At 37.9% G+C, this 57,671-nt stretch carries 54 protein-coding genes (2 of these 54 running past the window's edge); 33 read left to right on the top strand and 21 right to left on the bottom strand.

Annotated features, from left to right (window positions below; all coding sequences use genetic code 11):
- The 5 genes from CW736_RS04415 to CW736_RS04435 form a co-directional block, all read left to right on the top strand.
- A protein-coding gene (locus CW736_RS04415) for an RpiB/LacA/LacB family sugar-phosphate isomerase (protein WP_101012752.1) crosses the window boundary here: on the top strand, window positions 1-269 show its 3' portion. The gene continues 163 nt to the left of window position 1, outside the view; the window shows 269 of its 432 coding nt (coding positions 164-432); the start codon falls outside the window, past its left edge; it ends in the stop codon at window positions 267-269.
- 86 nt (window positions 270-355) lie between these two features.
- On the top strand, window positions 356-634 hold the full coding sequence (locus tag CW736_RS04420) for an acetyltransferase (RefSeq protein WP_101012753.1): 279 nt from the start codon (window positions 356-358) through the stop codon (window positions 632-634).
- Between the two features lie 108 nt (window positions 635-742).
- Window positions 743-1,003 carry a hypothetical protein gene (locus CW736_RS04425; RefSeq protein WP_101012754.1) on the top strand — a complete coding sequence of 87 codons (261 nt, stop codon included), beginning with the start codon at window positions 743-745 and terminating at the stop codon, window positions 1,001-1,003.
- Window positions 1,004-1,005: 2 nt separating this feature from the next.
- Window positions 1,006-1,446 (top strand): GNAT family N-acetyltransferase, encoded by a 441-nt coding sequence (locus tag CW736_RS04430; protein ID WP_101012755.1) that lies wholly within the window; start codon window positions 1,006-1,008, stop codon window positions 1,444-1,446.
- Window positions 1,447-1,572: 126 nt separating this feature from the next.
- A complete protein-coding gene (locus CW736_RS04435; protein WP_317044420.1) occupies window positions 1,573-1,767 on the top strand; it encodes a DUF2892 domain-containing protein in 195 nt (64 codons plus the stop codon).
- Between the two features lie 121 nt (window positions 1,768-1,888).
- Here CW736_RS04435 and CW736_RS04440 read toward each other — a convergent pair whose 3' ends face one another.
- The 9 genes from CW736_RS04440 to CW736_RS04485 all read right to left on the bottom strand — a co-directional run bounded on the left by CW736_RS04440 (window position 1,889) and on the right by CW736_RS04485 (window position 12,028).
- A complete protein-coding gene (locus tag CW736_RS04440) occupies window positions 1,889-2,845 on the bottom strand; it encodes an L-threonylcarbamoyladenylate synthase (protein WP_101012757.1) in 957 nt (318 codons plus the stop codon).
- A 150-nt stretch (window positions 2,846-2,995) separates the two neighbouring features.
- The gene (gene arsB / locus CW736_RS04445) at window positions 2,996-4,027 is read right to left on the bottom strand and encodes an ACR3 family arsenite efflux transporter (RefSeq protein WP_101015028.1); all 1,032 of its coding nucleotides are present in this window, start codon (window positions 4,025-4,027) and stop codon (window positions 2,996-2,998) included.
- Between the two features lie 36 nt (window positions 4,028-4,063).
- On the bottom strand, window positions 4,064-4,693 hold the full coding sequence (locus CW736_RS04450) for a protein-tyrosine-phosphatase (protein ID WP_101012758.1): 630 nt from the start codon (window positions 4,691-4,693) through the stop codon (window positions 4,064-4,066).
- A gap of 9 nt (window positions 4,694-4,702) precedes the next feature.
- Window positions 4,703-5,164, bottom strand: coding sequence for a DUF6428 family protein (locus CW736_RS04455; RefSeq protein WP_101012759.1), 462 nt, complete (start codon window positions 5,162-5,164; stop codon window positions 4,703-4,705).
- Window positions 5,165-5,212: 48 nt separating this feature from the next.
- Window positions 5,213-5,545, bottom strand: coding sequence for an ArsR/SmtB family transcription factor (locus CW736_RS04460; RefSeq protein WP_101015029.1), 333 nt, complete (start codon window positions 5,543-5,545; stop codon window positions 5,213-5,215).
- Window positions 5,546-6,206: 661 nt separating this feature from the next.
- On the bottom strand, window positions 6,207-7,268 hold the full coding sequence (locus CW736_RS04470) for an OmpA family protein (RefSeq protein WP_101012761.1): 1,062 nt from the start codon (window positions 7,266-7,268) through the stop codon (window positions 6,207-6,209).
- The gene (locus CW736_RS04475; protein ID WP_101012762.1) at window positions 7,269-8,912 is read right to left on the bottom strand and encodes a S41 family peptidase; all 1,644 of its coding nucleotides are present in this window, start codon (window positions 8,910-8,912) and stop codon (window positions 7,269-7,271) included.
- 392 nt (window positions 8,913-9,304) lie between these two features.
- Complete coding sequence (gene rnpA, locus CW736_RS04480; protein ID WP_101012763.1) at window positions 9,305-9,673, bottom strand: ribonuclease P protein component; 369 nt, start codon at window positions 9,671-9,673, stop codon at window positions 9,305-9,307.
- A gap of 492 nt (window positions 9,674-10,165) precedes the next feature.
- Complete coding sequence (locus tag CW736_RS04485; RefSeq protein WP_101012764.1) at window positions 10,166-12,028, bottom strand: M1 family metallopeptidase; 1,863 nt, start codon at window positions 12,026-12,028, stop codon at window positions 10,166-10,168.
- Between the two features lie 319 nt (window positions 12,029-12,347).
- Between CW736_RS04485 and CW736_RS04490 the strand changes: the two genes are divergently transcribed.
- From CW736_RS04490 to CW736_RS04500, 3 genes are all read left to right on the top strand, one after another.
- A complete protein-coding gene (locus CW736_RS04490; RefSeq protein ID WP_317044415.1) occupies window positions 12,348-14,444 on the top strand; it encodes a TonB-dependent receptor in 2,097 nt (698 codons plus the stop codon).
- 160 nt (window positions 14,445-14,604) lie between these two features.
- Window positions 14,605-15,222, top strand: coding sequence for a hypothetical protein (locus CW736_RS04495; RefSeq protein ID WP_101012766.1), 618 nt, complete (start codon window positions 14,605-14,607; stop codon window positions 15,220-15,222).
- 445 nt (window positions 15,223-15,667) lie between these two features.
- Window positions 15,668-21,190, top strand: a complete 5,523-nt coding sequence (locus tag CW736_RS04500) for an alpha-2-macroglobulin family protein (protein WP_232735420.1) — start codon at window positions 15,668-15,670, stop codon at window positions 21,188-21,190.
- Window positions 21,191-21,325: 135 nt separating this feature from the next.
- Here CW736_RS04500 and CW736_RS04505 read toward each other — a convergent pair whose 3' ends face one another.
- Genes CW736_RS04505 through CW736_RS04515 form a run of 3 tightly spaced genes read right to left on the bottom strand, consistent with a single transcriptional unit; the run spans window position 21,326 to window position 23,908 of the window.
- Window positions 21,326-22,357, bottom strand: coding sequence for a glycosyltransferase family 9 protein (locus CW736_RS04505; RefSeq protein WP_101012767.1), 1,032 nt, complete (start codon window positions 22,355-22,357; stop codon window positions 21,326-21,328).
- 3 nt (window positions 22,358-22,360) lie between these two features.
- Window positions 22,361-22,969 carry a DUF4254 domain-containing protein gene (locus tag CW736_RS04510; protein WP_101012768.1) on the bottom strand — a complete coding sequence of 203 codons (609 nt, stop codon included), beginning with the start codon at window positions 22,967-22,969 and terminating at the stop codon, window positions 22,361-22,363.
- Between the two features lie 42 nt (window positions 22,970-23,011).
- The gene (locus tag CW736_RS04515) at window positions 23,012-23,908 is read right to left on the bottom strand and encodes a hypothetical protein (RefSeq protein WP_101012769.1); all 897 of its coding nucleotides are present in this window, start codon (window positions 23,906-23,908) and stop codon (window positions 23,012-23,014) included.
- Between CW736_RS04515 and CW736_RS04520 the strand changes: the two genes are divergently transcribed.
- A complete protein-coding gene (locus tag CW736_RS04520) occupies window positions 23,901-24,176 on the top strand; it encodes a DUF6341 family protein (protein WP_317044416.1) in 276 nt (91 codons plus the stop codon). The two genes, CW736_RS04515 and CW736_RS04520, sit on opposite strands and share 8 nt — an antisense overlap.
- Before the next feature lie 11 nt (window positions 24,177-24,187).
- Here CW736_RS04520 and purD read toward each other — a convergent pair whose 3' ends face one another.
- Window positions 24,188-25,456: a phosphoribosylamine--glycine ligase gene (purD, locus tag CW736_RS04525; protein WP_101012771.1), complete on the bottom strand. Its 1,269-nt coding sequence runs from the start codon at window positions 25,454-25,456 to the stop codon at window positions 24,188-24,190.
- A gap of 385 nt (window positions 25,457-25,841) precedes the next feature.
- Here purD and CW736_RS04530 point away from each other — a divergent pair, with 385 nt between their 5' ends.
- On the top strand, window positions 25,842-27,128 hold the full coding sequence (locus CW736_RS04530) for a phenylacetate--CoA ligase family protein (protein WP_101012772.1): 1,287 nt from the start codon (window positions 25,842-25,844) through the stop codon (window positions 27,126-27,128).
- On the opposite strand, the gene CW736_RS04535 is transcribed toward CW736_RS04530, so the two are convergent.
- The 4 genes from CW736_RS04535 to CW736_RS04550 form a co-directional block, all read right to left on the bottom strand.
- Window positions 27,112-27,900: a glycosyltransferase family 2 protein gene (locus tag CW736_RS04535; protein WP_101012773.1), complete on the bottom strand. Its 789-nt coding sequence runs from the start codon at window positions 27,898-27,900 to the stop codon at window positions 27,112-27,114. The two genes, CW736_RS04530 and CW736_RS04535, sit on opposite strands and share 17 nt — an antisense overlap.
- Window positions 27,901-29,292, bottom strand: coding sequence for an exopolysaccharide biosynthesis polyprenyl glycosylphosphotransferase (locus CW736_RS04540; RefSeq protein ID WP_232735421.1), 1,392 nt, complete (start codon window positions 29,290-29,292; stop codon window positions 27,901-27,903). It lies immediately after the preceding gene.
- Window positions 29,255-30,244: a UDP-glucuronic acid decarboxylase family protein gene (locus tag CW736_RS04545; protein WP_101012774.1), complete on the bottom strand. Its 990-nt coding sequence runs from the start codon at window positions 30,242-30,244 to the stop codon at window positions 29,255-29,257. The genes CW736_RS04540 and CW736_RS04545 overlap by 38 nt, the downstream gene beginning before the upstream one ends.
- Before the next feature lie 89 nt (window positions 30,245-30,333).
- Window positions 30,334-30,984 carry a peptidoglycan DD-metalloendopeptidase family protein gene (locus CW736_RS04550; RefSeq protein ID WP_232735422.1) on the bottom strand — a complete coding sequence of 217 codons (651 nt, stop codon included), beginning with the start codon at window positions 30,982-30,984 and terminating at the stop codon, window positions 30,334-30,336.
- A gap of 114 nt (window positions 30,985-31,098) precedes the next feature.
- Here CW736_RS04550 and CW736_RS04555 point away from each other — a divergent pair, with 114 nt between their 5' ends.
- Genes CW736_RS04555 through CW736_RS04565 form a run of 3 tightly spaced genes read left to right on the top strand, consistent with a single transcriptional unit; the run spans window position 31,099 to window position 32,898 of the window.
- Complete coding sequence (locus CW736_RS04555; protein WP_101012776.1) at window positions 31,099-31,800, top strand: CoA transferase subunit A; 702 nt, start codon at window positions 31,099-31,101, stop codon at window positions 31,798-31,800.
- A 51-nt stretch (window positions 31,801-31,851) separates the two neighbouring features.
- Window positions 31,852-32,199, top strand: a complete 348-nt coding sequence (locus CW736_RS04560) for a four helix bundle protein (RefSeq protein ID WP_101012777.1) — start codon at window positions 31,852-31,854, stop codon at window positions 32,197-32,199.
- Window positions 32,200-32,244: 45 nt separating this feature from the next.
- Window positions 32,245-32,898 carry a CoA transferase subunit B gene (locus tag CW736_RS04565; protein ID WP_101012778.1) on the top strand — a complete coding sequence of 218 codons (654 nt, stop codon included), beginning with the start codon at window positions 32,245-32,247 and terminating at the stop codon, window positions 32,896-32,898.
- A gap of 391 nt (window positions 32,899-33,289) precedes the next feature.
- On the opposite strand, the gene CW736_RS04570 is transcribed toward CW736_RS04565, so the two are convergent.
- Together CW736_RS04570 and CW736_RS04575 are read right to left on the bottom strand one after the other, a co-directional pair.
- On the bottom strand, window positions 33,290-34,012 hold the full coding sequence (locus CW736_RS04570) for a hypothetical protein (protein WP_157810881.1): 723 nt from the start codon (window positions 34,010-34,012) through the stop codon (window positions 33,290-33,292).
- Between the two features lie 60 nt (window positions 34,013-34,072).
- Window positions 34,073-35,116, bottom strand: a complete 1,044-nt coding sequence (locus CW736_RS04575) for a ferredoxin--NADP reductase (protein WP_101012780.1) — start codon at window positions 35,114-35,116, stop codon at window positions 34,073-34,075.
- A 91-nt stretch (window positions 35,117-35,207) separates the two neighbouring features.
- Between CW736_RS04575 and CW736_RS04580 the strand changes: the two genes are divergently transcribed.
- From CW736_RS04580 to atpG, 12 genes are all read left to right on the top strand, one after another.
- Window positions 35,208-36,692: a DUF5687 family protein gene (locus CW736_RS04580; protein WP_101012781.1), complete on the top strand. Its 1,485-nt coding sequence runs from the start codon at window positions 35,208-35,210 to the stop codon at window positions 36,690-36,692.
- Window positions 36,693-36,805: 113 nt separating this feature from the next.
- Window positions 36,806-37,546 carry an ABC transporter ATP-binding protein gene (locus tag CW736_RS04585; protein WP_101012782.1) on the top strand — a complete coding sequence of 247 codons (741 nt, stop codon included), beginning with the start codon at window positions 36,806-36,808 and terminating at the stop codon, window positions 37,544-37,546.
- Window positions 37,547-37,808: 262 nt separating this feature from the next.
- Window positions 37,809-38,036: a hypothetical protein gene (locus CW736_RS04590; RefSeq protein WP_157810882.1), complete on the top strand. Its 228-nt coding sequence runs from the start codon at window positions 37,809-37,811 to the stop codon at window positions 38,034-38,036.
- 548 nt (window positions 38,037-38,584) lie between these two features.
- Entirely contained in the window at window positions 38,585-41,200 is a 2,616-nt protein-coding gene (locus CW736_RS04595; RefSeq protein ID WP_101012784.1) for a tetratricopeptide repeat protein, read from the top strand.
- A gap of 11 nt (window positions 41,201-41,211) precedes the next feature.
- Window positions 41,212-41,613 (top strand): polymer-forming cytoskeletal protein, encoded by a 402-nt coding sequence (locus tag CW736_RS04600; RefSeq protein WP_101012785.1) that lies wholly within the window; start codon window positions 41,212-41,214, stop codon window positions 41,611-41,613.
- 28 nt (window positions 41,614-41,641) lie between these two features.
- Window positions 41,642-42,028 carry a DUF6168 family protein gene (locus CW736_RS04605; RefSeq protein WP_101012786.1) on the top strand — a complete coding sequence of 129 codons (387 nt, stop codon included), beginning with the start codon at window positions 41,642-41,644 and terminating at the stop codon, window positions 42,026-42,028.
- 103 nt (window positions 42,029-42,131) lie between these two features.
- Window positions 42,132-43,340 (top strand): F0F1 ATP synthase subunit A, encoded by a 1,209-nt coding sequence (gene atpB, locus CW736_RS04610; protein ID WP_101012787.1) that lies wholly within the window; start codon window positions 42,132-42,134, stop codon window positions 43,338-43,340.
- Window positions 43,341-43,358: 18 nt separating this feature from the next.
- A complete protein-coding gene (atpE, locus tag CW736_RS04615; RefSeq protein ID WP_101012788.1) occupies window positions 43,359-43,550 on the top strand; it encodes an ATP synthase F0 subunit C in 192 nt (63 codons plus the stop codon).
- 99 nt (window positions 43,551-43,649) lie between these two features.
- A complete protein-coding gene (locus tag CW736_RS04620; protein WP_101012789.1) occupies window positions 43,650-44,147 on the top strand; it encodes a F0F1 ATP synthase subunit B in 498 nt (165 codons plus the stop codon).
- A gap of 5 nt (window positions 44,148-44,152) precedes the next feature.
- Window positions 44,153-44,689, top strand: coding sequence for an ATP synthase F1 subunit delta (gene atpH / locus CW736_RS04625; RefSeq protein ID WP_101012790.1), 537 nt, complete (start codon window positions 44,153-44,155; stop codon window positions 44,687-44,689).
- A gap of 168 nt (window positions 44,690-44,857) precedes the next feature.
- The gene (gene atpA / locus CW736_RS04630) at window positions 44,858-46,432 is read left to right on the top strand and encodes a F0F1 ATP synthase subunit alpha (RefSeq protein ID WP_101012791.1); all 1,575 of its coding nucleotides are present in this window, start codon (window positions 44,858-44,860) and stop codon (window positions 46,430-46,432) included.
- 69 nt (window positions 46,433-46,501) lie between these two features.
- The gene (atpG, locus tag CW736_RS04635) at window positions 46,502-47,377 is read left to right on the top strand and encodes an ATP synthase F1 subunit gamma (protein ID WP_101012792.1); all 876 of its coding nucleotides are present in this window, start codon (window positions 46,502-46,504) and stop codon (window positions 47,375-47,377) included.
- Window positions 47,378-47,666: 289 nt separating this feature from the next.
- Here atpG and CW736_RS04640 read toward each other — a convergent pair whose 3' ends face one another.
- Window positions 47,667-48,497: a hypothetical protein gene (locus CW736_RS04640; RefSeq protein ID WP_101012793.1), complete on the bottom strand. Its 831-nt coding sequence runs from the start codon at window positions 48,495-48,497 to the stop codon at window positions 47,667-47,669.
- Between the two features lie 87 nt (window positions 48,498-48,584).
- Between CW736_RS04640 and CW736_RS04645 the strand changes: the two genes are divergently transcribed.
- From CW736_RS04645 to CW736_RS04680, 8 genes are all read left to right on the top strand, one after another.
- Window positions 48,585-49,220 (top strand): thymidine kinase, encoded by a 636-nt coding sequence (locus CW736_RS04645; RefSeq protein WP_101012794.1) that lies wholly within the window; start codon window positions 48,585-48,587, stop codon window positions 49,218-49,220.
- The gene (gene alr / locus CW736_RS04650) at window positions 49,221-50,339 is read left to right on the top strand and encodes an alanine racemase (protein ID WP_101012795.1); all 1,119 of its coding nucleotides are present in this window, start codon (window positions 49,221-49,223) and stop codon (window positions 50,337-50,339) included.
- Between the two features lie 112 nt (window positions 50,340-50,451).
- Window positions 50,452-50,862: a large conductance mechanosensitive channel protein MscL gene (gene mscL, locus CW736_RS04655; RefSeq protein WP_101012796.1), complete on the top strand. Its 411-nt coding sequence runs from the start codon at window positions 50,452-50,454 to the stop codon at window positions 50,860-50,862.
- Window positions 50,863-51,079: 217 nt separating this feature from the next.
- Window positions 51,080-52,069 carry an aspartate-semialdehyde dehydrogenase gene (locus tag CW736_RS04660; protein WP_101012797.1) on the top strand — a complete coding sequence of 330 codons (990 nt, stop codon included), beginning with the start codon at window positions 51,080-51,082 and terminating at the stop codon, window positions 52,067-52,069.
- 66 nt (window positions 52,070-52,135) lie between these two features.
- Window positions 52,136-53,440, top strand: coding sequence for a T9SS type A sorting domain-containing protein (locus CW736_RS04665; RefSeq protein WP_101012798.1), 1,305 nt, complete (start codon window positions 52,136-52,138; stop codon window positions 53,438-53,440).
- Between the two features lie 11 nt (window positions 53,441-53,451).
- A complete protein-coding gene (locus CW736_RS04670) occupies window positions 53,452-55,614 on the top strand; it encodes a prolyl oligopeptidase family serine peptidase (RefSeq protein WP_101012799.1) in 2,163 nt (720 codons plus the stop codon).
- A gap of 69 nt (window positions 55,615-55,683) precedes the next feature.
- Window positions 55,684-56,613: an ABC transporter ATP-binding protein gene (locus CW736_RS04675; protein WP_101012800.1), complete on the top strand. Its 930-nt coding sequence runs from the start codon at window positions 55,684-55,686 to the stop codon at window positions 56,611-56,613.
- A gap of 207 nt (window positions 56,614-56,820) precedes the next feature.
- Window positions 56,821-57,294: an LEA type 2 family protein gene (locus CW736_RS04680; protein ID WP_101012801.1), complete on the top strand. Its 474-nt coding sequence runs from the start codon at window positions 56,821-56,823 to the stop codon at window positions 57,292-57,294.
- Window positions 57,295-57,391: 97 nt separating this feature from the next.
- Here CW736_RS04680 and truB read toward each other — a convergent pair whose 3' ends face one another.
- A protein-coding gene (truB, locus tag CW736_RS04685) for a tRNA pseudouridine(55) synthase TruB (RefSeq protein ID WP_101012802.1) crosses the window boundary here: on the bottom strand, window positions 57,392-57,671 show its end. It continues 428 nt past the right edge of the window; 280 of the gene's 708 nt are visible here — the last part of the coding sequence; its start codon lies off the right edge, out of view; it ends in the stop codon at window positions 57,392-57,394.

The raw sequence follows: 57,671 nt of genomic DNA on the forward strand, positions 1-57,671 counted from the left end.
CGTCAACTACCGAATTAGGAATAGTTATCTGTGGCAGTGCACAAGGTGTTTCTATGACTGTTAATAAGTATCAAAATGTACGTGGTGCAGTTTGTTGGATAAAGGAAATAGCAGGACTGGCACGGGAACATAATAATGCAAACGTTATATGTATTCCAGCTCGTTTTACTTCTATTCCACAAGCAGTAGCTATGGTAGAAAATTTTTTAGATACTGATTTTGCTGGGGGCCGTCATGCAAATCGTGTGAATAAAATAGCTTGTTCTTAATAAGGGAGCTGTAAGTGATTTGTCATATTTAATAATATCGTTTTTACATTGCTATCAAGTTAAATGTTAACTTCAGTATCATACATATGAATCTTAACAAACGTCAACAATATTTTGATTTAGGTAATCAATTACCTAATACGTATATACATCTCAATTTTGATAATCATTGTTACTGGCGCATCGCACTTGATAATACTCTGTTTGCAAAATGGAAGGATGTGGTACCAGCTCCAGCATATAGAAATATTACGGAAGAACAGTTGGATTATGTGATCCATCTATTGAAAAATTATCTAATAGATGAGCAATTACTGTTAGAACACAATAGGATTTCTTTGGCTTATCGAGCTAAGAATAAGTAGTATTTTTGTTTTAGAAAAGAATCATATAAAGATTTCTGCCTATGTAGAAATTGATAATTAACTTAAAAAAAGGTGTGACTCCATGAGATTTCCACCTGCTGAGAATTCATGAAAAAAGAAGCTTCTATAATTATTCATCAACTGAGAACTGCTGTACATCCAGGAAAAAAACTTATGGAAATATGGCGTGAGTTAGAATTGTACGAAGAGGAGGAGAAAGAAGAAACTTTAGACGATCTAGATATTATAAGACAAGATCTTATGGCACAAGGCGATGAAGAATTCGGTAACATGCTGGAAAAGATTATTACTGATATAAGAATCGGAGTAAAGCCACCACAGCCTAAGAATGTTCCCAAAAGGTTTTAATTATGAAAACAACTGTAAAATCTTTTTCAGAACTTCCTACACAAGAGTTGTATGCAGTACTTCAATTACGTTCAGAAGTTTTTGTAGTAGAACAAGATTGTGTCTATCAAGATTTAGATGGAAAAGATCAAAAGGCCCTTCATATTTTAGGATATGAACAGGATCAGCTTGTTGCTTATACCAGGATATTTAAACCTGGTGACTACTTTGAACAGTCCAGTATAGGAAGGGTAGTCGTAAGCCCTCAGCATCGAGGAAAATCTTATGGTCAGGAAATTATGAAGGCGAGTCTCGCTTTCGCGAAAGCGGAAAACTATACATCTATAAAGATTTCTGCACAGTGTTATCTGGACAAATTTTATACGGATTTAGGTTTTGTCTTTACTGGAGAAAAATATTTGGAAGACGGGATACCACATCAAGCCATGCTTTTAGAATTCTAACGCGGAGTAAGCAGATAGAATTTTTATCTTAAGGAATGAGGCATATGTGATTTATATCACATTTTTAAAGCATGAACAATAGTACTATTGAGCTCATAATTAAAGTCAGGTATCATGAAAAAAAATATGGGAAGTATCGATAGAATAGTTCGTGTACTGCTAGCTATAATCATATCAATTTTATTTTTTACCAATGTAGTTTCTGGTACATTAGGTGTTTTTTTATTAGTTATAGGTGGTGTTTTCTTAGCGACTAGTTTTATCAACTTCTGTCCTTTGTATTCAATTTTAGGAATCAATTCTTGTCCTGTTAAGAAATAGATCATATCAATTTTGGCCTATTTCAAGAGGAACATATAAGCAGGTCACAGCTCTATTTTATGATGATAAGTAAGCTAAAAATAAATTCCTTTTTTAAGGTCTTTTGAAATCCCAACAGGGCTTATTTTGTAGCGCGTTCTAGTCGATCATTAATAGACTTTCCTAAACCAGTATCTGGCAATCGTTGCGCTACTATCAAGTCTAAGTCCAATTTATCGAGATCGTGCATAGCACTGTACAATTTAGAAGCGGCTTCTTTTAAATCTCCAGTTTCAGTTAAATAGATAGTTTTTGCAACTTCAAGCTCTTTTGACTCTTTTATATGAAGCAGCAATCCTATTTTTTGATGAGGATGCTGCGCAATAAAACTGGCTATATTTTCAACAAGATATGTTTTTGTTTGAGGGGCGTAGTGTTTTTCCAGCATTCCAGGGGCATTGGGAGCTTTATCTTTATTATTTTTAAGAGTTACATTACCCACTACTGCTCTAATGTCTTCTATAGAAATAGACCCTAATCTATACACTACAGCTTCCTTATTTTCAAAACCTACGATGGTAGATTCAATCCCGTTTTTACAGTCACCACCATCGAGCACCATTTCTAATGCACCATCAAAATAATTTTTTACGTGTTGCGCAGTCGTAGGACTTATATGCGTAAACGGATTTGCACTCGGTGCAGCCACTGGAAAAGGAAGGCTTTTTAGTAATTTTAGGGTTAAATCATGATGAGGCATTCTTATTCCTACTGTATTACTTCCCGCGGTGATGAGGTCTGGAACAGCGGCCTGTTTTTTTAAAATTAAAGTCAGTGAACCTGGCCAAAACGCTTTAGCTAATAGTTGTGCCTTTTCTGGAAAATCAACAGCCAGCTCCATCACTTGTTCCATACTGTGAATATGTACAATCAGCGGATTAAAAAAAGGTCTTTTTTTTAATTCAAAAATCTTTTTAATCGCTGAGTCGCTATAGATATTAGCGGCCAGCCCGTATACGGTTTCGGTAGGAATAGCTACTAGTTCGTCACGAGAGAGAATTTCTGCTGCTTTTAAGATGTCTTTTGAAACAAGTGTCATGAGGTGTTCCTAAATGTTTTTAGGCGCTGCAAATATCGTTGTAATTAAGGAATTTTAGTAGTTTATTTCTGTTCAAAGATGCGGACTTAAGTCCGCATCTTTGAATAAAGAATTCATAGTATTCTTTCTATATCATTAGAATGAACAGGTTTAATAATACCTCTTCTTCAACCAAAAAGAAACCCTAACCAATAAAATTAATGCAGGAACTTCAACTAGTGGTCCGATAACCCCAGTAAACGCCTGACCAGAATTGAGCCCAAAAACGGCAATGGCTACTGCAATGGCTAGTTCAAAATTATTACCAGCGGCGGTAAATGAAATTGCTGCATTTTGGACATAGGTAGCACCTCGGTATTTACTGATAAAAAACGCAATTAAAAACATGATGATAAAGTAGATCAATAAAGGCACGGCTATCAACAATACATCATAAGGAATTTCTACAATCAACTCCCCTTTTAAGGAAAACATCAATACAATAGTAAGCAACAAGGCGACTAAAGTAATAGGCGAAATTGCTGGGATAAAAACATGCTCATACCAGTCTTTACCTTTAGCCTTTACTATAAAATAACGGCTTAAAATACCTAGTAAAAACGGTATTCCTAAGTAGATGGCAACACTTTCGGCAATGGTGGCGATGGAGATATCTACAAGGGCACCATCAAAGCCAAAATAAGGCGGTAATACCGTGATAAATATCCAGGCGTAGAAAGAATACGCAAACACTTGAAAGATGCTGTTTAAAGCGACTAAACCAGCTCCGTACTCTGGAGAACCCTCTGCGAGGTCATTCCAGACCAGTACCATAGCAATGCAACGTGCGAGTCCTATTAAAATAAGCCCTACCATATATTCTGGATAGTCATGTAAAAAGGTGATGGCCAGTATAAACATCAAAATAGGACCTATCACCCAGTTGAGAAGTAAGGAAATACTTAAAATCTTTGTGTTTTTAAAAACAACCGGTAAGAGTTGGTAATCTGCTTTTGCCAATGGCGGATACATCATTAATATCAGGCCTATGGCTATAGGAATATTAGTAGTTCCACTGCTCATATTATTGATGGAAGTTGCGATGCTAGGTATCAAATAACCTAATCCTACACCTATAGCCATGGCGGTAAAAATCCATAGGGTTAAGTACTGATTGAGGAAGGAGAGTTTTTTTTTCATAATTGGTATCAAATGAATTTTTATAGTATTGAATTTCAATCAATCACTTTGAAGTTTATTTGGGGTTACTTGAGAGAAGACATATTTCATTTCGGTAGCGATTTGTAGGCTGCGTTCTTCGTAAACTGCTTTTTGTTCTGGTGTTCCATCGCTTATTTTTGGGTCTAAATAAGTAATCGAGATACGTTTTTCTGCTCCCGGAACTATGGGGCAGTTTTCTGAAGCATGGTCGCAAGTCATTATCGCTCCAAATTGTTGTGACGGATTTGCCTCATCATCAAATATTTTTGAAAACGCTTTTAAAGGGGGCATCACCTCGCTGTATTCTATATAGTATTTGGGATTTTCTTTAGGCTTTCTTTTAGTGATTTCTAAGCCTTGTCTTTTGAGGGTTTTAATGATTTTAGAATAAACAGCTGTAGCCTCTGTTCCACCAGAATAGCAATGTATATCGCCTATTTGATAATATCTAGCTGCGATTTGTCCCCATATTTGGCATAGATGACTGCGCCTGGAGTTATGGGTACAAATAAAGGTTAGCTGTGTCTTGTTGTGATGTTGAAGACTGTAATTGATATAGTCTGAGAGTTGATGGAGTTCTCGCTTTCGCGAAAGCGGAATGGTAGTAACATCTAAGCCATCCAGCAAATTTTTGATAGGTAAAAACATAAAATTTATTTAGCAACAACCAGAACCTGGTGCACATGAATTTTGAACTTCTGAAAGCTTTACTTTTGGTTTTTCTTGTGGGATGCCACAACTGTCTTTAGCAAGACAGTCGGTCAGTTTATTAGTGAGCACAAAGTGATCTCCATTAAAATCTATACCGAACTTTCCAATTGTTCCTGCTTGATATTCTACTTCTATCTCTACATCTGGAAGTCCTAATCGAGACTGAGATAGTTCAATAATTTGTTGTAATTTTTCTGGATGAAGCCTGTGATCGTAATCGGTTGCTTCCCAAAGCTGGAAGCTGACTACTGTTTCTAGTCGCTCTTTGCCGCCACAATCTATAAAGTGTTTTACTACTTTTCCTACTTCAGTAACGTGAAAATGTGAAGGCACTAGCGTGCCGTCTGGAAGTGTAAAAGAGATTTTATCCAGTTGTGACAACTGGTTGTTGAATTCAGATAGTTTCATTTCTTAATGATTTAAACGTAATATTACGATGAATACTTTAAAATTTTTTTAACAGCATTTATTTAAAGTAGCAGCGTCAAGGTTTAAAATAGGGGAAAGCAAGTTTTTCATTAATGACCAATTTTGATAATCGATACAATAACAAACACTTGTGCCCTCGACGCTGCCTTTTATGAGTCCGACAGACTTTAATTCCTTTAAATGTTGTGAAATAGTGGGCTGTGCTAGACCGATCTCGTTTACGATGTCTCCGCATACGCAAGAATCGATGGAAAATAAATACTGGATGATTGCAATTCTAGCGGGATGCCCGATCGCTTTTGTCATTCGAGCGATTTGATTTTGCTCTTCAGTAAATTTTTCACTTTTTGTAACTCCCATATCTTTCATCGCTAAGTTACGATAAATATACTAATTTACTATGCTATAAATAGGATTTTATTTATTTATTTTAATAGATCAAGATGTACAGGTATTGTAGACCCTTGTAAATCAGTATAAATAGATGTTAAGTTTCTTTTTGAGTCTCTATTTATTCTTTAGAAGCCTTTGTTTTCTTAAACTTTAATTGAGAACAGTCACTATCAAAACCTAAAGCCTAGTTCTAGGTAAATGTTGTCACGGTCTTCTTATTCAGATCGAGCTTTGAAATGACGGGTCGCCTCTAATAATTATTTTATAGAAGCACCATAAGCGAGTCGTTTTGCCAAAATATATTCTCAACCCATTGAGAAGGACTACGAAATGCCCATCGGTGGACACTTTTATTTTTGAGGTCAACTAGGTTGATCTTTAGGTCAGGCCAAAATTTCAAATTACCCTTTTGGTTTGCTATCCAATGGTAACAATCCAAATCAACATACTTCTCTTTGTTATTTTGATAAACTAAGAATTTAGAATAAATGGAATCAAAACTACCGCACACATTTCCAGAAATCACTTTTAAGCTTTTTCTATTTGGAGTCAGAATAGGAGACACACAGAAACAAAGTAATTATACATACGGGGCGTTTCATTATAGAGAAGAAAGCCTATTTTTAAACTAATCTTTATCGATCTTAGTGATATAAAGTTCTACACGACGGTCTAATTTATCGATACCTCCCAAGGGTTTGGTACGACCAAATCCTTTGTACTTCATCCTACGGTAGCTCACACCTTGATCTCTTAGAGTTTCAAAAATAGATTTGGCCCTGGCATAAGAAAGGTTGGATTTTTTGGTATCTCTATTATAAGCATCGTCATAAACGGGATTGATGCAACACACGTGACCGTGAATTTCAAAATGAATGTCTTCACGAGCTATAAGGATTTCTGCAACACGATCTAGAAGGGGTTGAGACTCTTCCAGCACAACAGATCTTCCTCTATAAAACAGAATGTTCTCAAGCCTAATGACCTGGCCTTTTTTGAGGTTTTTATTTAATAAAGACTTAAAAGGTTCTGTAGAATTATCAATAAGAGTGTCCAGCTTAGTCGGTATGTCTAGATATTCTATTATTACCTCATCTATGGTTTCTTCTGGAACAGTTTTTAAGTTTTTAGAGGCAGGAATAAGTGCAGTGCTTGTTGCATCTTTGAGAACCGCTTCCACGGCTTTTTTCTCATAGGTTTTTATTTCTTCTGCTTCTGCTTCTGTAAGGTCGTTTATGTCTAGCTTTTTAATTTCCAGTCGCTGGGTAATGGTTTCTTTTAGTGAAAAAATAACATCAACTCGACGATTTTGAGCGCGTTCATCTTCTAAAGTTAATTCTTCAGCTCCGTCTTCTAAAGCTACTTCGCCTCGACCTTCAATGGTTTTAGAAATGTGTTCTATGGTAATGGCATGCTCCTGCAACCATTTAGAAACGGTCTCTACGCGCCTGTTAGAAAGATCTAGATTGTAATCATAAGAACCACGATCATCACAGTAACCTAGTATTTTTACATCTAGAAGAGGTTTGTATAACAAGTCATCAAAGAAGGCATTGAGTTGCTTTCCCTCAGTGAATGGAAATTGGTCTTGATCGAGATCAAAGTAAACGGAATGAGTTTCTGTAAGCTGCCCGTTCATTGTAAAACTTACCATGAATAAAAGAAGCGCTATGTGTTTTTTAACAGTCATTTATTTTAAAATACGTTGATATTTACCTTCATCGTTGAGCACCTCAATGGCTGCCCTGATTTCTGGGTTGTATTTGATCTGGTGATTGTAAAGACCTTCTTTATAGAAATACCTTTTTACAATTTCATCAGTTAGTAGGCTTTTGATTTCGGCTTTTTTATCCACAACTTCTTTCTTTTTGGCTTTCTTAATAGCTTCTAGCATGGAGTTGTAAGAGGTTTTGATATCATCATCTAACTCTTCGTTAGTTGCTGCCTGATACGCTTTTGCGAAAGCGGACTCTGTAACTGTCTCAAATTCAAAGCCGCGTTTTTCTATCCAAGAAACAAATTCTTGAAAGTCAGCATCTGAAATCTGAATCTCATCTAGGGAATTAAATTGGTGTTTATAGTAATATGCGGTGGCGTAGTCAAAAATGGAGTTTTCTTTAAGAAGAGCTGTGGTAATAGGAGAATATGCAGCAGACTCTATCTTAATATCAGGCTCTACACCACCACCATCATAAACGGTACGACCGCTGTTTACTGTTTTAAAAGCTTTGTAATTTTCTTTTTTGGTACGCACGGCGTCGCCATTTTCATCTCGGTTCCAATAATCTAAGGCTTGTATGCAACGACCACTAGGTGTGTAGTATCTGGAAATAGTAATCTTCACCTGAGTTCCATAAGACAAAGGTTTAGGGCGTTGTACCAGCCCTTTACCAAAACTTCTTGCGCCTACAATGACAGCGCGATCATAGTCTTGGAGACTACCACTTACTATTTCGCTCGCGCTCGCGCTGCGGCCATTGATCAAAACCGCCACTGGCATTCCTTCAAATTCTTCACTGCGCTTGGTCAGATAGGTTCTGTTGTATTTAGTTACGACAGACTGCGTGCTGGTGATGAGTTTTCCTTTAGGGATAAATAAGTTAGACACATTTACAGCTTCACTTAATAAGCCGCCAGGGTTACCTCGTAAGTCAAGAATTATTTTGGTGGCTCCTTTTTCTTTTAGTTCCTTAATGGCAGCCTTAGTTTCTTTAGAGGCTTTTTCATTGAATTTAGAAAGGACCACGTAGCCTATTTCTGGAGTTGCCATTTCATAAAAAGGAACCGCATTTACCTCAACACCTTCTCTTTTAAGAGTAGTCGTTATGGTTTTTCCTTGACGGGTATAGGTGATGGTTAGCTCTGTACCTGAAGAGCCTTGTAACAAGTCACCAGCATTATCTTTATATTCAGATATTTTGATACCGTCTACTTCTATGATATCATCACCAGCTTTAAGGCCAGCCTTATCTGCCGGATAATCTTTCCAAGGTTCTATAATGGTGATTGCATCTTCTTTAGTGCGCACATTTGCACCTATGCCGGTATAAGAACCTCGACGATTGATTTTAGATTTTTCTACCTCTTGCTCTGTCCAGTATACGGTGTAGGGATCCAGTCCTTCCAGCATTCCTTCTATGGCATTATCCATAAGCTCTGCCGGGTTCGTGTCGTCCACATAATTCATGTTGAGTTGTTTGTACATTTCTGTAAAAATCTCAATCTGTTTTGCGATCTCAAAAAAATCATTTTGAAAACTAGCAGTAGTAAATAACAGTCCAGCTGCCGCTATAGGAAGCAGGATCTGTCTTTTTATATTTATTCTTTTACTCATTTTTTTTATTTGTAGCTCCAATAAGCAGCATTAAATATAGGATAAATACTCAGAAGCACCATAACAGTTACAACGCAATTATGGCTAATGGATTGTTCACAAGCACAATATCAGTTATTAGAGTCGAGCACTGAGGAAAGAGGCCTGATATCTGGATGATGAAAAACAGACTGTTTAGCCTTAAGAAGGCTTATACGGAGTATCTTGATAAAAGGAGTACCGCAGTTTTGGCCTTCAGCGTTTTTTAAAAGAAATCTTAGGAATACAAAATGGAAATTAGCTGGAACAAATCATTTTAGTTCGAGCCAAAGTCGGGAATCTTTAGCGTGCTAGAATTTATAAAAAACCTACTGCTGTGGCTTAACTAAGCAAGCTAATCCATATTCCTATTCTTATGAAGCCACTTTTTTAGTCAGTTCTTTCAATAGCTTTTTAGTCAGGCTTTCTATATAGTCATAATCAGGCATTTTACCAGATTGATAGATAAACATTGCCTTTAAATGAACAGCTTCAGAAACAGGTAGTAATTCTTGATGCAATCGATACGACTCCCTCATCAATCTTTTAATGCGATTGCGATCAACAGCACTTTTAAAAAAACGCTTTCCTACGCTCACCCCTATTTGATGCTCGCCACCTTGAGATTCTATAAAATAAACCACGCGCAAAGGTCCTTTTCTCATGGACGAACCACTGGAGAAAAGCTGGTCGGTAGCCTTTTTGCTTTTTAGTTTTTTATTTCTGCCTAAAGTGAGCTTCATTGTGATGCAAAGATAGGGTTTCCGTTTGTGAGTCTGTTAGTCTTTGAGCTCTCGAGCCTTTTAATAAGTAAGCAGTAGGCAGGTTCGTTTTTGAGCTGTGCTCAAAACGGAAGTAGGCAGTATTTTTTGGATGGAATTTAAAACAGTTCTGCAAACCCATCTGTCCTGCGTACATCTTTACAAAGGGAAAAAAATCCAATCAAATACAGTGTACAGTCACGGTATTCAGAGCCAGCAGGTATTAAATTCTTTGAAGATTAGAGGTTCTGTTCCCTAAATCTAAAAGATGCAGGAACTCAGCGTACTTTAGTTGATCAAAATGTATATATAAAAACTAAGAAACCTTAGCCTTTAGGGCTAGGGAAAAGGTTTTGGTTTTATGCCCAAAACAGAAGTAGGCAGTAATTCTATTTAAAGAATTACTGCCTACTAAAATTTCAAACTTTTTTGAAATCAATCTGCTTACTGCCTACTGTCACTGTTTACTATAACCTATTCCTCTATTGGAAAAGTATTATTATCCTTATTTACATCTGCCATCATTTCTTTAGGATCGATGGTTACACTTTTTACGTTGTTGAAGTTGACACCGTCAAGAGCCAACTCATAAGTAGGATATGCCCAAGCCCAGTCTGCAAGCTTAGTAATATTTCTAGTGATGTTCTTTTCTCCGCGCATTTCTTCCAGAGGGATGTAATACATTTTTGTACTACCATCATTCATAGTAACTTCTATGTCTAGTGGCATAGGCATAAGGCCTTTTCGCGAAAGCGAAATTACTGCCTTACCATCCAGATTGCTCATATTTTCAATAGAATAATCGATCGTATTTGTGGTCATGGTCCAGTCTCTTAAATACCATTCCAAGTCAAAACCGCTCACACGCTCAGCCACTCTTTTAAAGTCATTAGGGTCTGGATGTTTGAATTTCCAGGTATTGAAATACTCTTTGATAATTAGGTCACGTATTTCATCTCCTACCACATAACCTAGTTGCGCCATAAAAACAGCTCCTTTAGAATAAGCACTGGTTCCATAAGCTCCATTGTATTCATAACGATCTGCATGGGTGGTTTGTGGTTGTTCTTTACCAGACATGGCAAGACTTATATAACCTCTGTAAGAACCAGCATTAGGATTTTCTTTTCCTTCTTTGAAAACTTCGTTCATGGCTAGATTAGAAATATAGGTGGTAAAACCTTCATCCATCCACTCATCTTTAGACTCGTTAGTAGCCAGAATGTGGTTGAACCACGAGTGTGCAAATTCATGAGCGGTAACTCCAGCAAGACTGCCAAAACTGCGTTCTCCAGTTATCAAGGTACACATGGCATATTCCATACCACCATCACCACCTTGAACTACAGAGTATTGTTTGTAAGGGTAATTTCCTACATGATTATTATAGTACTTTAAGAACTCATTAGTTACCGGTTGTAATTGTTTCCAGTTTTCTTTGATCGCATCGTTATCCTTGTAGAAGAAGTGAAGGTCCACTCCCTTTGCTCCTTTGTAGATGTCGTGGATAAAATCTTTGTCTGCGCCAAATGCAAAATCATGAACTTGAGGGGCTTTAAAATGCCATTTTAATTTTCCGTCCGTACTTTTTGCAGGGCCAGAATTTGCTTTGTCATAACCATGACCTATTTCTTTAGGATTTTGAAGGTAACCAGTTCCACCGATCGTATACTCTTTATCAATAGTTACTTCCACATCAAAATCTCCCCAAACACCGTGAAATTCACGTGCGATATACGGACTTGTGTTCCAACCGTATTTATCAAACTCAGCCATTTTAGGGTACCATTGCGTCATAGAAAGAGCAACTCCTTCGGCATTATTACGTCCACTTCTTCTTATTTGTACAGGAACCTGACCGTTAAAATCCAGTTCTAGAGTAGTAGACTGTCCTGGTGCGATTGCTTTTGCAAGCTTTACTACGAGTACAGTTCCTTCTTCTTCTGCTATTACTGCTTCACCGTCTTGCTTCATACTGCTCACGTGCAAATACCCTATTTCATTAGGCTTTAAAGCAACAATACGAGAACCTACGCGTCTATCAGGATCTGCAATAGTACGGGAACGCACATCCATTTCGCTACCGGGTTGGAAGGCGTTAAAGAATAGGTGGTAGTATACTCGATCTATGGTTTCTGGTGAATTGTTCGTGTACACCAGTTTTTGTTGACCGGTGTATTGGTAACGATCTACATCTATATTCACATCCATATCATAGTTGACATGTTGTTGCCAGTATGTACCAGAATCAGATGATGGGTTAGCCACTACATTTTTAGAAGAGTTACAACTAGCTAATGCAACTGCAACTGTAAGAATAAAAGCAATTTTTTTCATAAGATATTTTTGTTGCTGCTAAGATAAGGATTTACCAATTTTCAATGATGAAGAAAATCTTATCTATTTGAAATCTAAGCTCCATTAGAAACCTGCATACTGCTTGTTGTTGATTTAAGAAGGTGTTTTGAATTTTTGATAACGACATCAGGTTGCTATTTTCAAATTTGACTTCCATTCTACAATCCATCCTCCAAATGATACAACTCGGTCATTCTAAATTTTAAAAAGCTTTTTTCAGTCCCATCATTGCATCATCAAACCGATTATTATGAAAACGCTTTTTACAATTCTCTGTCTTTTTATTAGTTCGATCACAATGGCACAATCTACTGTGTCAGGAGTGATTCTCAATGATAAAAATGAACCAGTGATGGGTGTGAATGTCTATTTGGAAGGAACTTATGACGGTACAATTACAGACCTTGACGGGAAGTTCTCTTTTACCACACAAGAAACTTCGTACGCAACTTTGATCGCCAGCTATATAGGTTATGAAGAATACAAGCTAGAAGCTCTTGTAATAGATATGGTTGGATTAAAGTTAAGCTTGCGCGAAAGCTTGAACGCATTAAATACCGTAGTCCTGAGTGCAGGGAGTTTTAGTGCAGGAGATAGTTCTAAAGCAAGTGTTTTAAAGCCCTTAGATATTGTGACTACAGCTGGGGCAGTAGGAGATTTTGTTGGTGCATTACAAACCCTTCCAGGAACATCTTCCAACGCAGATGATGGGCGTTTGTTTGTGCGTGGTGGAAGTGCAGAAGAAACTCAAATTTTTATCGATGGAAGTCGTGTTTTTAGACCATTTGCTCCCACAACTGGTAACATCCCAACGAGAGGAAGATTTTCACCATTCCTGTTTGACGGTATTACATTTTCTACCGGTGGCTACAGTGCCGAATATGGAGATGCACTTTCTAGTGTGTTGCTCTTAAATACGAACGACTTCCCCAAAGAAGAAAAAACAGAATTGGGAATCATGACCGTAGGAGGGAATTTTGGAAAGACAAAAATATGGGGTAAAAACAGTCTAAGCCTGAATGCACAATACATCAACCTAGCCCCATACAATGAGTTGATTCCACAAAACAACCAATTTGAAAAGCCTTTTCAAAGCATCAATGGAGAAGCGGTTTACAGACATGAGTTTGACAAAGGGCTTTTTAAGGCTTACAGTGCCTATTCTTATAGTGATTTTGCTATTATCCAAGAAGATATAGACATAGAAGAAGGATTTTATTTTGGTTTGAGAAATAGAAATTATTACGGCAACCTTAATTACTACGGTTCTTTATCAGAAAGTTGGAATATAGAAACAGGTCTAAGTCTTGCCCACGACACTAACGATTTAAATATTGCAACGACCAAAATCGACGCTGTAGAAAACGCCTTGCATGCCAAATTTAAACTTCAAAAACGTTATAACAATTACTTTAAACTCCATATGGGCGTAGAGCAGTTCCTTATCAACTACAAGGAAGAGGTGCTATTAGAAAATGACACTTTTAACAGCGGTATTGAACATGGAATTACGGGCACTTTTACAGAAGCTGAGGTTTTTGCCTCTAAAGATCTTGCCTTCAAAGCTGGTCTGCGTGGAGATTACTACAGCGCCAGTTCGCAGTTTAAAGTATCACCAAGGTTGAGCGCTGCGGTAAGTCTCCATAGCAGCTCACAGTTGTCACTGGCATATGGTAATTTTTATCAAGCCGCCCAAAACAATGTGCAGCAATATGAAAAGGACCTCCAACCAGAAAATGCACAACATTATATAGCTAACTTTTTATTTAAAAAGAATGATCGCATGTTTAGAGCAGAGGCCTATTATAAAAAGTACGAGCAGTTGTTGACCTACGACACGACACGTGTTCAATTTGATAGCGATTTGAGTAATGGTGGCGATGGGTATGCCGCTGGGCTGGATTTATTTTGGAGAGATGAGCGCTCGATTGAGAACTTGGATTATTGGGTCAGTTATTCTTATCTGGATACCAAGCGTAAATTTCGCAATTTTCCTGTGGAGGCGACTCCTAATTTTGCAACCGATCATAACTTTAGTCTGGTAGGGAAATACTGGATAGAAGACTGGCAGTCACAAGTAGGTGCGACCTTTAATTATTCTAGCGGTCGTCCATTTACAAATGCAAACGAGTCTGGGTTTTTGAAGGATAAAACCTCTTCTTTTCAAAGCCTCAATTTGAACTGGGCTTACCTGATCGATCAACAAAAGATCTTGTATTTATCGGTTTCTAATGTGCTGGGAAGAGCTAATGTTTTTGGGTATCAATACGGCGACATGCCAGATGTTCAAGGGCAATTTGACCGTCGTGAGATAGGTCAGGCAGCAGACCGTTTCTTTTTTGTAGGCTTCTTTTGGACTATTGGCGGTAGCGATAATCAGTTGGACAACTTATAAAATTATTTAGGAGTTGGAATGGGATGATGCTCTATTATTATAGTCAAGAAGGGTGTCAAATAACAATTCAGTTACTGGTTTCTACAGTTGGGTTGGTTCCGCTTTCGCGAAAGCGAGATCGCCACTATCATTGTACCATATATCAAATAAACTCTTACTTATGAAAACTATACTCACCACTTTCATCCTGTTTTTATCACTAAGCCTCCACGCACAAACAGGCTACGAAAAAGCCATGCAAAAAGGACTAGAACTCATGGCAAGCGACTTGCAAGCAGCTTCACAACAATTTGAACGCATCTCAAAGGCCGAAAAAGAAAACTGGCTGCCACCTTATTACGCAGCTTTGTGCCATATTAACAGTTCTTGGGGGCAACTTCCTAAAGAGACCACCTTGCAACACATGAACAAAGCTCAAGAGCTCATCAATGATGCTGAATTCTTAACAGAGCACAATCCAGAAATCATGGTATTACAAGGCATGTTAAACACTTGTTGGATTCAATACGACAGCCGTACTTATGGCATGAAACTGTCTGGCCCGACTACTGCGCTTTATGATAAAGCCATAAGTATGGCTCCAGAAAACCCTAGGGTGATCAGCAACAGAGCAAGATGGTTGATGGGTAGCGCTCAATTCTTTGGTAAAGACATCGCGCCTTATTGCGGCGAGATCGACAAAGCGATTGAACTATTTGAAAAAGAAATCGCTACAGGTTTTGATCCTGGCTGGGGAAAAAAAGCAGCAACCGATGTAAAAAAGCAATGTGAGAAATAAGGTATCCATAACCATCAAAAGGGGCAGAATTAAATCTGCCCCTTTTTAATGCTATTTGATTTTACAGTCATTGAGATAGAAACTAAACATGTCAGTTCGAGCGAGAGTCGAGAACGATTACCTACCGAAAAAGCCATTACAAAGTTCAAGAGGTTTTTAAGCGACCTATGCGGAATTTATTACAGTACTCTACCAAAAACACTCAGGCTTTGAAAAACTTTGTTTTAATAGCACTTTGACAAGCTCAGTGTGACAGAAGCTTTAAATCTGGGTTTGATTATAAAACTATTTTCAACTTCTTTTACTTGTTAGGCTTTCGCGAAAGCGAGATAAAAACAGACACCGATTAAAATATTTCAAAAAACTACAAGCTTATATAGCTAATCCTCAATAAGTTTCTATAATTTTAATAAAAATTCCTGTTCATCATTAAACTTACTGCGTTTTGATAAAAAAATCTATTTTATTTCTGTTTTCGCTTTTTGTTTTGGCTTCTTGTACTAATAAAACCGACGAAGAAAAGCTTCAAGAACAACAAAATGAACTCTTCAAATTTAGAGAACACGTCAGCCAGGTTTCTGATCATGTGATTTCTACTAGAGAACCTATTCTAATCAAACTTACAGAGCCGGTAGAAGGCTGGGTAGCTGGAAAAGAGCTGGACGCCAGTTGGATACAGCTATACCCTAGTGCTTTAGGAAAATTAACTGTTCAGGATGCACAAACCATTTCTTTTTTACCAGAAAAGCCCTTGAAGCAGGACACAGAGTATGAAGTGAAATTCCAGTTGGGAAAAGTAAAGGAGGTAGCAAAAGACTTAAGGGAATTCACTTTTAACTTTAAAACGATTGCTCAGGATTTTATTGTAAGTACCGACCCAGTAGGAAGCTATGAGAGTGATTATCAATATATCAATGGAGCCATACAAGCCAGTGATATTATGGAGTTAGAGAATGCAAAAAAGTTAGTTGTAGCAAAATTAAACGGCAACAATTTGGTGGTCAAGTTTCCTAATACAAATGCACTAGGTAAGTTTTTTGAGTTTAAAATAGACAGTATCAAAAGGCCTATCGAAGACGACCAATTGGAAATTTCGTGGAACGGTAGCGGTATAGGTGTAAATGATCAAGGATCAAATACCATTACACTTCCTGGAAAAAACAGCTTTTCAGTAACTGATATAGAGTTGGTTAACGGAGACACTGCCTATATTTTGATCAATTTTTCTGATCCGCTAGATAAAAGTCAGAACCTCGATGGGATGATTCAAATAGAAGGCGTGGATAACATGAAATTTGAGCGTAAAGGAAACGAACTCAAAGTATTTCCTTCTAAATCAGTTACGGGGTCTAAAAAAGTAGAAGTTTTTACAGGTATAAAAAGTGTCGACGGATATAAATTAAAAAACGGATTTTCAAGTTTTATAGCTTTTGAGCAGGTAAACCCAGAAGTGAAGTTGGTGCGTTCTGGTACCATTCTTCCTTCTTCACAAAATTCAAAGATCAATTTTAAAGCAGTGAATTTAAATGCGGTGGATGTTTGGGTGTACAAAGTTTTTAATAACAATGTGTTGCAGTTTTTGCAAAATAACGATCTGAGCTCTTCAGGAAACCTACGTGATGTAGGAAGGCCAGTCGCTCGCAAAGTGATTGATATTAAAGCAACTGGAAATGACGTAAATAAATGGAATACCTATTCGGTAGACCTCAACGAAATCATCTCTTCAGACCCTGGTGCTATTTACCGAGTGGAGTTTAAATACAAGCTTGCTTACAGTGCCTTTAAATGTGAGTATACTGCCGAAAATCAGCCAGAGATAGAAGAGGGGGATTATGACGATTCTTTTGAAGCTAGTAATTGGGATGGCGCTCAGAACTATTATGATGAGGAGTACGACTATTACGACTACAATTGGAGAGATCGTGAAGATCCATGTACGTCTTCTTTTTATAGAAATAGGTCCGTTAGTACTAACGTTCTTTCCAGCGATCTAGGAATTACGGTAAAAAGAGGAGAAAATAACGGTTATTTGATTGCAGTAAATGATATCATTTCTACAAAGCCTTTAGGTGGCGCCTTAGTAAAGTTGTTTAATTTCCAACAGCAAGAAATTAGCAGTGGACGTACTAATAATGAAGGATTGTTAGACATACGTCCAGACAAGCCTGCCTTTTTTGCCAAGGTTACTTATAACAATGAGCATGGATATGTAAAGCTGGATGATGGTAACGCATTATCGGTAAGTAAGTTTGACACTTCAGGAAAGCGACTTCAAAAAGGAATCAAAGGATATATTTACGGAGAGCGAGGTGTATGGCGTCCTGGAGATCATATCTACCTCACTTTTATGCTCAATGATACCGATAATAAACTACCCAATGCTCACCCGATCAAATTAGAATTAAGAGATCCTAATGGTAAAATCACACATTCTGAAGTTCAGAAAAACGGATTGAACAACTTCTATCAATTTGATCTAACAACAGATGACGCTGCGCCAACAGGAAACTGGAACGCCAAAATAGAAGTAGGTGGTGTAAGCTTTAATAAAATGCTCAAGATAGAAACCATCAAACCCAACCGATTAAAGGTACAACTGGATTTTGATGAAGAGGTTATTAAATCTAGACAAAATGTCAAGGGTTCTCTAAATGCGATGTGGCTGCACGGCGCTATCGCAAAAGGCCTCAAAGCTAGCGTTACAGCAAAATATTACGCTACAACGACTCAATTCAAGAAATACGACAGTTATGTTTTTGATGATCCGTCTCGATATTTTGATTTACAAGAATCTGAAGTATTTGATGGAAACTTAGATCAAAACGGAGATGCCCGTTTCAATTTTGAACCTCAAATGGATTCTCAAGCTCCGGGCATGTTAAAGGCTAGTTTCCTGACTAAAGTGTATGAAAACGGAGGGGATTTCAGTACTAATGTGACTACCAAAACTTACTCGCCTTATGACACCTATGTAGGAATTGATGTGCCTCCTGGAGACAAGCAAAGAGGAATGTTACTGACAGATACCGACCATAACTTTGATGTAGTGACTTTAGATCAAAGCGGTACTCCTAAAGCGACCAAAAATCTGGAAGTAAAAGTATATAAAGTCAACTGGAGATGGTGGTGGCAAAGCCAGGCAGGAAGCCTGTCTAGATATGAAGCAAGTGAATACAGACAGGAAGTATATAGCAACAGGATCAACACTAATTCTAGCGGAAAAGGAAACTTTAAATTTCAACTGAAATACCCAGAATGGGGCAGGTACTTGGTACGTATTTATGATCCTGCTTCCGGACACTCCACTGGAAAAATCATTTATGTGGACTGGCCAGGTTGGGCAGGAAAAAGCCGTAAAGTAGACCCGGAAATGGCTTCCATGCTTATTTTCAATGCAGATAAGAAGACCTATAAAGTAGGGGAGAACGCAAAAATTACGTTCCCATCATCAGCTGGCGGCCGTGCTTTAATTACTGTAGAAAACGGAACCGAAGTGCTCGACGCACAATGGGCAGAAACAAAGGATAAGCAAACTCAAGTTGACATACCGCTCCTTGATCCGTATGTTCCTAACGTCTATGTTCATATTACTTATTTGCAACCGCATGCTCAAACGGCAAATGATCTTCCTTTGAGAATGTATGGGGTGATTCCATTGCTGGTTGAGAACGCCGCAACTCACCTCGAGCCAGAGATAAAGATGCCTAAAGAACTCGCTCCTAAAAGCAGCGCTGAGATTACCGTGAGTGAGAAAAATAATACAGCCATGACGTATACCCTTGCCGTTGTGGATGAAGGATTATTAGACTTGACCAACTTTAAAACACCAGATGCTTGGGACAGCTTCTTTGCTCGTGAGGCACTGGGTGTCAAGACTTGGGATGTTTTTGATGATGTGATCGGTGCTTATGGAGGTCGAATTGACGCTGCTTTTGCCATAGGTGGTGATGGAACAGCTGCAGCTTCTAAGGCTAAAAAAGCCAACCGATTCCAACCTATGGTCATTCATCTAGGACCTTTTACACTGAAGCCGGGCGAGAAGAAAACACATACTATTTCTATTCCTCAATATGTAGGTTCGGTACGCACGATGGTGGTTGCTGGAAATGACCGCAAGGAAGCTTACGGAAGTGCCGAAATTGCAACTCCGGTAAAAAAGCCATTAATGATGCTGGCATCGCTTCCGCGAAAACTATCCCCTGGAGAAACAGTAAAACTACCAGTAACCGTTTTTGCAATGGACGATAAGGTAAAAGACGTTAAGGTGACATTAGAAAGCTCCCCATTCTTTGAATTATTAAATGGGAAGACACAGCAATTAAAGTTTACGGAGACCGGCGATCAAATCGCTTATTTTGATGTAAAAGTGAAGAAGGCTACAGGAATTGCTAAGTTGAAACTCTCTGCATCAGGGAACGGAGAAACTGCTGTTTACGAGACAGAAATCGATGTGGTGAATCCTAATCCCTACAGTACCATTTCAGAAAAAGCGATGTTAAAACCTGGAGAAACAGCAACGATTTCTATCCAGCCTTTTGGCACTAAAGGAAGCAATGCCTCTACGCTAACTTTTTCTAGTTTGCCTGCTATGGATCTTGGCCGCAGATTGAATTACTTGATTCGTTATCCGCATGGTTGCGTGGAGCAAACTACCAGTGCTGCTTTTCCTCAATTGCACCTTTCTAGCGTGGTAGATTTGAATGGAAACCAGCAAAAACAAATCAGCTCTAATGTAAAAGCGGCGATCAATAAACTAGGCTATTATCAGAAAGCAAATGGCGGTTTTTCTTACTGGCCAGGAGGCGGTAGCGCTAACGATTGGGGGACTACTTATGCGGGTCATTTTATGATCGAAGCAGAAAAAGCGGGATATACAGTTCCTATTTCGTTTAAATCCAACTGGATCGCCTATCAAAAACGAGTAGCAAAACAATGGAGGTACAACGACCACAATGACTTGTATCAAGCTTATAGGTTGTATACACTAGCCGTTGCAGGAGCACCAGACTTATCTTCTATGAACCGCTTACGCGAAAGCGCAAACCTTTCTAACGACAGCAAGTTAAGACTAGCTGCTGCCTATGCATTAGTAGGTCAGAACAAGGCAGCTGAAGAGCTATTAAAGAAGAGCAATATAGATTTCCAGCTGAGTAGTTATGATTATAGAACTTATGGTTCTCCACAACGTAATCGTGCTATGGCTCTAGAAACCTATACGATTATGAAAAAGGAGGAGCGTGCTAGACAGCTTATGGAAGAACTAGCTAGAAATCTAGACTCTGATCGCTATTACAACACCCAAGCATTAGCTTATAGCTTTATTGCCATCAGTAAATATGCAAAACATGTAGGAGGTAAAGGAGTGAATGTGGATTATACTTTTAAAGCTAAAACCAATAGCGTTTCCAGTGCTAAAAGTATTGCTAATCGCGATATAGATATTGACGAAAACCCAACTACAGTTACAGTGAAAAACAAAGGGGACAATACTATTTTCATTACCAATGCCATGACCGGCAAATTGCCAGTAGGAAGTGAGAAAGCGGCTCAAAGCAAGCTGAGTGCGACTATGAATTATGTGGATAAAGATGGAAATGCGGTAAATGTGAGTAAGCTCAATCAAGGGACCGAGATCACTGCTGTTACTACCATTACCAACACCACAGGTTCTAGAATTGAAGATGTGGCCTTGACACAAATCTTGCCATCAGGTTGGGAAATAGTCAATACCAGATTTACAGATTATGGAGCCGAAAAAGCAAATACCAGCATAGAATACACAGACATAAGAGATGACCGGGTGAACTATTATTTTGATCTAAAAGCAAAAGAAACACTGACTTTTAAGACCACAATAAATGCTAGTTATCTAGGCACCTACTATTTACCAGGTATACAATGTGAAGCCATGTATGACGCAGATTATATAGTCAGAAATAAAGGTCAATGGATAGAGGTGGTGAGGTGAGGTAGAGATGGAGAAGGTACTCTTTATATCAAACCCTAAAGGATTTGCAAATCCTTTAGGGTTTGTCTTTTTAAGGTAAAATAGACGCAACCCTCATTCTGCTGTATAGTAGAATCGCTCAGAATTAGTCCGTCTCTAGGAATCAAGAATCTTGTTCAACCTATCTAGAACAGCTTTCACTTCAATGGTATTTGTGATGTGTTCGTAAGTCTTCACTTTTTTATTCCCAAAAATAGAAGTAGGCACTAATGGAAATTGTTCTCTATTTACCCTTAGTTGATTCTCCATTGGTTGTGCATAAGGAGCAAAACCTGCGTAGGGATGTGTGTTTCCCCACAATGTAATTACAGGAACTCCATACAAAGCTGCGAGATGTCCGTTACCACTGTCCATAGCAATCATGGCGTCTAGATTAGAGATCACGGCTAGTTCGTTTTTAAAATCTTTAGTGCCAGCGAGATTGATCACGTTTTTATAAGAATTGGCAATCTCTTTTAATTGTTCTGTTTCTTTTTTCCCACCACCGAAAAGCAAGATACTCACTTGATCGTTTTTTGCTATTTCCTTGACAATTTCTTTAGCCTTCTCTAGCGTAATCGCTTTATTCTGATGTGCAGCAAAAGGCGCAAAACCTACCCATTTAGAAGAATTAAGTCCTATTTGTTCCTGGATTTGAGGTAAAAGGCTATGTTTAGGCAAAAACTCGGTTCCTTTTAATTCTATGTCAAAACCAAGGTCTCGTAGCACATCTGCATAGCGTTCGGTGCTGTGCTTTAAGGGCTGGAAAAAATCTGGGTCACTTACAAGTCGTTTCTTATCAGAGCGGCCTTTGTCGATTTTGGCTTTAGGAATTCCTTTAAGAAAAGCACGTAAGATTTTACTGCGCAGCACATTGTGAAAATCGGCTACAGCATGGATTTCTAGTGCTTTTATTTCTCTAGAAAGTTTATAAAGTCCAGAAATGCCTTTATGGACTCCATCCACATCTGCTTCTATAAAACTAATATCAGATAGGGGCTCTAGGATGGAACGGAACCTTTTTCGCGAAAGGGCTACGATTTCAACACTTGGGTAATCTCTTTTTAGAGCCAGTAAAACAGGAACGCACATCGCCACATCGCCCATAGCGCTTAGTCTTATGACGAGTATGCGTTGAGGTACAGGCATGAATTATTTTAAAGCTCTGAGGACTGGATTAAGTTCGTCATCATTGTACATTTTCATCTGCTTATACACTTTCATGTATTTGTTTCCTTTAGAGATATCTTCTAACAATTGATCAAGCGCAGTGGATAAATCAATGCGTTGCTCTAGAAGAATGTCCAGTTTCTTTTGACAGGCGTTGATATGGTCTGTGGAAGCATCTGTACGAGTTGCTTCTTCATTCATGTGGTATATTTTCAAAGCCAGAATAGACATGCGATCTACTGCCCATGCAGGACTTTCTGTATTGATAGTTGCACCATCTTTAATGTTTAGATCGCTGTATTGATCTAGAAAATAACCATCCACATATTCTACCATATCGGTGCGATCTTGATTGCTTGCGTCGATTTTTCTTTTAAGAGTCAGTGCGGCAATTGGATCAATTTGCGGATCTCTAATAATGTCTTCATAATGCCATTGAACCGTATCAATCCAGCATTTGCGATACAATAAATGCTCGATAAGATGTGTATTGCGGTCGTAAGGATTTTCAAAACTCTGATCTACCGTATTTGCAACGTGGTATTTATCGATAACAGTTTGAAAAATTTTATTGGCTTTATCTGAAAACATAATTATGATTTTATAATGCAAATATAAAGATTTACAATTGCTCTAGAATCTAAGAAAAAAGAGAATCAGCATGCTGATAAATGGAATCCATAAGAGTGACTCTTTAATGATTTTATTATCAGTTTCTTGTATAAATCTAGCGATAAATATAGCTATTACTGGCAGTAAGAATAACGCGACACCTTCGATGACTAAAAATACAGCCCCACAAACACCAGCAAATCCTAATATAGAAAATCGCGAACGAGCACTTAATGAGATGTTGGGAAAACCGAGTAAGATAGCCATAGAAAAAAGAAACCCAACGCCCCCTATAATTAAAGAAACGATAGTAGATAGCGACCATTCATTGGTCAAGTAATCAAAATTATAATCAAAGCCTTTAAACACTTGGATGAGGTAATCCGTTCCTATAAATTGATCAAAAGTAAAAGTGAGCAACGCCACACAACTAACAGCAATAAAAGGAACCGTCCAGTATTTTATATTATTAGAAGCATAAAGAATAATACTTATAAATATGACTAAGATCAATAAGGAAGTCCATGAATAAAATAGCGCAGCAATGGCTATCCAAAAAGAAGCGTCAAATATTTTTTTTACCAGACCCAGGCCAGTACGCATACTGAGCAACCTTCTCAATGCGAGAAGAAAAAACAGATAAGCAGTAAAAGCCTCTACACTAGTTGAATATAAAGCTCCTATTACAAGTAAACAGCTGTGAATCCATAAAGAATAGGAGTTGTTTTGAGTGAGCTCATTTTTAAGAGTGGTAAATTGGAATAGCGCTATAGATCCCACAGCTGCAAAAGAAATCCATATCAGACTCCAACCTAAATAGGGGTCGTGTACTACAAAATACCCAAGCATGAAACCCACCATCAAAAAAGTGATGATGAAATGAATGGGTTTACTGGTCTTAAAAAAACTGGTGAGCATAGAGATTTTTGACTATTTTTGCAGTAGCAACAAGCAATTTACAGAAATGGAAACTTTATTAGACGCAATAGTAAGCTTATTTGAACTTATTTTAATTCCTTTTAATGCTCTTAGAGAATTAGAGAATGAAAGTTGGTTTGCAGCAAATGCCGTATCATGGATCGCAATTCTTACCCTAGTGGTAGCTTTTGTTTACTGGATGTTACAACTTAAAAAGTACGATAAGGATGAGGACAAAACTCAAACTGGTCATTCTTTCTTAGGATAATCAATTACTTTTTATAGGTCAAAACCTATATCCTTACGATAATACATCTTATCAAAATGTAGTTTTTCTACATTTTGGTAGGATTTTTTTAGGGCCTGTTTGAAATCGCTTCCATAACTAGTTACGGCCATAACGCGTCCACCATTAGTTATTATTTTCCCTTCTTTTAGAGCCGTCCCAGCATGAAAAACGATGCTGTCCTCTACATTTTTCAAGCCTGAAACCTCCATTCCTTTGTCGTAATTTTCTGGATAGCCACCTGCTACACACATTATAGTGGTCGCGCTTCTGGAATCTATAGTGAGCTGTTCTTTGTGCAGTTCCGCTTTCGCGAAAGCGTGTAAATGAGCCAGCAAATCACTAGAAATACGAGGTAAGACTACTTCGGTCTCTGGATCACCCATTCTTACATTATACTCGATAACTTCAGGTGCTCCATTCACAATCATCAAACCTATGAATACAAAACCTTTATAAACAATAGCTTCTTTTGCAAAACCTTCAATAGTAGGTTTTATCACATGATCTTCTATTTTTTGCATCAACACATCGTCTGCAAAAGGAACCGGAGAGACAGCGCCCATACCGCCAGTGTTCAGTCCTGTGTCGCCTTCTCCTATGCGTTTATAATCCTTTGCGGTAGGCATTATTTTATAGGAAGTACCGTCGGTCATGACAAAAACACTCATCTCAATTCCATCGAGAAATTCTTCTATGACCACTTTATTAGACGCAGCACCAAATTTTCCACCTACCAGCATTTCCTCAAGAGATTCTTTTGCTTCCTTAGCTTGTGGAATGATAAGTACTCCTTTACCTCCAGCAAGTCCATCTGCTTTAAGTACGTATGGGGGTTTCAGACTATCTATAAAAGCCATTCCTTCTTTTAAGGTCTCTTTTGTAAAACTTTGATAAGCTGCTGTAGGAATGTTGTTGCGCTGCATAAATTCCTTTGCAAATTCTTTAGAACCTTCCAGAGCCGCGGCTTGTTGAGATGGACCTATTACATTCACATGCTGTAATTCTTCTGTCTGAAAATAATCGTAAACACCTTCTACAAGAGGCGCTTCTGGACCAACGATAACCATAGAAATATCATTCTCAAGAACAAAGGCTTTGATAGCAGGAAAGTCGGTAATTCCTAGATCTACATTTGTTGCAATTTCATGAGTTCCAGCATTTCCTGGAGCTACAAATAATTTGGAAAGAAGAGGACTCTTAATAATCGAGTGTGCAAAAGCGTGCTCGCGGCCACCGCTTCCTAAAATGAGAACATTCATAGGTTGTGTTTATAGAATGCAAAAATAAGTTTTTGTCAAATTGAATAGCAAAGAACTGTCATACTTTATTCAATAGTTATAGTAATTATAAGAATGTAGTTGGAGAATAAATTTATATCCTCCATAAAGTTTAGGATTCTGAAAATTCAGATAGATGAAAAAGAATACTCCGCTAGCTATATATAATTCATGCTTTCAAAAGGGACCCTTCTAAAAGCGACACATAAATTTCAAGAATAAGTAAACTCAGCATCACTGCCGGAGTTCTTTCATGTGGTTCGGTTTTTCGAATAGTAGAAAAATTCGGCCTGCATTTGATTGGGAAATGTACGAGCGCATCATATCTTGGTCTAAATAAACGATCTTTGATTCAAAACTATATAAATTGCCTCTACAACTCTTTGACACCATATTAAAGCTACAAGGCTTTGAGATCGACAAGGCTCGTATGGCTTTTGATATATCAGATTTAGGCGATATAGAAAACCAACAACAAGCGATATTAAAATACCACTTTACCAATAATCATTTTTACAATAGCCTTGTAACTGATAAAACAGTTTCTTGGGAAGAATTACCTGTTTTAACCAAACAAAATTTACAGCAAGCCTTGCACAAGCGACTGAGTAAAGGCTTTACCACAAAAAACATCTTCAAAGGGAAAACAAGCGGTTCCAGCGGTCACCCTTTTACATATGCTAAGGATAAATATGCTCATGCCATGACTTGGGCAGCTTTTCATAAGGCCTATAAGCAACATGGAATCGATCTAAACACTTCATTACAAGCACGTTTTTATGGCATTCCATTAAGCGGAAAAGCAAGGTATTTAGAGCTTGTCAAAGATTTTGTAAGCTACCGCAAACGCTTTCCTATTTTTAATATGAACGAGGAAGTCCTGCAAGGCTTTGTCAACCAGTTTTCAAAACATGACTTTGAATACATCAATGGTTATACGAGCAGTATTGTTTTACTAGCAAAATACTGTCAAAGCAAAAATATAGTTCTCAAAAGTAGTTGCCCAACACTCAAAATAAGCATCGTTACCAGTGAAATGCTTTTCCCAGACGACCGATTGCTTTTAGAAAAATGGCTAGGAATTCCAATAATTAATGAATATGGAGCAAGCGAAGTAGGATTGATCGCCATTCAAAATTCCAATGGGGATTTTGAAATTAATCAACAGAACCTTTTTGTAGAAGTAGTTAATGAAGATAACAGGCAAGTTCCTGATGGAGAAATAGGCAGAATTCTAGTCACCGATCTTTACAACAAAGCTAGCCCCATGATACGATATGAAATAGGGGATATGGGGAGTTTAGAAACCCTAGAGAATGGAACACGAGTTTTAAAACAGTTGCAAGGACGCACCAGCGACGTCGCTTTATTACCTAGTGGTAAAGTAGTTCCAGGGTTGACTTTTTATTATGTGACTAAAGCCATCATTAAGGAAGACCTGGATATTCTAGAATTTATAGTCATCCAGAAAAGACCTGCATTTTTTGAGATTCAATATGTAAGTAAAAGGGCTATGAATACCGTTATAAAAAAGAACATTCAAAAAGCCATGGATCAATATTTAGAACCTGGATTATCATTAGAGTTCACAAAACTGGAAGTTCTCGACAGAAGCAAACGCGGGAAATTGAAGCAGTTTATGAGTGAGGTCTGATCTTAAGCTTCATGTTTCCCTTTACAAAAAACTGCTCATAAAAAAAGCGGCACAGCATCCAACTACTTTTGAGACTAGAATACCCCAAATGTTTCTTGTAAACTGCATAATTAAAAGGGATCAAATTCAGTTTGTTAGAAGATAGCCCATCGTCTGCTAGTCGATAACTGGCAATAGGTTCTTGAATTCCTATGGCAAAATCTGCTTGTTGAATCACGTCCAGCCACATGGCCCAATCTTGTCTTTTACGCAACGCTGGCATATAGAATTTACCTAGTTTTTTTGCGTTGTAGATTCCAGTAAGATTGCCTAGATAATTAGCTTTTAAGAGTTTCTGAAAGGTCAGTTTTTCAAATACTTGATGAATAAATTCTGGTTGATCTGGGGATGATTTGAAAATTTCATAAGCGCCATAACAAAAAGTAGCTTGCTGCTTTTTCATCGCCTGGAGCTGCACTTCTAGTTTATGAGGTTTCCATAAATCGTCTGCATCTAGGAATGCTATATAGGTGCCAGTTGCGGCTTCTACTCCTTTGTTTCGGGTGATTCCAGCTCCAAAATTTGAAGCATTTTTTAAGTTGATAAAAGTTAGTTCTGAAGAGGTGTTTTTTGCAGCATAAGCTTTCGCGAAAGCGTAACTACCATCAGTACTACCATCGTCTATAACAATGATTTCTAAAGGTCGATGCGTTTGGGCTAGAATGCTGTCCAAGGATTCTTTTAGCGTTGTAAGGCTATTAAACGTTGGCGTTATGATAGAAACCAGGCTCATTTAATAGGCCTTTTCTTCACCCTGAAACACATTTGCAATGGTTTTACTAATGATTCTTATGTCTAAAGCGATGTTCCAATTTTCGATGTAATAAATATCGTTGCGCACACGGCCCTTAATATCTTCTTCTGTTTCTACTTCGCCTCGGTAACCACTCACTTGAGCAAGTCCTGTAATACCAGGTTTTACAAAGTGACGCACCATAAATTTATCAATCCGCTCTGCATACATATGGGTGTGACTTACCATGTGCGGCCGCGGCCCAACCACACTCATATCTCCCAAAAGGACATTGAAAAATTGAGGTAATTCATCAACACTAGTCTTGCGTAAAAATCGACCTATCTTAGTAATTCTAAGGTCACCGCGCTTTACTTGATGTAAATGTGCGGTGGTATTAGGAACCATAGAACGAAATTTAAAGCAGGTGAACTCCTTGTAGTCCAGTCCATTGCGAGATTGTTTAAAGAAAACAGGACCTTTGGACTCCATCTTTATAATAATAGCCACTAAAGGAGTGAGCCAAGACATCAGGCAAGTAATCACAAATAGGGAGAACAGAATATCAAAGGTTCTTTTTGCAAATTTATGAGCGATATCATCCAGTGGGATCTCTCTTAAAGATAGCACAGGTGTCAAACCGTAATAGTCGTATTGTAAATGCTTAGAGAGTACTGCTGTTGTATCAGGAATGAATTTAAGTGTTCTAAGGTTGTTATCTGCAAAATCGGTAAGCGCTAGGAGCTGCTCATTATTCAATTCGGTAACAGAGCAAAAAATTTCATCTATTTTCTCCTGAATCACCCAACTCTTAAATTCAGATAGGGAAAAGGAACTCGCTGTGACGTCTATTAATTTTTTAGATCGGTAGCCCAGGTCTGTATGTATTTTGAAAAAATCAAGAAGTTGTTGGGCGTCTTTGTTTTTACCTAAAATCACCACATTTCTATAATTACCACCCAACGCGCTGCGGTAGTTTTTAAGTATAAAAAACAAGGATATTTTTACGAATGAAATACCCGTAATAGTAGCTCCAATATAATTGAATATAAAGGTAGATTCTCTGTTCAACTCATAGTAATACCCAAAAAACGCAAAGACCACAAACGCAAAAAACACAGACTGCTTAGCCAGACGTGACAGTAAAGTGGCAAATTTTGTGTTCCTACGTATTCTATAAAAATCCAGTTGCATGGAGACAATCACCCAGCAAATACCTATAAAAATACTATAAGTAAGTAAGTCAAAACTTTCTTTAAAAAAATAAGACGCAGCAAAAATGATAAGACTCAAATCCACCAAATAGGAAATGGGTCTTATAAAGCCAGAAAAACGGCCATTGCGATAGGCGATACTATCTGCGGATATGTTTTGTAAAGTCTTTGTGGTCACGTTTGTTTAAATCTTCTGTAGACAGTGATTTGAAATAGTCATAAGTTAATTTCATTCCTTCTTCACGACCTACTTTAGGTTCCCAATCGAGGATTTTTTTAGCAAGTGAAATATCTGGACGTCTTTTTAGAGGATCGTCTTGTGGAAGATCTCTATATACTACTTTTTGGTCGGTTCCTGTAAGGGCAATAATTTCTTCAGCAAAATCTCCTATTGTGATTTCGTTAGGGTTCCCGATGTTTACAGGATCTGAATAATCACTAAGCAGTAATCTATAAATTCCTTCTACTTGATCGTCCACATAACAGAAAGATCTTGTTTGCGATCCATCACCAAAAATAGTGATGTCTTCTCCTCGCAGTGCTTGACCCATAAAGGCAGGAATCACACGACCATCATTGAGTCGCATTCTCGGTCCATAGGTGTTAAAAATACGTACGATGCGAGTTTCTAATCCATGAAACCTGTGGTAAGCCATTGTCAAGGATTCTTGAAAACGTTTTGCCTCGTCATAAACACCACGCGGGCCTATAGTATTTACATTACCATAATAGCTTTCATCCTGAGGATGTACTAAAGGGTCACCGTAAATTTCACTAGTAGAAGCGATAAGTAGCCTCGCATTTTTTGCTTTTGCCAGACCTAAAAGATTATGTGTTCCTAGAGAACCTACTTTTAAGGTTTGTATAGGAATCTTTAAATAGTCTATGGGACTTGCTGGACTAGCAAAGTGTAAAATATAGTCTAGATCTCCAGCGACATGTACATAATTAGAGACATCGTGGTGGTAAAATTCAAAATCTTCAAGAGGGAAAAGGTGTTCGATATTTTTAAGATCGCCCGTGATCAGGTTATCCATTGCTACCACTCGGTAGCCTTCTTTTATAAAACGATCGCATAGGTGGGAACCTAAAAATCCGGCAGCACCAGTAATAAGAACTCTTTTTTTCATGTAAAACGTAGATCAGTTATAAGTTTTCAAAGATAGGAAAATTGAATGCGTGCTGACCCAGCTTTATTGGGAACAGCTAAAACAAGTTGTTAGATTACAGCATCCCCAAAAATAAATGGATTGGGATCGAGAATAATCTTCTTATAATCCTCTAGCTCTTCTGTTGCTGCAACACCTGGAAAGTCTCCTTTATAAGTTTTCATATCGGTCATGATCTGAAAGTGCAGGTGTGGAGAATAACCACCATTTTCTTCTGGTTTTCCTAAGCTTGCTATAATCTCGCTTTCGCGAAAGCGGAACCCCACAGACCATTTTTCCATGTCACTTATTGAGAGGTGGCCATAAAGAGTATAGAGTTTCTTAGTGTTGAGATCGTGTTCCAAAATTAAGGTAGGACCGTAATTTCCAGCGTCGTCGTTGTGAGCATAACTGTGTACAACGCCATCCATAAAGGCGTGAATACTAGTCCCTGCAGGAGCCCAAAGATCGATTCCCATATGAACATCTCGTACATTACCAGATTGAAATCGAGCCGATTTTCTATACAAAGCACGCTGTTCTAAATAACCACCGTGAGCCACATATTTACCAGTAAGAGCACGTTGTTCTTGCAGGTACTTTTCAAAAACAGGAATGTCACTCACATCATTCTCATCCCAAAAGGAATTTGCAACCGACAGATTTATAGGGAAATAGTCCTCTGAACTGTATTTAGGATCGATAAGGTGTTTAAATGTCATGATAATGAATGATTCAATGTTATAGCAATTTAATGAAATACTTGCCTTCATATTGCCGATAAGCGCTTTAAATCCTCAATAAATTGGTGTATTTTTAAACCAAAGAATTTTGATATGATCAATAGAACGGTAAAAGGTGTGGAAGAAGCACTGGAAGGCGTTAAAAGCGATATGACTTTTATGGTAGGTGGTTTTGGACTGTCTGGAATTCCTGAAAACAGTATTGCTCAATTAGTGAAAACAGGAGTTAGCAATCTTACTTGTATTTCAAATAATGCAGGTATAGATGGTTTTGGCTTAGGTTTATTACTCCGAGGAAAACAAATCAAGAAAATGATTTCTTCCTACGTTGGGGAAAATGACGAGTTTGAACGCCAGATGTTGAGCGGTGAGTTGGAGGTAGATTTGATCCCTCAAGGAACACTAGCCGAAAGATGTCGCGCAGCACAAGCCGGTATTCCAGCGTTTTTTACACCAGCAGGCTATGGTACTGAAGTAGCCGAAGGAAAGGAAGTCAGAGATTTTGATGGAAAGCCACATATTCTAGAACAGGCTTTCAAAGCAGATTTTGCTTTTGTAAAAGCATGGAAAGGAGACGAGGCAGGAAATTTAATTTTCAAAGGAACCGCTCGTAACTTTAATCCATTAATGGCTGGCGCAGCTACTATTACTGTTGCTGAGGTAGAGGAACTGGTTCCTGCGGGGGAATTAGATCCCAATGAAATTCATGTTCCAGGAATATTTGTAAAACGTATTTTTCAAGGAGAGAAGTATGAGAAGAGGATTGAGCAACTTACAGTGAGAAAACGAGAATAAATAAATAATGTGCTGATGTGCTAATGTGCTGATGAATAAAAATAATTTGATATGCAGAAAAATATTATAGTTGAGAAATCAACTGAGTTTGCTCTTGAAATTATTGAATTTACTTCTTTATTGAAAAAAGAAAAGCACTACGAAATTTCTAGCCAACTCTTTAGAAGTGGAACTAGCATAGGAGCAAATATTAATGAATCTCAACATGCCGAAAGTAGAAAAGACTTTATACATAAATTGAAGATAGCAGCAAAAGAAGTTGCAGAAACAAGGTACTGGTTATACCTATGTACAAAATCAGATAGTTTATTATCTCCAAAGCAAGAATTATTTAAAGAAATAGAAAGTATAGAGAAGTTACTGTCAAAAATAATTTCAACAACTAAAAGTAGAATGTGATCATTAACACATTAGTACATCAATTAATTAGCACATTAAATAGAAATGTTAGATAAAATAGGAATAGCAAAAAGAATAGCGCAGGAAGTAAAAGACGGCTACTATGTCAATTTAGGAATAGGAATACCAACCTTGGTAGCTAACTATGTTCCAGAAGGGATTGATGTAGAGTTCCAGTCAGAGAACGGTGTTTTAGGAATGGGACCCTTTCCTTTTGAGGGAGAAGAAGATCCAGATGTGATCAATGCGGGTAAACAAACCATCACTACTTTGCCAGGCGCCAGCTTTTTTGACAGCGCCATGAGTTTTGGGATGATAAGAGGACAACATGTTGATCTGACCATTTTAGGAGCTATGGAGGTAGCTGAAAATGGCGACATAGCCAACTGGAAAATACCGGGTAAAATGGTAAAAGGAATGGGTGGTGCTATGGATCTAGTAGCCAGTGCTGAGAATATTATCGTTGCGATGATGCATACCAATAGAGCAGGAGAATCTAAACTTTTAAAAAGATGTTCATTGCCGTTAACTGGTGTGAATTGCATCAACAAAGTGGTGACCAATCTTGCGGTCCTTGAAGTAACTGAAAAAGGTTTTAAATTATTAGAACGCGCTCCAGGAGTAAGCGTAGAAGAAATTCAAAATGCTACGGAAGGGACTTTGATTATTGATGGAGAGATTCCTGAGATGAGGATTTAGGAATTGTTATTTCCCAAAGAGCAGAATTAATATTGCCCTTTGGGAAGAACGATATTTTGATTTATGGATTACTATTGACTACCGAGAAAAAGAACCTTCGATGTATGGTTGAGCAATAGTCGAAACCTATTTATTTAGCTGAATCTTTCTTCAAAAGCAAATTTTCTCGACTATCCCTCGAACTGATATTCAAGTAAAAATTATTTTCAAAACCAACATGCCAAGTTTTTGTCTTGGCATGTTTGGGGGTGATCTATAAATCTAGGAATTAAACCTCCATTTTAAATGTCTTTAAACTAGATTAATTTGAAGTTTAATAAAAAACTTCCCGAACTGATTTAGACAATGCCAAGACAAAAACTTGGCATGTCAAATCTGTAAAAACCTGCTTTTAATTCTTTTTTACAAACCTCACGTTTTCTTCTATACCGGATCTCCCTTCATCACTGTAATATTGATCAACAATTAATGTAGAGTCATTCAATGTTTTTATTTTCCATAATGTGTTTTCTCTTCCTAGAAAGTCTGAAACATTCAAAGTAATATATTCGTTAGAATTATTAATCTGGTAAGCATCTATTTTTGTTGAGTACCAGTAATCATAATGTAACGTATCCTTTTTAAACTCTGTAGTTGGTGGCCATTTCACTTGTAACCCATCGGGACCAGGAGGAAATGGAGGGAATTCATTGATGTCCATGGGTTGATCATTAGGATCCAAATAAAACTCATTGACCCATTTTCCTTGTAAAAGACTTTTATCCCATTGAACAGGTTTTTCCTTTAAAGTAAATCTACGAGGTTCATTTTTGAGAAAATACCTACCGCTAATTTGGTTTTCTGAAAAGGAATCAATCGCTAATTTATATGAACCAAAGAATTCAAGGTAAAGTATAGTGCTATCATTTGTTTCTTGAATATAATAGGAATCGTGAGAGCCATTTCGATTGAGAACCCTGTAAGTAGAATCATTAAATTCCAAGACATCAGATCCATAAGGAGTTGTGAAGTCAAAGGTTTTTCCTTTAAAAACATCTGCTCTTAGCCTACGCTGTGACTTTTTTGTACAACTTGAGAGTATTATTAACGATAGAAGTAATACGAGTAATCTCATTTTGTAAGTGTTACATTTTTCTAATGTCAGAGTTAATTCTGTCCTTTGGGAAAAGGAAAATTACACTTCATCAAAATTCAACACTAATTTAGCGCTAGTAGCATAAGCTTGGCAAGCTAAAGAAAAGCCACTGGCTACTTCTTTGTCGGTTAGGATTGCATTTTTTGCCATTTGTGCGGTTCCTTCTTGTATCTGGCAAATGCAGGAGCTGCAAATACCACCTTGACAACTATAAGGGGCCTCAATGTCGTTTTTAAGCATCACGTCCAGTAAATTATCACTGCGTTTTACGGTAAGTTTGTGCTCTTCATCATCGAGTATAACCGTAAGCTCGGTCAGGTGACTGTCTTCGGTAATCTCCATGTCATTTTCTTTGGCGGTAAAAAGCTCAAAATGGATCTGTTCTTTGGTAACTACTTCCTTTTCTATCAGATTATCTGTTGCCATAGCAATCATTTCTTCAGGTCCACATAAGTAGGCTTTTGCAAAAGCGAGATCGCCTACCACTTGTTTCAAGAAAAAGTTGAGGTTAGATTTACTTACACGACCGAATAATGCCTCATCGCGTTCCTCACGGGAGAAACAATATTTAAGAAAAAACCGATCTGCATATTGATCTTTAAGATCGTTGAACTGTTCGTAATAAATGGTTTGAGCTACAGACTGATTTCCATAGATCAAGGCTACTTTGCTATCTGGTTCTTGAGTAAGAACATCTTTGATAATAGAGGTAATAGGAGTGATGCCACTACCAGCTGCAATCATTAGATAGTTTTGTGGGCCGTCTCCTTTTTTATGAATAAAAAGACCGTCAGGAGGAGCAACTTCTAGTTGGTCACCTGCACGTAGTGTCATGGCATAGTTGGAGAACACTCCTTTTTCTACGGCTTTTATAACGACTTTCAGGTCTTTTTCGTGCGGTGCACTAGAAAGAGAATAGGCTCGACGCACCTCATTTCCGTTGATCGTAGCTCTGAGAGTTAAGTATTGACCGGCGGCATAGGCAAAGTCAGTTTGCAGGTTTTCAGTAATCTCAAATAGTATTTCTACTGCTTGGGAAGTGACTTTAGTAACTTGTTTTATAGTAAGCTTATGAAAAATCATGTCGTATTTTTAAAGTTGCAAAAGTAATAAAGGAAAATCTAGCTGTAACAATTTTATAATTTTTGTAACTAATACTTTAAACTCACTGACCATGATCAAACAATTTATCCATCTAGAATGGAAAAGCTTTATTAGAAGTGCAGCATTTAAACAAAATCTTGCTATTAAAATTTTGATGGGCTTTGGGGCATTGTACTTTATTGCAATGTTTGGATTGCTAGGTGGCGGTAGTTATTTCATTATAGAAGAGTTTATTGAAGAGGGGAAAATCATTGCGGGCAATCCTTTTGAGGTCATTAATCAGTTTTTAATTTATTGGATTTTTGCAGATATAGCCTACCGTTATATGCTTCAAAAAATGCCAGTGGCCAACATAAAACCGCTGCTATACCTGCCTTTTGAGAAAGGAAAAATAGTCAACTATGCCTTAGGAAAAACAGTGGTATCCTTTTTCAATTTCTTACCTGCGTTTTTCTTTATTCCATTTAGCGTGGTCTTAATAGTTAAAGGCTACAGTATTACCGGGGTTATAAGCTGGCACCTCGCCATGTTCTTTATTACTCTAGCGACTAATTTTCTCAACGTTTTTATGAATAACATCGATAAAGTATTTTATCCAGTTATTGCCGTAATGGCGGCTTTAGGCTTGTCTCAGTACTATGGCATATTTGATATTACGTTGTATACAGGTACTGTGTTTATGTTTTTCTATGAAAATGCATGGGCATTTATAATTCCTTTATTGCTGTTGATAGGCACAGTGTATTACGCCTACCATTATTTTGAAAAGCAGTTGTATCTGGATGAAGGATTAAAGTCTGTAGCTCAAGAAGCGAGTACAGAGGATTTAAGTTTTCTTGACCGTTTTGGCAAACTGTCCACTTATTTAAAGAATGATATCAAGTTGATCAAACGTAACAAACGCGCAAAAATGACCTTTTTCATGGGATTCTTTTTTGTGCTTTACGGCTTGTTTTTTATGCAAGACGTGTATGCTGATATCAATGGTATGAAGGTTTTTGCAGGCTTGTTTTGTACCGGCGGATTTTTATTCAGTTTTGGCGGTCTAGTTCCTAGTTGGGACAGTAGTTATTACAAATTAATGATGGCACAAAACATACCTTACCGGGAGTTTTTGTTGAGTAAATGGTGGCTTATGGTGGCCGCTACTGTGATAAGTACACTTTTGTGCTCGTTTTACATCTATTTTGGATGGGATTGGTGGTTTGGAATATTGGCCGGAGCCGTTTACAACATCGGTTTTAATAGCTCTGTCGTTTTATGGGGTGGCGCATTTGTAAAAACACCTATTGATTTAATGACGACTAAAAAAGCCTTTGGCGATTCCAAGGCTTTTAATGCTAAAACACTACTCTTACTTCTTCCTAAATTGGTCTTACCAGTAGTTATTTATTATGCCTTTGCACTGACCATCAACGAGACTGCTGGGTTTATAGCGATTGCGGCTACAGGGGTGTTAGGGTTGCTTTTTAGGAATAAGATTTTTGACCTGATTGAAGACATTTATAAAAACGAGAAGTACGACACTATAGCTGCTTATGCACAAAAGAACTGACCTGAGCACATTGATTATATGAATTTCGCTTTCGCGAAAGCGGAACAAAAATGAAGTTCATGCCGCACTTGATGCGGTGCGAAATTAAAACCAACAACTAACACTACACCATTATGATTACTATAAATAAGCTTTCAAAACAATACAACGGTACAAGCGTACTAGACATAGAACATCTTGAAATCCCTAAAGGTCAGGCCATAGGATTAGTAGGAAATAACGGTGCTGGAAAAACGACTCTGTTTTCCCTATTTCTAGATTTGATACAGCCGTCTACCGGTCATATTGTTTCAAGCGACGTGAGAATAGATCAAAGTGAAGACTGGAAACCTTTTACAAGTGCTTTTATAGATGAGAGCTTTTTAATAGGCTACCTCACACCAGAAGAATATTTTTATTTTATAGGAGAATTGCGTGGCCAAAACAAAGCAGCTATTGATGCTCTTATCGCCAGCTACAGTGATTTCTTTAACGGGGAAGCCGTAGGACAAAAGAAATACTTGCGTGACCTTTCTAAAGGAAACCAGAAAAAAGTAGGAATCATAGCCGCACTAATAGGAAATCCACGGGTGATCATTCTTGATGAACCTTTTGCAAATCTTGACCCTTCTACCCAAATCAGATTAAAGAAAATTATCAAAGAACTCGCAAACGATCCTGAGGTGACTGTATTGGTTTCAAGTCACGATTTGATTCACGTGACGGAAGTTGCTCAACGGGTGGTGCTTTTAGAAAAAGGGAAAGTGGTAAAAGATATTGAAAAGAGTAGTGCTACTTTTAAAGAGTTAGAAGATTATTTTATAGGCATTTCAGAGAGTCATGCGCCAGTGGCAGCAACCATAGAAGAGGAATAGTTATGAGCCCTAGATATAAAATGTTAGGTATACATGTGATTATTTTCTTAGCAGCTTTTTTGCTAGCGCGATATATAACGATGCAGTTTGTTATAGAGCCTACTATTTGGACTACTGTCGTTCCATTAACCTGTGCGTGGTTGATTGCTCCTAGACCTCATGTGGTACAAATGCAATCTGGCAAGGAATATGGGTTGAAATCAATTTTCAGCAAGAAGGTATTTAAGGTCTAATGATATACCTTTGGAAAAAATCAATTTCCATGAGCCCTAAAATCAAATCCTTTCTTATTTACGGTGTTTCTTTTACTGCCTTATTTTTAATTTCAAGATTTATCGTATCGCAGTTTATGGAGCAAGGAATGATGACTATGTTTATACCTATAGCCGTTGCGATGATTATTTCTCCCAAACCCCATATTGAAGAAACTGAGAACGGCAGAGAATACGGGTTAAAATCTATATTTTTAAAAAAACCATTTAAGTTTTAAACGATGAATTACTAAGGCACAATTCAAGCCATTATTCTTGCATTTTTAGCTGCAGTGGCCTAAGATTTTAACTATAGACAAATAGCTTTTAATTCACTCTCCAGCGATCTTTGTGTTTGATTTCTTTTAAATCGTCTGCTTTTCAAGAGATTTAAAAAACACGTCTTCCAGTCTAAAAGCTATTTTGCTACTCACATGTATAGGGAGGAAGGTTTTTAGACCGTTACCTGTAACTTCCCAAAAAACACTATTATCTATTTATTAATTAGATAGTTGCGAAAAAAAAATTAGAAAAAGAATGTAAAAAAGTTTTTTATATAAAGCGGTAAAATGGTAGAAGCATCAAAAAAAACGCCTACCGATACTTAAAATAGGACCAACCGTTTTTCTAATCAAACCTTTAACGATCTGTTATCAATCAAAAGCCTCATAAATTTACCATCTTCGGGCTGTAAACATCATCGGTAGTAAAAAATCCTTATTTTTACGATCTTTTACAATATCAACGCGGTATTTGGAGTTATGGAAGTTAGTTTAAAACCTATTTTTTGAAACAGTTTTTCTACAATATTTGTATCGCATTCTTGCTTATAGCAATTGTTGCCGGTTGTAGCAGGAAGAAGAATTCCTTTATAAGCCGGAATCTTCATGCGGTAGGAACAGAATACAACGTCTTGTATAATGGCGATCTCGCTTTACAAGCAGGCCTTGATGGCTTGGAACAAACCTATAAAGAGAATTACTGGGATGTATTACCTGTAGAACGCATGACGTTAAAAGACCAAGTCTTTATGCCAGGCGATAAGCCAGCAGATCCCAACTTTGAGCGTGCTGAAGAAAAAGCGGTAAAAGCCGTACAAAAACACTCCATGCTTATCAATGAGACGGAGTACAACCCGCAAATTGATGAGTCTTATATGCTGCTCGGTAAAGCGCGATATTACGACCAGCGTTTTATCCCGGCATTAGAGGCTTTCAATTACATCTTACAATTCATGCCCGAAAGCGATCAAATAAATCAGGCTAAAGTATGGCGTGAGAAAACAAATATGCGGCTGAATAACAATGAAACTGCGATCAAGAATTTAAGTAAGTTGCTCAAGGAAGAGGAGGGAGCAATAGAAATGGAAGATCTTGCTATTGCAAACGCTACTTTGTCTCAAGCATTTTTAAACCTCGAGCAATTAGATAGCGCTCTTATCTATATGAATCGTGCTGAGCAACAGACTAAAAATAAAGAAACACAAGCGCGTTATAAGTTCATTACCGCACAACTATTTGCTAAGTCTGGTCAGCGCGACAGTGCATTTGCACATTATGATGAGATCATAGAAATGCATCGCAAAATACCACGTCGTTATTATATCAATGCCTTTATAGAAAAGATCAAAAATTTTGACACCTCTAAAGATAATAGGGAAGAATTGCTCGCGACTATCGTTGACTTAGAAGAAAACAGAGAAAACAGACCTTGGTTGGATGCGATTTATTCTCGTAAAGCAATTTATTATGAGAGAGAAGACAGTATAGAAGGAGCAAAAGAATACTACAATAAATCCTTACGCGCAAAAAACGGACAGGATTACTATTTGAGAGCTAACAATTATACTGCTCTAGGAAAGATAAGTTTTGATCAGTCTAAATTTGTGAACGCCGGTAAATATTTTGACAGTGCTATTGCAAATTACGTGGAGCGCACCAAAGAGCATAGATTGGTTACTAAAAAGAGAAACAATCTAGATGATGTGATCCTTTATGAAGGAATACGCCGCAGCGCCGATAGTATTTTTAAGGTTCTCGATATGTCGCTAGAACAGCAAGCACAATATTATCAAGAATACATAGACAGTTTAAAAGCAGAAGAAGAACGCATCGCAAAGGAAGCAGAATTAGAAGCAGCAAAAGCAGCTCAAGAACAAAATGCGTTTCAAACAATCAACAATAATAATGTTACTAATCGCGGTAATGTAGGACCTGCTTTTGGAACCCCTGGATCTAATATAGGCTCTAATGCTCCTGGCGGAAGTTCTTTCTACTTTTTTAACCAGCAAACGGTTGCTCGTGGTAAGTTAGACTTTAGAAGAAAATGGGGAAAACGAAACCTCAATGACAACTGGCGCCGTAAGAATAAAAAAGTAGAGCTGCAAGCAGAAGTGGAACAAGAGGATGTCGTTGAGGAAGTAGAAGTACGACCAGAATTCACTACAGAGTTTTATACCAGCAGACTTCCAGAAGGTGCAATACTGCTGGACAGTATTGCAAAGGCTAGAAACTTTGCCTATTATCAACTAGGAGTTATCTATAAGGAGAAATTTAAGCGCAACGATCTTGCCATCAGCCGTTTTAATACTTTATTGACGCACGACCCAGCCGAAAAGCTTTTATTGCCAGCACTCTACAACCTGTATTTAATTTACAAGGAAGATAATAGTAGTGACGCTTTCGCGAAAGCGGAACAGTTAAAAAATAGAATCATAACAGATTATCCAGATACGAGATATGCTCAAATATTGAGAAACCCTGATGCACAACTAGACGACAGTGCGAGTCCGCTGGCGGTTTATAATCGATTGTATAAGGAATACGAAAAAGAAAAATACGATCTAGTGATCACTAGCGCTGAGAGGTACTCCACTTTATTTAATGGAGATGATATCGTGCCAAGGCTGGAGTTGTTAAAAGCATTTGCTGCTGGAAGACTGTACGGTTTTCAAGAATATAAAAAGGGTATAGATTACGTAGCTTTAAATTTCCCTAATACAGAAGTAGGTAAAAGTGCTCAAAAGCTATCTGCCGATGCCGAAGCTCTTCAAATACCAGAGGTGTTTCTTCCAGAAAATGGACGTACTGATTTTAAATTGCTATACAGATTTAAAATCACAGAGGTTACCGAGATGGATGACCTAAAGGAAAAACTAGTGGAGGCCTTTAAAAAGGAAAACTTTGCTTTTACAGTTTCTATAGATGTATACAACAAGGAAGAAAAACTTGTAATAGTACATGGGCTAAGTTCAAAATTAGGGGCAAAAGGTCTAGGGGATCTTTTGGCAAAACCTGAGAATGATTATAAAGTTTCAAAACCTTACTTAGCTATAGCTTCAGAAAATTATAAGATCATACAGGTTTATAAAAGTCTGGATAAGTACGAGAAAGAAATGTTATAAAGGCAAATAGTATGTTTAACAATAAAAAGAACAGCAACTCTTATATGGAATCAGGTAAGTCACAAAACAGAATAAGTCATGGAACAACTATAGACGGAGATGTAGTTAGTGAAGGTGGTTTTAGAATAGATGGAACTATAAACGGCACTCTTAAAACATCAGCAAAAGTGGTGATTGGGAAAGACGGTAAAGTAGAGGGTACCTTAGATTGTAACAATGCAGACATTGAAGGTGTTTTTTCTGGAAAGCTTTTAGTTCAAGGATTACTTACTTTAAAGTCTACGGCACATATCACAGGAGAGGTGACGACACAAAAACTAGCTGTAGAGCCAGGGGCTACTTTTAATGCCAGTTGTACGATGGAGCCGGGGTCAAACCCCATGAATAATAGTAAAAAAGAAAAATCTGTTTAAGATTACTTTTAAACACATATCCATAATTATGAATTTTTACCTTAAAGCATTTTTACTTATTCTAGTATTGACTTCAGTAAGTATTAGTTTGCATTATTTTATAGAAGAATCTCCAGTATTCCAGCTATATAAACTTTATATATTTCTAGGCTCTGCTACATTTGCTTCAGTTTGTTGCATGCACTATTTATATCAATTAGTTCCTGATCAATTGGGCTATGTTTTTTTAGTAACGGTATTTGTGAAATTTGGTGCCGCCTTGATTTTATTTCCTCAATTACTAAGTCAAGAACCACCTTTGACTAAAGGTCAAATACTTACTTTTCTAATTCCTTATTTTACCTTTCTAGCTGTAGAAGCTTTTATGGTGATCAAGTGGCTCAATAATAACACTTTAGAGTCTTTAGAAAATTAAAAATTCTAATAAAAAATTTACTAATAAAAGGCTGTTTTTTAATTTCTTTTTTGTCGTACATTTGCAGCCGAATTAAAGAACATAACTTTTTACGGTGTATTACATGTATAGAGCTTACCTAAAAACAGCTTTTTTCGCTTTGGTTTTTATTGCTTTCGCGAAAGCGAATGGACAAAATGACCACGAGAAACAATTAACTAAGGGTGAAAAAATCGTCTTTGATGAAGTTGATGGTGGCGATTATGGCGAAGGAGATGCTGTAAACACCAAGACTGAAGTAGATAATTTTATAGCGCATCACCTTCAAGATTCCCATTATTTTACTCTTTTTGAAAAGGTTGAAGATCACTTTTTTGTAAGTCTACCACTACCCGTCATCATATGGGATAATGGTTTAAGAGTTTTTATGTCATCTCTGTTCCACCATGGTGAAGAGATTGCAGAAATTGACGGCAACTATTATCAATTGCACCATAGCAAAATATATAAGGTCAATGGACCAGATGATTTTATCGCCGCAGATGTTCACCATCCAGAAAATATAAAGCCTTTTGATATTTCAATTACCAAGAATGTGGTTACCGCGATTCTAGTGGGACTGATTATTTTCTTGATCTTTGGTGGGCTAGCAAAGCAGTATAAAAAACGTTCCATTCCTAAAGGTTTTGGTCGTGTATTAGAACCTTTGGTAATTTATGTTCGTGACGAGATCGCAAAGCCTAATGTGGGAGAGAAAAAGTACCGCAAGTTTATGGGTTTCTTATTAACGGTTTTCTTTTTTATCTGGATTGCAAACTTGTTAGGACTTACTCCTCTAGGAACTAATTTAACTGGTAACATAGCCGTAACGGTATGTTTGGCTTTAGTGACCTATCTCATTACAACCTTTAGTGCCAACAAAGATTACTGGAAGCATATTTTCTGGATGCCAGGTGTACACTGGGTCATGAAAATTTTCTTTATACCTATTGAATTACTAGGAACATTGACCAAGCCATTTGCGCTTTTAGTACGTTTATATGCAAATATAACTGCAGGTCACGTGGTACTTTTTACCTTATTAGGAGCGATTACCGTTGCCAAAACAGATTTAGATGTTACCACTGGAGCAAGTATAGGATATGGGGTCTTTTACTTTATTCTTGCTTTGTTTATCACATTAATAGAATTATTAGTAGCTTTTCTACAAGCATATATATTCACCCTACTTTCTGCCCTATTCATAGGTATGGCGGTAGCAGAGCATGATCATCCAGAACATGCCGGTGCAAAAGAAGATGATGTAGATGAAGTAAGAGAACGTTTTGTTTAATTTTTAAATTAGTTTATTATGGAAATCCCAACTATTGTAGGTGCAGGACTTATTGCAATCGGAGCTGGTATCGGTCTAGGAATGATCGGTGGAAAAGCAATGGAAGCAATCGCTAGACAGCCAGAGGCTGCTGGTAAAATCCAAACAGCGATGATTATCATCGCAGCACTTCTTGAAGGTTTTGCTTTTGCTGCGCTTCTTTTAGGATAGGCTCAGTAAAACAACCACATAAATCATTTACCTATAACGGTTGGTTATAGGTAATGATTTATAAATTAAAGATTAAAACAATTATATTAAATACAGATCATGGATCAGTTAATAAATGATTTTTCGCTAGGCCTTTTCTTCTGGCAACTTGTTATCTTCATAGGATTAATATTCCTTATGGCAAAGTTTGCATGGAAGCCTATATTGAGTAGCTTAGACTCACGTGAACAAGGAATTGTTGATGCACTCGCTGCAGCAGAAAACGCAAAGCTAGAGATGGTAAATCTGGAAGCTTCCAATCAAGCGGCAGCTCAAGAGGCTCGTGTCCACAGGGACGAGATGATTAAAGAAGCTCGCGAGATCAAAGAAAAAATGATCTCAGATGCTGCTGGGCAGGCTCAAGAAAAAGCAGATAAAATTATTGCTAGTGCTCAAGAAGCTATAGAATCTGAGAAAAAAGCTGCTCTTGCAGACATTAAATCTCAAGTTGCAGAACTTTCTGTAAGCATAGCTGAGAAATTAACACGCAACGAGCTTTCTGAAAAAGATGCGCAACTTGCACTTATCGATAAAATGCTTGCAGAAGCAAATATCTAGAAACTATGAAATTATCAAGAGCTGCATCACGTTACGCAAAAGCTATTCTCTCTCTAGCAATAGATGAGAACAATGCTGTTGTTGTAAATGAAGATATGAAAAGCATCCTTGTTACTGTTTCTAAAAACAAGGAGTTACGCGATTATCTTTCTAGCCCACTGGTTAAGCCCGAACAAAAACGCGCTGGATTACATCAAGTTTTCAAGGATGCAAATGAGGTGACTATGAAGACTTTTGATCTACTTGTAGCTAATAAACGTACAGATATCCTTCTGGATGTAGCAACAAGCTTTATCGTTCTTTTTGAAGAAATGAATAAGCGTGAGATTGCAACGGTTACAACTGCTGTAGAAATCACAGCAGATCTTGAGAAGAAAGTGCTTGCTAAGGCCCAAGAATTAGCAGGTAAAGAAGTAGCCCTTGAGAAAGTAATTGACCCTAGTATTTTAGGAGGTTTTATACTTAGAGTAGGGGATAGAGAGATTAATGCAAGTGTGCAAAATAAAATTGGTGAACTAAAAAGAACTTTTGCTAGTAATTAGTAATCGATTGATCAGTAGTTCTCTTTCTTTTATTTCGCTTTCGCGAAAGTGAAACAAAAAGAGGTTCGTGTTACTCCTTGTGGAGGCATAAACTAAATAACAACAAATAAAAACTGTCCAGCAGCGCTTGTCGACGCATAGACATTTAACAAGAATAAAAATAAGAACATGGCAGAAGTAAATCCAGCAGAAGTATCAGCAATACTTAAGCAACAACTATCAGGTTTTGATGCGACTGCATCACTTGATGAAGTGGGAACCGTACTTACCGTAGGTGATGGTATCGCACGTGTTTACGGTCTTTCTAACGCACAATACGGGGAACTTGTTTCTTTTGCAAGTGGGCTGGAAGGAATCGTTCTTAACCTTGAAGAAGATAACGTTGGAGTTGTACTTCTAGGTAAATCACTTGAGGTTAAAGAAGGTGATACTGTTAAACGTACAGAGCGAATTGCTTCCCTGAAAGTAGGAGAAGGAATTGTAGGTCGTGTCGTAAATACTCTTGGTGAGCCTATCGATGGTAAAGGTGCTATAGAAGGTGATCTTTACGAGATGCCACTAGAGCGTAAAGCTCCGGGAGTAATTTTCCGTGAGCCTGTTACAGAGCCTATGCAAACCGGTATCAAAGCTATTGATGCGATGATTCCTGTAGGTCGTGGACAACGTGAGTTGGTAATCGGTGACCGTCAAACGGGTAAGTCTACTGTTTGTATCGATACAATCATCAATCAGAAAGAATTTTATGATGCTGGCGAGCCAGTATATTGTATATACGTTGCGATAGGGCAAAAAGCCTCTAACGTAGCATTAATTGCTAATGTGCTTGAAGAAGCTGGCGCACTTGCTTACACGACTATCGTGGCAGCAAATGCATCTGATCCTGCTCCTATGCAAGTATATGCGCCATTTGCTGGTGCAGCTATTGGGGAGTATTTCCGTGATACGGGTCGTCCTGCACTTATTGTTTTTGATGACTTATCAAAACAAGCAGTTGCTTATCGTGAAGTATCTCTTTTGCTACGTCGTCCACCAGGACGTGAAGCATACCCTGGAGATGTATTCTTCCTTCACTCTAGATTGTTAGAGCGCGCGGCAAAAGTCATCAACAATGATGAAATTGCAGCAAACATGAACGACTTACCAGAAAGTTTGAAGCCTATCGTAAAAGGTGGTGGATCGCTTACTGCTCTACCTATTATTGAAACACAAGCTGGTGATGTATCTGCATATATCCCGACTAACGTGATCTCTATTACAGATGGACAGATTTTCTTAGATGGAGACTTGTTTAACTCTGGTGTACGCCCAGCGATAAACGTAGGTATCTCGGTATCTCGTGTAGGTGGGAACGCACAAATCAAATCGATGAAGAAAGTATCTGGTACATTAAAACTGGATCAAGCAGCTTACCGTGAATTAGAAGCCTTTGCAAAATTTGGTTCTGATCTTGATGCCGCTACTTTAAGTATTATCGAGAAAGGAAAGAGAAACGTTGAAATTCTTAAGCAAGCACAAAACAATCCTTTCCCAGTAGAAAATCAAATTGCGATTATCTATGCGGGTTCCAAGAACTTGTTGAGAAATGTGCCTATTAATAAAGTAAAAGAATTTGAAAGAGATTACTTAGAATTACTTAATGCAAAGCATAGAGGGGTTCTAGATACTCTTAAAGCTGGAAAACTTACTGATGAAGTGATTGAAACACTTACTGCAGTAGCTAAGGATCTTTCTTCTCGTTACTAAGAATATAGAATTTAGAGTATAGAATATGGATGTCCATGTTCTATACTCCATACTCTAACCTCATAAAAAATGGCAAACCTTAAAGAAATAAGAAACAGAATATCCTCTGTATCATCTACCATGCAGATTACCTCTGCAATGAAGATGGTAAGTGCGGCAAAGTTGAAAAAAGCACAAGATGCTATTACAGCAATGCGTCCTTATTCTGATAAGCTTACAGAACTTCTTCAAAACCTTAGTGCTACTACGGACGGCGATGCTGGAAGTAAATATACAGAGCAACGAGATGTAGAAAGAGCTCTTGTGGTTGCAATTACTTCTAACCGTGGTCTTGCAGGCGCTTTTAATACCAATATTATTAAAGAGCTGATTCGACTGAATCAAAACGAATTAAAAGGTGTGGACGTTTCTTACATGACTATAGGTAAGAAAGCAAACGACTTTGTAAGCAAACAATCTCCCGTACAATCTAATAAAAGCGATTTATTTGAGAATATTTCTTATGATAACGTAGCTGTAATTGCCGAAGAATTGATGGAGCTGTTTACAACAGGTCAATTTGATAAGATCGTTATCGTTTATAACAGCTTTAAAAATGCTGCTACACAAATCGTAATGACAGAAGACTTTCTTCCTCTTAAGCCAGTGGCAAAAGATGAGGATGCCCTTCAAGCAGAAACCGAGCTGGACTACATTTTTGAGCCTTCTAAGGAAGAAATCATTGAAGAATTGATTCCTAAGTCACTTAAGATGCAATTGTACAAAGGAGTGCGTGATTCTTGGGCTAGTGAGCACGGTGCTCGTATGACAGCAATGCACAAAGCAACAGACAACGCAACTGAGCTAAGAGATCAATTGAAATTGACTTACAACAAAGCACGTCAAGCAGCTATTACAAACGAGATTCTTGAGATCGTGGGTGGTGCTGAAGCATTGAATAGCTAAACGACTATTTCTGCGGAGGCGGAAATCTTTATAAATATATCGAGAGATATAAAATTGTAAAAGCCTTTCAGAATTTCTGAAAGGCTTTTTTAATGTGGTGTCTTGAAAAACTAACTTTTAGGATTTTTTTTGGGCTAGAAGTTTTGCTTTCGCGAAAGCGAGATAAGAACCAATTCCTTCCACCAGTGAACAGATTAAATGAACGTCTTATTTGGGTCGCACACTGTGTCCGTTTTCAATTCATTAAATCCAATTTACTAAGGCGTTAGAACTTAATTTATGTGGGGCATCAATAATTTTTTTCCACAAGCTCCATAAACCTATTGGCATAGGCGTCTTTTCCTTCCCAGTTGTTGTAATCTGGTTTTACCATGCTGTTGATGAAGTTTTGGGCATCCTTAAAAGTACTTCGGGTGTTGAGCTGTGAGATCACTCGATTAAAATCTTGATCGCTTCCATTAAAAAGGTGTTTGATAAAACCCAGTCGGTCATTCATTCCAAATTTCAAGCCTTTATGCAGACGGTCGTTTAGAGAAATCGGCTTTTCATCAGATTTTGCATCATTCACTTTACGTTCAAAAATAGGCATGGTCTGAAAATCTGCTGTGATTTCTTCCAGGTCGTTTTTGGCATATCGTTTGGGATCAGGAAATTCAGTTGGCTCCTCTTTATCTTCAGGGATGCTAATCTTTGCGCTAGTTTCTGGTAATTCATCAGGCATTTCCTGCACCATTTTACTGATGGTAGCTATTCCAGGCAGCTCTATTTCTTCTCTGGTATCCTCTTCATCTGCAGGCATGAAAAGGTCGCTTAGATCGTGATTTGTAAAGGCTTCTTGCGCTTTTTCCTGTGCACCTCCTATCACTTTTTCTACATCTCCTGTAATGCTGTCCACATCTTGTTGTGCTTCTGTAAATGCGCTAGACAGTCTGCGTTCTATTTCTGCATTTCCAGCTGTGGGTTGTATATCTGAAAAGTGCTTTTCTGTAAAAACAAGTATAGTAAGTTTTTCATACAATTCCTTGGCAATGGCCTGTAGCTCAATGATGTCTTCTTTTTGTTGAAGTTGAAGAACACGGTGCGCAAGGTTGGTAAGGTCTGCTGCTATTTTCTTTTTCATAATGGGAATATTGCCGCTGGTTTATTTGTATTTTTGATATTTGAGTGAAGAAAAGGTTCTTCACTTTAAACGCCTGTAAATTACAAAATGTTTCTAGAAAATACGGTTAATCATGAAGAGCAATTTGGCTGGATCGAAGTAATTTGTGGTTCCATGTTCTCTGGTAAAACAGAAGAATTGATCAGACGTTTAAAAAGAGCGCAGTTTGCACAGCAAAAAGTAGAGATTTTTAAACCTTCTATTGACGTGCGATACGATGAAGAAATGGTAGTTTCTCACGATTCTAACGAGATTCCGAGTACACCAGTTCCTGCTGCGGCAAACATCCCACTTCTTGCAAGTGACTGTCAAGTTGTAGGAATAGACGAAGCCCAGTTTTTTGATGATGAAATAGTTGCGGTGTGTAATGCTCTTGCAAATCGCGGTATACGAGTGATTGTGGCCGGATTAGATATGGACTTTAAAGGAAACCCCTTTGGTCCGATGCCTGCACTGATGGCAACAGCAGAGTATGTCACTAAAGTTCACGCGGTTTGTACTAGAACAGGAAATCTAGCCCAGTATTCTTACCGCAAAACTGCTGATGAAAAAGTAGTCATGTTAGGAGAGCAACAAGAATACGAACCCTTGAGTCGGGCAGCTTACTATAAAGCCATGCTTTCTGACAAATTGAAAGATACAGACGTAAAGACGGATCAAGTGAATGATAAAAACACCTCCTAAATGCAATTAAAAGGGACCAGATTAGAAGTAAATTTAGAAGCGCTAGCCCACAACTACCATTATTTGCGTAGCAAAATAAGTGAAGACACTAAATTTATGTCGGTCGTTAAGGCTAATGCTTATGGCCATGGAATGGTACCTATTGCCCAAAAACTACAAGAATTAGGAACAGACTATTTTGCGACCGCTTATATGGAGGAAGGCGTAGAATTGAGAGATAACGGAATTATAAAACCCATTCTCATTCTCCATCCACAGCAGCACAATCTGGATGTATGCATAGATCGCTGTTTAGAGCCGGTTATTTATAGTATGGAGATGCTCGATGCTTTTACCGCTTCCGCGAAAGCGAAACAACAACAATCCTATCCCATACATTTAGAATTCAATACTGGATTAAATCGCATAGGAATAGATCATAAAGATGTAGACAACGTCCTGGAAAAGCTATCCTCTAGCCCAGAAGTCAAAGTACGAGGTTTACAATCACATCTCGCAGCCAGTGAAGATCTAGGTGAAAGTGTTTTTACTCAAAAACAAATTGCTTTATTTGAAGAAATCACATCAAAAGTTCAACAAAAATTGGGTTATGAGATTCTTAAACACGAATCCAATACCAGCGGTCTTCTCAATTATAAGAACGCCCATTTTAGCATGGTGCGCTCAGGAATAGGCCTGTATGGTTATGGAAACGATGCACAGTATGATGCACATCTAAAACCTATTGCGACCCTTATCTCCAACATTTCACAGATACGAACTATAGAAGCTGGTGAGACGGTAAGTTATAACCGCAAGTTTGTTGCAAAGGGTCGAACTACCTATGCCGTTGTTGCACTAGGTCATGGCGATGGAATTAATCGCATCTATGGGTATGGGAAGCTAGAAGTTAGAATTAACGGGAAGTCAGCCCCTACATTAGGTATTATATGTATGGATATGTTCATGGTAGACATGAGCTCCATAGAGGCAAAAGTGGGGGATGAAGTTGTTATTTTTGACCCTCACATTCACACTTCAAGACAAATGGCTGAAGATGCCGGCACCATTTCTTACGAACTCCTCACAGGTATTCAAAAACGGGTAAGACGCGTGTATTTAAATAATGCATCCAATTAATTAGTTTTTTAGCTCCTTTGAGTTTATTGGTCAAATAATTTTTTCTTAAATTTGTGTTAATAAATGGAATTGAACTAATTTTACAGAATCAATCCATCTAAAATACAATTATATGTTTAAAGAATTCAAAGATTTTATAATGACGGGAAACGTTATAGACCTTGCCGTTGCAGTGATATTAGCCGGGGCTGTAAGTGCTGTAGTAAAAGGGTTTGTAAATCTAATTATGATGCCTATCATAGGTCATTTTACAGGAGGTATTGATTTTGCCGATCTTAAACTCGTATTGTCTGAGGCAGTACTAGGCGCTGATGGCGTAGTGACAAAACCAGAAAACGCAATTATGTACGGTGCATGGGTCAACACCATTATCTCTTTAGTAATCGTTGGTTTTGTTCTGTTTTTAATTGTAAAAGCATACAACAAAGCTAGAAAGCCCAAAGCAGCACCAGCACCGGCAGGACCTACAAAAGAAGAACAACTTCTTATGGAAATACGCGATGCCATCAAATTACAGAAATAGCACATACGTTAACAACATCACTTTTAGTAGAGAGTTTTAACCGATCGAATGCAGCCGTCTTATTGAAAAATAAGACGGCTTTTTTAGTCCGACAGCAATGGCTCTTTATAGAACACTTACTTAAAGAGGACAAATTTTCTAACCTTCTAAAATTATAAGAATTTTAGAAGGTTAATAAAAATCCGCGTAATACTTTTACAGCTTAAATTATGTAATCATGAAAATAGCTGTTGTAGGCGTTACCGGTATGGTAGGCCAGGTCATGCTGCGCATCCTTGAGGAGCGCAATCTTAATGTTTCTACCCTTATTCCTGTTGCCTCCGATAAATCTGTAGGTACCGAGGTCATTTTTAAGGGCAAACAGTACAAGGTAGTAAGTATGAAACAGGCTATCGATAGTAGACCAGACATCGCTCTTTTTTCAGCTGGCGGTGAGGTAAGTCTGGAATTTGCACCACAATTTGCAGCAGTGGGAACTACTGTGATTGATAATTCCAGTGCCTTTAGGATGGATACCGATAAGAAGCTGATCGTCCCAGAAATCAATGCCAGCACTCTTACAAAAGAGGATAAAATCATTGCAAATCCTAACTGTTCTACTATTCAAATGGTAGCGACCTTGGCACCTCTTCATAAAAAATACGGTGTAAAAAGGGTGGTAATTTCTACCTATCAGTCCATTACAGGAACAGGAGTAAAAGCTGTAGAGCAATTAGAAAATGAATATGCAGGTAAAAAAGGTCCTATGGCTTATCCTTACCAAATTCATAAAAATGCCATTCCTCACTGTGACGTTTTTGAAGAAAACGGGTACACAAAAGAAGAGATGAAACTCATCAAGGAAACTCAAAAAATTCTAGATGATTATACGATAGCTGTTACCGCAACTGCTGTCCGCATTCCTGTAGTGGGAGGGCATTCTGAAAGTGTTAACGTAGAATTTAAAACTGATTTTACCGAGTCTGATGTAAGAAGACTTTTATCAGAAACACCTGGAGTAACTGTTCAAGATAACGTAGATGTAAACGTATATCCTATGCCGTTAATTGCCCATGGTAAAGACGACGTTTTTGTAGGCCGTATACGAAGAGATCATTCTCAAGAAAAAACAATTAACATGTGGATTGTTTCAGACAACCTTAGAAAAGGAGCCGCTACTAACGCTGTTCAAATTGCCGAATACCTTATAAAAAACAATCTTGTTTAGAAAGCTATGCTCAACCCCTAGGCCAGTGTATATTTTTCTCTAACTTTACCTATCGAACTTAAAGTCATGATGAGAAAAATATACACTGGTTTTTTTATTTTTTTTGGCCTGGTAGCGCAAGCACAATTTTGGACAGAAACCTCTTCTGGATTCCCAGCTAACTTTACAGGCTTAAGCAAGTTTCATGTAGTAGATGTAAACGTAGCATGGGCTATTGGTTATGACGGTGTTAATACAGCAAATAATATCCAGCAATTTTCTAAAACAGACGACTCCGGATTGACATGGACTTCAGGAATTTTTGACCTAGGAGATACCACCTTAGGAATAGCAGACTTAAGTGGCGTCGATTCAAATACTGCTTTTGTAGCAGCTTACCCTAGACAAGCTGGACAACAAGGGGGGATCTGGAAAACTATAGATGCTGGGGTAACTTGGATGCAACAAACAGCGGCTTCTTTTAATAATGCAGCTAGTTTTCCCAACATCGTGCATTACTTTGATGCAAATAATGGTCTTGCTATAGGAGATCCTACAAATGGATATTGGGAGATTTACACCTCTAACAACGGGGGCACCACGTATAGTAGAGTTCCCTCTGCAAGTTTGCCAGCACCATTGAATAATGAAACTGGTTATTTATCTCAGTTTGCTCATTCTGGAGATAGTATTTGGTTTACAACCAGCGCAGGACGTATTATTCATTCGGCAAATAGGGGTGTGACTTGGAGTGTCTACCAGTCGCCTTTGAGCGATTTTGGAGGTAATACTATTTTTGGAGATATTTCTTTTGCAACTGCAAATCGAGGAGTCATTCAGGATAACGCGGGGAATATTTTTAAAACTACAGACGCTGGACAGACTTGGAACGGGGTTGTTTTTTCTGGCACTGGCGCACCGTACGGCGGTGCAATTTCTTATTTACCAAACACCTTTGTTATGGTGAGTACCGGTGGTGATGTAAGCTTTACTGGGAGTTCGTATTCAATAGATGACGGGACGACATGGATTAATATAGATACAGATCAACATGTAGATGTTGCTTTTTTTAATAGTACCGTAGGATACAGTGGCAGTTTTAGTAATACCACTAATAACTTGGGTGTGTTTAGATATACAGATACCGTTTTAAACGAAGCATCTGTAGAGGAATTTGTTGAAGTTCAGCTGTTCCATAACAACCGGAGGGAACAATTAGTCATTACGACAGATCAACAGTTCAAAAATGTAAGGATTTATGATTTACATGGAAGACTTGTACTAATATCTGCAAGCAAGCTTACAACTACAAATCTCATTCCATCTGGAGTTTATATCGCTCAAATCTTCACAGGTTCTGGCCTTAAAACTGCTAAATTTATAAAATATTAAAGGGTTCAATTATGAAAAAATGGCTAGTGGGAGCAGCAGCTCTAGTGGTATTAATTTCCTGTAAGGAAGAAGAGAAAAAACAAACAAGTATGGCAATGACCTATCCGCAAACAAAAAAAGTGGATACCGTAGATGTGTATCATGGAGTAGAAGTAGCAGATCCTTACCGATGGCTAGAAGACGATCGCAGTGAAGAAACAGAAGCATGGGTAAAAGATCAAAATAAAACCACTCAAGCCTTCCTTTCTAAAATCTCCTACAGAGACGAGATCAAAAAACGACTTACAGAGCTTTGGAATTATGAGAAAGTTAGCGCTCCGTTTATAGAAGGAGACTATGCGTATTTCTATAAAAATGATGGGCTACAAAATCAATACGTTATTTATAGATATCTAAAAGACAGCGATCCAGAAACTGCTGAGGTGTTTTTAGATCCTAATACCTTTAGCGAGAAAGGAACCACTTCTTTAGGAGGAACCAGCTTTACTAAAGACGGTTCTTTATTTGCCTATTCTATTAGTGAAGGGGGTAGTGATTGGAGAAAAGTAATCGTACTGGATGTTAACTCTATGGAACAGATAGGTGACACGATAGTAGATATAAAATTTTCAGGAACCTCATGGAAAGGAAACGAGGGTTTCTTCTATTCCAGTTATGATAAGCCTAAAGGAAGTGAACTCAGTGCTATGACTGATCAACATAAATTGTATTACCACAAAATGGGGACCCCACAAAGTGAAGACAAAGTGATCTTTGGCGGTACACCAGACCAAAAATACCGTTACGTAGGAGGTAGCGTTACAGAAGATCAAAAATATTTGGTCGTCTCTGGAAGTACTTCTACAAATGGAGGAAAAATGTGGATGAAGGAATTGTATACCCCAAATGCACCTTTAATTGCTGTAGTGGATAATTTTGAAACCAACACCTACCTGTTGCACAATGAGGGAACTCAACTGTGGTTGGTAACAGATGACAATGCACCTAATAAAAGAATAGTAACTACAGACTTTTCAAATCCTGTTCAGGAAACTTGGAAAGATGTCATCCCAGAAACAGAACACGTACTTTCTCCCTCTACTGCTGGAGGTTATATTTTTACAGAATACATGGTAGATGCTGTTTCTCAAGTAAAACAATACAACTATGACGGTTCTTTGGTAAGAGAAGTAAAACTTCCGGGTATAGGAAATGTAGGTGGTTTTGGTGCAAAAGAAGAAGACAAAACTTTGTATTACAGTTTTACTAATTATACCACTCCAGGAAGTACTTATTTGTACGATATTAAAGAAGGAACTTCAAAACTCTACCGCAAGCCAGACATCAAGTTTAATAGTGAAGACTTTGAAAGCAAGCAAATTTTTTATTCCTCAAAGGACGGCACAAAAATCCCTATGATTATCTCCTATAGAAAAGGATTGGTGTTGGATGGTAAGAACCCAACCATACTTTATGGATATGGAGGTTTTAATATCTCTTTAAACCCTGGTTTTTCTGTGACACAGGCTGCGTGGATGGACTTGGGCGGTGTTTATGCTGTGGCTAACCTGCGTGGAGGAGGAGAATATGGTAAAAAGTGGCACGATGCGGGAACTAAAATGCAAAAACAAAACGTATTTGACGATTTTATTGCTGCAGGAGAGTGGTTAAAAGACAACAAGTATACAGATACAAAACACCTGGCTATTCAAGGAGGTTCAAACGGAGGGCTTTTAGTAGGAGCTACCATGACTCAACGTCCTGATCTTGCTGGCGTGGCATTTCCTGCTGTAGGAGTACTGGACATGTTGCGGTACAATAAATTTACTGCTGGTGCCGGATGGGCTTACGATTATGGAACGGCTGAGGACAATCCAGAAATGTTTGAATACTTAAAAGGGTATTCTCCATTGCACAATATTAAACAAGGGGTTTCCTATCCTGCGACCTTAGTGACTACTGGAGATCATGATGACCGTGTAGTTCCTGCACATTCTTTTAAATTTGCTGCAGAGTTGCAATCAAAGCAAGCGGGAAATGCACCTACATTGATCAGAATAGAAACTGACGCAGGTCATGGGGCGGGTAAATCTACAGAGCAACAGATTCAAGAACGTACAGATATTTACGCTTTTGGCCTTTATAATATGGGCTATGAGAAGCTTCCAGACCTAAAGTCTCAAGTAAAGATGTAAAATTATCTGGTATATTATTTCAAGAACCCATGTTGCAAGACATGGGTTTTTTGTTGATACCTTTGTCTTATGTTGCAATTGATTGATATTAGTTTCGCTTTCGCGAAAGCGGAAACTCTAAAAAATATTTCCCTAAAAATGAAACAGGGAGCTCATGTCGCTGTGATAGGGGAAAGCGGCTGTGGTAAAAGCACTCTCTTAGACATCGTTTACGGGTTGTTACAGGCACAAAAAGGTGTTGTCAAGTGGAATGATGAAGAGTTAGAGGGAGCAGACCACCATTTGGTGCCGGGGCATTCCATGATGAAATACGTGCCACAGGAATTTGACCTCATGCCTTTTACGAGCGTCTTTGAAAACGTAGGAGAGCATCTTTCTATTCAAATAGACGATCGAGTAAGTCGTATTGATGAATTGCTCGATGTAGTCGATATGAGCAGCTTTAAAAACCGCAAGGTGAAAACACTTTCTGGCGGACAGAAACAACGTGTAGCGATCGCAAAAGCACTCGCTCAGGAGCCTCAACTCTTATTGCTCGATGAACCATTCTCACACATCGATAACTTCAGGAAAAATGAGTTGCGTAGAAAACTTTTTGATTACCTGACCCATAATAATATCAGCTGTTTAGTAGCCACACATGATCGAGATGATGTGCTTTCTTTTTGTCATCAAACCATCATCATGAAGGAAGGTCAGATTATCGATTTTAGAGCGACAGCAGAGGTGTATGGAAGTCCATTAAGCACCTATACTGCAGCTTTGTTTGATGAGGTCAATGCGATTCCTAAGAACTGGTTGGATACTAAGGAGGATTTAATTCTGTACCCACACCAGTTGAAGGTTTCTAAAACTGGCTTTTCTGTGGAGGTACAACAGTCTTTTTTTCAAGGAGCAGATTATCTAATTACCGCACAAAAAGATCAAAAAAAGCTTTTTTTTAGATCAAAAAAGATCCTTGAAATAGGCAAAGAAGTGTTTTTAAACACGATTTCCTAGGGGAAACTTAAGTCAGTCTTTAAAAAATGGGAGTTCAACTTATAAATTTCAGGCAGGCATTTGGTTCCAACTTATTTAGGACCTGCCTAATTATAAGGCAGAGAATCACCACATTGGTTATGGCTTGAGAACACCTAAGTCAACTATTTGTGATGCCAGTGTCTGAATCTGTTATGAGGGCTTTTATATTTGCACAAATTCCTAACCATGAAAAAACTTTTGTTCCTATTCACCGTTTTATTTCTAGGCTCCTGCAAGAATCCTTATGAAGACATCGTTTTTGTAGAAATAAAAAATCCAACACTTGAAAAAGCAACATTAGATCAATTGGATATTTTGGCGACTTGTGTGCTTTATAACCCTAATAGCGTAGCCATAAATCTTGAAGAAGTAGATTTTGACGTATACGTTAATGGAGATAAAACAGCGCTTATAAAGCAATTGGAAAAGGTCCTTATGCCAGCCAACTCTGAATTTGAATTCCCTATAAGAGCATCGGTAAACCCTAAAGAAGTTTATGGTGAGAAAGGAAAAGGAGTTTTAGGAGCAGCCCTTCAAATACTCGCTAGTCAGAAAGTGGATGTAAAATATGAAGGAAGTATCAAGGTGGGTAAAGGAGCGACCCACTTTAGGGTTCCTGTGGTAGATAGCTTGAGTGTTCCTGTGAATTTTAATTTTTAACTCTAGAAGATACGGAATCAAATTCAGTATCTTCTAGAGCTTATCTCGTCACATGATTGACAAATATTTCTTTAGAGTAAATAAAAAGCCTCTACCTTTATTCTTGTGCATCTGCTTTCACTAACTTTTCAAAACTCTCAATACTCATTGCGTTTTCCACACGATAATTTCCTATAGCGGTTCTTCTTAAGGAAGATAGGTGACCACCATTATTTAGTGCAGCACCAAAATCGTGTGCAATGGATCTGATGTAAGTTCCTTTGCTACAAGAAATTCTAAAATCTACTTCTGGAAGTTCGATTCTAGTAATTTCAAATTCGTTTACAGTCACTGTTCTTGCTTCGATCTCTGTAGTTTCTCCAGCGCGGGCTAGTTCA

This window comes from Nonlabens sp. MB-3u-79 (assembly GCF_002831625.1).
Classification (GTDB): domain Bacteria; phylum Bacteroidota; class Bacteroidia; order Flavobacteriales; family Flavobacteriaceae; genus Nonlabens.

Bases quoted from the DNA above. Each gene is read 5' to 3' on its own strand.
- CW736_RS04420 (WP_101012753.1), top strand. From the start codon at position 356: ATGAATCTTAACAAACGTCAACAATATTTTGATTTAGGTAATCAATTA.
- CW736_RS04425 (WP_101012754.1), top strand. From the start codon at position 743: ATGAAAAAAGAAGCTTCTATAATTATTCATCAACTGAGAACTGCTGTA.
- CW736_RS04430 (WP_101012755.1), top strand. From the start codon at position 1,006: ATGAAAACAACTGTAAAATCTTTTTCAGAACTTCCTACACAAGAGTTG.
- CW736_RS04435 (WP_317044420.1), top strand. From the start codon at position 1,573: ATGGGAAGTATCGATAGAATAGTTCGTGTACTGCTAGCTATAATCATA.
- CW736_RS04440 (WP_101012757.1), bottom strand. From the start codon at position 2,845: ATGACACTTGTTTCAAAAGACATCTTAAAAGCAGCAGAAATTCTCTCT.
- CW736_RS04450 (WP_101012758.1), bottom strand. From the start codon at position 4,693: ATGTTTTTACCTATCAAAAATTTGCTGGATGGCTTAGATGTTACTACC.
- CW736_RS04455 (WP_101012759.1), bottom strand. From the start codon at position 5,164: ATGAAACTATCTGAATTCAACAACCAGTTGTCACAACTGGATAAAATC.
- CW736_RS04460 (WP_101015029.1), bottom strand. From the start codon at position 5,545: ATGGGAGTTACAAAAAGTGAAAAATTTACTGAAGAGCAAAATCAAATC.
- CW736_RS04470 (WP_101012761.1), bottom strand. From the start codon at position 7,268: ATGACTGTTAAAAAACACATAGCGCTTCTTTTATTCATGGTAAGTTTT.
- CW736_RS04475 (WP_101012762.1), bottom strand. From the start codon at position 8,912: ATGAGTAAAAGAATAAATATAAAAAGACAGATCCTGCTTCCTATAGCG.
- rnpA (WP_101012763.1), bottom strand. From the start codon at position 9,673: ATGAAGCTCACTTTAGGCAGAAATAAAAAACTAAAAAGCAAAAAGGCT.
- CW736_RS04485 (WP_101012764.1), bottom strand. From the start codon at position 12,028: ATGAAAAAAATTGCTTTTATTCTTACAGTTGCAGTTGCATTAGCTAGT.
- CW736_RS04490 (WP_317044415.1), top strand. From the start codon at position 12,348: ATGGCACAATCTACTGTGTCAGGAGTGATTCTCAATGATAAAAATGAA.
- CW736_RS04495 (WP_101012766.1), top strand. From the start codon at position 14,605: ATGAAAACTATACTCACCACTTTCATCCTGTTTTTATCACTAAGCCTC.
- CW736_RS04505 (WP_101012767.1), bottom strand. From the start codon at position 22,357: ATGCCTGTACCTCAACGCATACTCGTCATAAGACTAAGCGCTATGGGC.
- CW736_RS04510 (WP_101012768.1), bottom strand. From the start codon at position 22,969: ATGTTTTCAGATAAAGCCAATAAAATTTTTCAAACTGTTATCGATAAA.
- CW736_RS04515 (WP_101012769.1), bottom strand. From the start codon at position 23,908: ATGCTCACCAGTTTTTTTAAGACCAGTAAACCCATTCATTTCATCATC.
- purD (WP_101012771.1), bottom strand. From the start codon at position 25,456: ATGAATGTTCTCATTTTAGGAAGCGGTGGCCGCGAGCACGCTTTTGCA.
- CW736_RS04535 (WP_101012773.1), bottom strand. From the start codon at position 27,900: ATGAGCCTGGTTTCTATCATAACGCCAACGTTTAATAGCCTTACAACG.
- CW736_RS04545 (WP_101012774.1), bottom strand. From the start codon at position 30,244: ATGAAAAAAAGAGTTCTTATTACTGGTGCTGCCGGATTTTTAGGTTCC.
- CW736_RS04550 (WP_232735422.1), bottom strand. From the start codon at position 30,984: ATGACATTTAAACACCTTATCGATCCTAAATACAGTTCAGAGGACTAT.
- CW736_RS04555 (WP_101012776.1), top strand. From the start codon at position 31,099: ATGATCAATAGAACGGTAAAAGGTGTGGAAGAAGCACTGGAAGGCGTT.
- CW736_RS04560 (WP_101012777.1), top strand. From the start codon at position 31,852: ATGCAGAAAAATATTATAGTTGAGAAATCAACTGAGTTTGCTCTTGAA.
- CW736_RS04565 (WP_101012778.1), top strand. From the start codon at position 32,245: ATGTTAGATAAAATAGGAATAGCAAAAAGAATAGCGCAGGAAGTAAAA.
- CW736_RS04570 (WP_157810881.1), bottom strand. From the start codon at position 34,012: ATGAGATTACTCGTATTACTTCTATCGTTAATAATACTCTCAAGTTGT.
- CW736_RS04575 (WP_101012780.1), bottom strand. From the start codon at position 35,116: ATGATTTTTCATAAGCTTACTATAAAACAAGTTACTAAAGTCACTTCC.
- CW736_RS04580 (WP_101012781.1), top strand. From the start codon at position 35,208: ATGATCAAACAATTTATCCATCTAGAATGGAAAAGCTTTATTAGAAGT.
- CW736_RS04585 (WP_101012782.1), top strand. From the start codon at position 36,806: ATGATTACTATAAATAAGCTTTCAAAACAATACAACGGTACAAGCGTA.
- CW736_RS04590 (WP_157810882.1), top strand. From the start codon at position 37,809: ATGAGCCCTAAAATCAAATCCTTTCTTATTTACGGTGTTTCTTTTACT.
- CW736_RS04600 (WP_101012785.1), top strand. From the start codon at position 41,212: ATGTTTAACAATAAAAAGAACAGCAACTCTTATATGGAATCAGGTAAG.
- CW736_RS04605 (WP_101012786.1), top strand. From the start codon at position 41,642: ATGAATTTTTACCTTAAAGCATTTTTACTTATTCTAGTATTGACTTCA.
- atpB (WP_101012787.1), top strand. From the start codon at position 42,132: ATGTATAGAGCTTACCTAAAAACAGCTTTTTTCGCTTTGGTTTTTATT.
- atpE (WP_101012788.1), top strand. From the start codon at position 43,359: ATGGAAATCCCAACTATTGTAGGTGCAGGACTTATTGCAATCGGAGCT.
- CW736_RS04620 (WP_101012789.1), top strand. From the start codon at position 43,650: ATGGATCAGTTAATAAATGATTTTTCGCTAGGCCTTTTCTTCTGGCAA.
- atpH (WP_101012790.1), top strand. From the start codon at position 44,153: ATGAAATTATCAAGAGCTGCATCACGTTACGCAAAAGCTATTCTCTCT.
- atpA (WP_101012791.1), top strand. From the start codon at position 44,858: ATGGCAGAAGTAAATCCAGCAGAAGTATCAGCAATACTTAAGCAACAA.
- atpG (WP_101012792.1), top strand. From the start codon at position 46,502: ATGGCAAACCTTAAAGAAATAAGAAACAGAATATCCTCTGTATCATCT.
- CW736_RS04640 (WP_101012793.1), bottom strand. From the start codon at position 48,497: ATGAAAAAGAAAATAGCAGCAGACCTTACCAACCTTGCGCACCGTGTT.
- CW736_RS04645 (WP_101012794.1), top strand. From the start codon at position 48,585: ATGTTTCTAGAAAATACGGTTAATCATGAAGAGCAATTTGGCTGGATC.
- alr (WP_101012795.1), top strand. From the start codon at position 49,221: ATGCAATTAAAAGGGACCAGATTAGAAGTAAATTTAGAAGCGCTAGCC.
- mscL (WP_101012796.1), top strand. From the start codon at position 50,452: ATGTTTAAAGAATTCAAAGATTTTATAATGACGGGAAACGTTATAGAC.
- CW736_RS04660 (WP_101012797.1), top strand. From the start codon at position 51,080: ATGAAAATAGCTGTTGTAGGCGTTACCGGTATGGTAGGCCAGGTCATG.
- CW736_RS04665 (WP_101012798.1), top strand. From the start codon at position 52,136: ATGATGAGAAAAATATACACTGGTTTTTTTATTTTTTTTGGCCTGGTA.
- CW736_RS04670 (WP_101012799.1), top strand. From the start codon at position 53,452: ATGAAAAAATGGCTAGTGGGAGCAGCAGCTCTAGTGGTATTAATTTCC.
- CW736_RS04675 (WP_101012800.1), top strand. From the start codon at position 55,684: ATGTTGCAATTGATTGATATTAGTTTCGCTTTCGCGAAAGCGGAAACT.
- CW736_RS04680 (WP_101012801.1), top strand. From the start codon at position 56,821: ATGAAAAAACTTTTGTTCCTATTCACCGTTTTATTTCTAGGCTCCTGC.